General features: G+C 64.5%; 56 protein-coding genes. 38 read left to right on the forward strand and 18 right to left on the reverse strand.

All coding sequences use genetic code 11. From position 1 onward, the window contains the following. The 8 genes from ACFOMH_RS16625 to ACFOMH_RS16660 form a co-directional block, all read right to left on the reverse strand. Window positions 1–873, reverse strand: an 873-nt coding sequence (locus tag ACFOMH_RS16625) for a sigma-54-dependent transcriptional regulator (RefSeq protein ID WP_377745893.1), incomplete at its 3' end; no start/stop codon positions are given. Beyond that, window positions 870–2645, reverse strand: coding sequence for a sensor histidine kinase (locus ACFOMH_RS16630; protein WP_377745895.1), 1776 nt, complete (start codon window positions 2643–2645; stop codon window positions 870–872). The genes ACFOMH_RS16625 and ACFOMH_RS16630, both read right to left, overlap by 4 nt. 3 nt (window positions 2646–2648) lie before the next feature. Beyond that, window positions 2649–3014 (reverse strand): DUF1850 domain-containing protein, encoded by a 366-nt coding sequence (locus ACFOMH_RS16635; protein ID WP_374427624.1) that lies wholly within the window; start codon window positions 3012–3014, stop codon window positions 2649–2651. Next, entirely contained in the window at window positions 3011–5101 is a 2091-nt protein-coding gene (locus tag ACFOMH_RS16640) for a TRAP transporter permease (RefSeq protein WP_374427626.1), read from the reverse strand. The genes ACFOMH_RS16635 and ACFOMH_RS16640 overlap by 4 nt, the downstream gene beginning before the upstream one ends. A 66-nt stretch (window positions 5102–5167) precedes the next feature. Next, window positions 5168–6115 (reverse strand): TAXI family TRAP transporter solute-binding subunit, encoded by a 948-nt coding sequence (locus ACFOMH_RS16645; protein ID WP_377745896.1) that lies wholly within the window; start codon window positions 6113–6115, stop codon window positions 5168–5170. A 179-nt stretch (window positions 6116–6294) separates the two neighbouring features. Next, window positions 6295–6564 carry a DUF6522 family protein gene (locus ACFOMH_RS16650; protein ID WP_374427630.1) on the reverse strand — a complete coding sequence of 90 codons (270 nt, stop codon included), beginning with the start codon at window positions 6562–6564 and terminating at the stop codon, window positions 6295–6297. A gap of 760 nt (window positions 6565–7324) precedes the next feature. After that, window positions 7325–8155 (reverse strand): isocitrate lyase/PEP mutase family protein, encoded by an 831-nt coding sequence (locus ACFOMH_RS16655; protein ID WP_377745898.1) that lies wholly within the window; start codon window positions 8153–8155, stop codon window positions 7325–7327. Window positions 8156–8215: 60 nt separating this feature from the next. Next, window positions 8216–9100: an EamA family transporter gene (locus tag ACFOMH_RS16660; RefSeq protein WP_374427634.1), complete on the reverse strand. Its 885-nt coding sequence runs from the start codon at window positions 9098–9100 to the stop codon at window positions 8216–8218. A gap of 82 nt (window positions 9101–9182) precedes the next feature. Between ACFOMH_RS16660 and ACFOMH_RS16665 the strand changes: the two genes are divergently transcribed. Then, a complete protein-coding gene (locus tag ACFOMH_RS16665) occupies window positions 9183–9689 on the forward strand; it encodes a MarR family winged helix-turn-helix transcriptional regulator (RefSeq protein WP_374427636.1) in 507 nt (168 codons plus the stop codon). Here ACFOMH_RS16665 and ACFOMH_RS16670 read toward each other — a convergent pair. Together ACFOMH_RS16670 and ACFOMH_RS16675 are read right to left on the reverse strand one after the other, a co-directional pair. Beyond that, window positions 9686–10618 (reverse strand): ornithine cyclodeaminase family protein, encoded by a 933-nt coding sequence (locus ACFOMH_RS16670; RefSeq protein ID WP_374427639.1) that lies wholly within the window; start codon window positions 10616–10618, stop codon window positions 9686–9688. The genes ACFOMH_RS16665 and ACFOMH_RS16670 overlap by 4 nt on opposite strands. Before the next feature lie 100 nt (window positions 10619–10718). Then, the gene (locus ACFOMH_RS16675) at window positions 10719–12065 is read right to left on the reverse strand and encodes an MFS transporter (protein WP_374427641.1); all 1347 of its coding nucleotides are present in this window, start codon (window positions 12063–12065) and stop codon (window positions 10719–10721) included. Window positions 12066–12322: 257 nt separating this feature from the next. Here ACFOMH_RS16675 and cyoA point away from each other — a divergent pair, with 257 nt between their 5' ends. Genes cyoA through ACFOMH_RS16700 form a run of 5 tightly spaced genes read left to right on the forward strand, consistent with a single transcriptional unit; the run spans window position 12323 to window position 17293 of the window. Continuing rightward, entirely contained in the window at window positions 12323–13480 is a 1158-nt protein-coding gene (cyoA, locus tag ACFOMH_RS16680) for a ubiquinol oxidase subunit II (protein ID WP_377745901.1), read from the forward strand. 11 nt (window positions 13481–13491) lie between these two features. Next, the gene (gene cyoB / locus ACFOMH_RS16685) at window positions 13492–15504 is read left to right on the forward strand and encodes a cytochrome o ubiquinol oxidase subunit I (protein WP_374427646.1); all 2013 of its coding nucleotides are present in this window, start codon (window positions 13492–13494) and stop codon (window positions 15502–15504) included. Window positions 15505–15507: 3 nt separating this feature from the next. Next, on the forward strand, window positions 15508–16152 hold the full coding sequence (gene cyoC, locus ACFOMH_RS16690; RefSeq protein WP_377745903.1) for a cytochrome o ubiquinol oxidase subunit III: 645 nt from the start codon (window positions 15508–15510) through the stop codon (window positions 16150–16152). Next, window positions 16152–16532, forward strand: coding sequence for a cytochrome o ubiquinol oxidase subunit IV (cyoD, locus tag ACFOMH_RS16695; RefSeq protein WP_377745905.1), 381 nt, complete (start codon window positions 16152–16154; stop codon window positions 16530–16532). The genes cyoC and cyoD overlap by 1 nt, the downstream gene beginning before the upstream one ends. After that, the gene (locus tag ACFOMH_RS16700) at window positions 16529–17293 is read left to right on the forward strand and encodes an SURF1 family protein (RefSeq protein ID WP_377745907.1); all 765 of its coding nucleotides are present in this window, start codon (window positions 16529–16531) and stop codon (window positions 17291–17293) included. The genes cyoD and ACFOMH_RS16700 overlap by 4 nt, the downstream gene beginning before the upstream one ends. Before the next feature lie 124 nt (window positions 17294–17417). Here ACFOMH_RS16700 and ACFOMH_RS16705 read toward each other — a convergent pair whose 3' ends face one another. After that, a complete protein-coding gene (locus ACFOMH_RS16705) occupies window positions 17418–18029 on the reverse strand; it encodes a hypothetical protein (RefSeq protein ID WP_377745908.1) in 612 nt (203 codons plus the stop codon). A 210-nt stretch (window positions 18030–18239) separates the two neighbouring features. Here ACFOMH_RS16705 and ACFOMH_RS16710 point away from each other — a divergent pair, with 210 nt between their 5' ends. From ACFOMH_RS16710 to ACFOMH_RS16765, 12 genes are all read left to right on the forward strand, one after another. Then, window positions 18240–18482 (forward strand): BolA/IbaG family iron-sulfur metabolism protein, encoded by a 243-nt coding sequence (locus tag ACFOMH_RS16710; RefSeq protein ID WP_374427657.1) that lies wholly within the window; start codon window positions 18240–18242, stop codon window positions 18480–18482. 63 nt (window positions 18483–18545) lie between these two features. Further along, complete coding sequence (gene grxD, locus ACFOMH_RS16715) at window positions 18546–18908, forward strand: Grx4 family monothiol glutaredoxin (protein ID WP_374427710.1); 363 nt, start codon at window positions 18546–18548, stop codon at window positions 18906–18908. A gap of 207 nt (window positions 18909–19115) precedes the next feature. Continuing rightward, window positions 19116–19319 carry a hypothetical protein gene (locus ACFOMH_RS16720; protein ID WP_377745910.1) on the forward strand — a complete coding sequence of 68 codons (204 nt, stop codon included), beginning with the start codon at window positions 19116–19118 and terminating at the stop codon, window positions 19317–19319. A 40-nt stretch (window positions 19320–19359) separates the two neighbouring features. Continuing rightward, on the forward strand, window positions 19360–19530 hold the full coding sequence (locus ACFOMH_RS16725; RefSeq protein ID WP_377745912.1) for a hypothetical protein: 171 nt from the start codon (window positions 19360–19362) through the stop codon (window positions 19528–19530). Between the two features lie 158 nt (window positions 19531–19688). After that, window positions 19689–20657 (forward strand): metal ABC transporter substrate-binding protein, encoded by a 969-nt coding sequence (locus ACFOMH_RS16730; RefSeq protein ID WP_377745913.1) that lies wholly within the window; start codon window positions 19689–19691, stop codon window positions 20655–20657. Then, entirely contained in the window at window positions 20654–21556 is a 903-nt protein-coding gene (locus ACFOMH_RS16735) for a manganese/iron ABC transporter ATP-binding protein (RefSeq protein ID WP_377745915.1), read from the forward strand. The genes ACFOMH_RS16730 and ACFOMH_RS16735 overlap by 4 nt, the downstream gene beginning before the upstream one ends. Beyond that, the gene (locus tag ACFOMH_RS16740; RefSeq protein ID WP_377745918.1) at window positions 21553–22449 is read left to right on the forward strand and encodes a metal ABC transporter permease; all 897 of its coding nucleotides are present in this window, start codon (window positions 21553–21555) and stop codon (window positions 22447–22449) included. Before ACFOMH_RS16735 ends, ACFOMH_RS16740 begins: the two co-directional genes overlap by 4 nt. Then, entirely contained in the window at window positions 22446–23288 is an 843-nt protein-coding gene (locus tag ACFOMH_RS16745; protein ID WP_377745920.1) for a metal ABC transporter permease, read from the forward strand. Before ACFOMH_RS16740 ends, ACFOMH_RS16745 begins: the two co-directional genes overlap by 4 nt. Before the next feature lie 83 nt (window positions 23289–23371). Continuing rightward, on the forward strand, window positions 23372–24910 hold the full coding sequence (locus ACFOMH_RS16750; RefSeq protein ID WP_377745922.1) for a di-heme oxidoreductase family protein: 1539 nt from the start codon (window positions 23372–23374) through the stop codon (window positions 24908–24910). Continuing rightward, the gene (locus tag ACFOMH_RS16755) at window positions 24910–25908 is read left to right on the forward strand and encodes an imelysin family protein (RefSeq protein ID WP_377745924.1); all 999 of its coding nucleotides are present in this window, start codon (window positions 24910–24912) and stop codon (window positions 25906–25908) included. The genes ACFOMH_RS16750 and ACFOMH_RS16755 overlap by 1 nt, the downstream gene beginning before the upstream one ends. A 1-nt stretch (window position 25909) precedes the next feature. Next, entirely contained in the window at window positions 25910–26968 is a 1059-nt protein-coding gene (locus tag ACFOMH_RS16760) for a DUF1513 domain-containing protein (protein ID WP_377745926.1), read from the forward strand. Window positions 26969–27006: 38 nt separating this feature from the next. Then, window positions 27007–27720 (forward strand): peptidoglycan peptidase, encoded by a 714-nt coding sequence (locus ACFOMH_RS16765; RefSeq protein ID WP_377745928.1) that lies wholly within the window; start codon window positions 27007–27009, stop codon window positions 27718–27720. Window positions 27721–27766: 46 nt separating this feature from the next. Here ACFOMH_RS16765 and ACFOMH_RS16770 read toward each other — a convergent pair whose 3' ends face one another. Both ACFOMH_RS16770 and ACFOMH_RS16775 read right to left on the reverse strand, forming a co-directional pair. Further along, the gene (locus tag ACFOMH_RS16770; protein ID WP_377745930.1) at window positions 27767–29029 is read right to left on the reverse strand and encodes an imelysin family protein; all 1263 of its coding nucleotides are present in this window, start codon (window positions 29027–29029) and stop codon (window positions 27767–27769) included. Window positions 29030–29158: 129 nt separating this feature from the next. After that, the gene (locus ACFOMH_RS16775) at window positions 29159–29812 is read right to left on the reverse strand and encodes a GntR family transcriptional regulator (RefSeq protein ID WP_377745932.1); all 654 of its coding nucleotides are present in this window, start codon (window positions 29810–29812) and stop codon (window positions 29159–29161) included. Window positions 29813–30007: 195 nt separating this feature from the next. Here ACFOMH_RS16775 and ACFOMH_RS16780 point away from each other — a divergent pair, with 195 nt between their 5' ends. From ACFOMH_RS16780 to tssH, 17 genes are all read left to right on the forward strand, one after another. Next, entirely contained in the window at window positions 30008–31456 is a 1449-nt protein-coding gene (locus tag ACFOMH_RS16780) for an NCS1 family nucleobase:cation symporter-1 (RefSeq protein ID WP_374427684.1), read from the forward strand. A gap of 115 nt (window positions 31457–31571) precedes the next feature. Then, the gene (locus tag ACFOMH_RS16785; protein WP_374427686.1) at window positions 31572–32333 is read left to right on the forward strand and encodes an HpcH/HpaI aldolase family protein; all 762 of its coding nucleotides are present in this window, start codon (window positions 31572–31574) and stop codon (window positions 32331–32333) included. A gap of 197 nt (window positions 32334–32530) precedes the next feature. Next, a complete protein-coding gene (locus ACFOMH_RS16790) occupies window positions 32531–32773 on the forward strand; it encodes a type II toxin-antitoxin system Phd/YefM family antitoxin (protein WP_374427688.1) in 243 nt (80 codons plus the stop codon). Further along, window positions 32774–33181, forward strand: a complete 408-nt coding sequence (locus tag ACFOMH_RS16795) for a type II toxin-antitoxin system VapC family toxin (RefSeq protein ID WP_374427690.1) — start codon at window positions 32774–32776, stop codon at window positions 33179–33181. Between the two features lie 172 nt (window positions 33182–33353). Next, window positions 33354–34529, forward strand: a complete 1176-nt coding sequence (gene repA / locus ACFOMH_RS16800; protein WP_374427692.1) for a plasmid partitioning protein RepA — start codon at window positions 33354–33356, stop codon at window positions 34527–34529. Continuing rightward, on the forward strand, window positions 34529–35440 hold the full coding sequence (repB, locus tag ACFOMH_RS16805; RefSeq protein WP_377745935.1) for a plasmid partitioning protein RepB: 912 nt from the start codon (window positions 34529–34531) through the stop codon (window positions 35438–35440). The genes repA and repB overlap by 1 nt, the downstream gene beginning before the upstream one ends. Window positions 35441–35629: 189 nt before the next feature. Continuing rightward, entirely contained in the window at window positions 35630–36802 is a 1173-nt protein-coding gene (gene repC / locus ACFOMH_RS16810; protein ID WP_377745936.1) for a plasmid replication protein RepC, read from the forward strand. A 155-nt stretch (window positions 36803–36957) separates the two neighbouring features. Next, the gene (locus ACFOMH_RS16815; RefSeq protein ID WP_374427699.1) at window positions 36958–37497 is read left to right on the forward strand and encodes a DUF6931 family protein; all 540 of its coding nucleotides are present in this window, start codon (window positions 36958–36960) and stop codon (window positions 37495–37497) included. 6 nt (window positions 37498–37503) lie between these two features. Next, window positions 37504–38679: a type VI secretion system-associated FHA domain protein TagH gene (gene tagH / locus ACFOMH_RS16820; protein ID WP_377745939.1), complete on the forward strand. Its 1176-nt coding sequence runs from the start codon at window positions 37504–37506 to the stop codon at window positions 38677–38679. Window positions 38680–38710: 31 nt separating this feature from the next. Continuing rightward, window positions 38711–40042, forward strand: coding sequence for a type VI secretion system protein TssA (locus ACFOMH_RS16825; RefSeq protein WP_377745941.1), 1332 nt, complete (start codon window positions 38711–38713; stop codon window positions 40040–40042). A 65-nt stretch (window positions 40043–40107) separates the two neighbouring features. Continuing rightward, on the forward strand, window positions 40108–40629 hold the full coding sequence (tssB, locus tag ACFOMH_RS16830; protein ID WP_377745943.1) for a type VI secretion system contractile sheath small subunit: 522 nt from the start codon (window positions 40108–40110) through the stop codon (window positions 40627–40629). Continuing rightward, complete coding sequence (gene tssC, locus ACFOMH_RS16835) at window positions 40629–42119, forward strand: type VI secretion system contractile sheath large subunit (protein ID WP_377745945.1); 1491 nt, start codon at window positions 40629–40631, stop codon at window positions 42117–42119. Before tssB ends, tssC begins: the two co-directional genes overlap by 1 nt. Before the next feature lie 38 nt (window positions 42120–42157). Then, on the forward strand, window positions 42158–42655 hold the full coding sequence (locus ACFOMH_RS16840) for an Hcp family type VI secretion system effector (RefSeq protein WP_374427616.1): 498 nt from the start codon (window positions 42158–42160) through the stop codon (window positions 42653–42655). Between the two features lie 163 nt (window positions 42656–42818). Next, on the forward strand, window positions 42819–43343 hold the full coding sequence (locus ACFOMH_RS16845) for a type VI secretion system baseplate subunit TssE (protein WP_374427613.1): 525 nt from the start codon (window positions 42819–42821) through the stop codon (window positions 43341–43343). Next, on the forward strand, window positions 43340–45250 hold the full coding sequence (gene tssF, locus ACFOMH_RS16850) for a type VI secretion system baseplate subunit TssF (RefSeq protein WP_374427610.1): 1911 nt from the start codon (window positions 43340–43342) through the stop codon (window positions 45248–45250). Before ACFOMH_RS16845 ends, tssF begins: the two co-directional genes overlap by 4 nt. Further along, window positions 45247–46254, forward strand: coding sequence for a type VI secretion system baseplate subunit TssG (gene tssG, locus ACFOMH_RS16855; protein WP_374427607.1), 1008 nt, complete (start codon window positions 45247–45249; stop codon window positions 46252–46254). Before tssF ends, tssG begins: the two co-directional genes overlap by 4 nt. Next, window positions 46251–48884: a type VI secretion system ATPase TssH gene (gene tssH, locus ACFOMH_RS16860; protein ID WP_377745948.1), complete on the forward strand. Its 2634-nt coding sequence runs from the start codon at window positions 46251–46253 to the stop codon at window positions 48882–48884. Before tssG ends, tssH begins: the two co-directional genes overlap by 4 nt. Here tssH and ACFOMH_RS16865 read toward each other — a convergent pair. From ACFOMH_RS16865 to ACFOMH_RS16885, 5 genes are read right to left on the reverse strand one after another with little or no spacing between them, the layout of a single operon-like run. Further along, a complete protein-coding gene (locus tag ACFOMH_RS16865; protein ID WP_377745950.1) occupies window positions 48881–49894 on the reverse strand; it encodes a hypothetical protein in 1014 nt (337 codons plus the stop codon). The two genes, tssH and ACFOMH_RS16865, sit on opposite strands and share 4 nt — an antisense overlap. Continuing rightward, entirely contained in the window at window positions 49891–50289 is a 399-nt protein-coding gene (locus ACFOMH_RS16870) for an ExbD/TolR family protein (RefSeq protein WP_374427600.1), read from the reverse strand. The genes ACFOMH_RS16865 and ACFOMH_RS16870 overlap by 4 nt, the downstream gene beginning before the upstream one ends. Beyond that, window positions 50286–50831 carry an ExbD/TolR family protein gene (locus ACFOMH_RS16875; protein ID WP_377745952.1) on the reverse strand — a complete coding sequence of 182 codons (546 nt, stop codon included), beginning with the start codon at window positions 50829–50831 and terminating at the stop codon, window positions 50286–50288. The genes ACFOMH_RS16870 and ACFOMH_RS16875 overlap by 4 nt, the downstream gene beginning before the upstream one ends. A 3-nt stretch (window positions 50832–50834) precedes the next feature. Further along, on the reverse strand, window positions 50835–51476 hold the full coding sequence (locus tag ACFOMH_RS16880) for a MotA/TolQ/ExbB proton channel family protein (RefSeq protein WP_374427596.1): 642 nt from the start codon (window positions 51474–51476) through the stop codon (window positions 50835–50837). Continuing rightward, window positions 51476–51916, reverse strand: coding sequence for a hypothetical protein (locus tag ACFOMH_RS16885; protein ID WP_377745954.1), 441 nt, complete (start codon window positions 51914–51916; stop codon window positions 51476–51478). Before ACFOMH_RS16885 ends, ACFOMH_RS16880 begins: the two co-directional genes overlap by 1 nt. Window positions 51917–52108: 192 nt before the next feature. On the opposite strand from ACFOMH_RS16885, the gene ACFOMH_RS16890 reads away from it, so the two are divergent. From ACFOMH_RS16890 to ACFOMH_RS16900, 3 genes are read left to right on the forward strand one after another with little or no spacing between them, the layout of a single operon-like run. Beyond that, the gene (locus tag ACFOMH_RS16890) at window positions 52109–52567 is read left to right on the forward strand and encodes a DUF1036 domain-containing protein (RefSeq protein WP_377745956.1); all 459 of its coding nucleotides are present in this window, start codon (window positions 52109–52111) and stop codon (window positions 52565–52567) included. 10 nt (window positions 52568–52577) lie between these two features. Next, the gene (locus ACFOMH_RS16895; protein WP_377745958.1) at window positions 52578–53393 is read left to right on the forward strand and encodes a peptidoglycan-binding domain-containing protein; all 816 of its coding nucleotides are present in this window, start codon (window positions 52578–52580) and stop codon (window positions 53391–53393) included. 3 nt (window positions 53394–53396) lie between these two features. Continuing rightward, window positions 53397–55607 carry a peptidoglycan DD-metalloendopeptidase family protein gene (locus ACFOMH_RS16900; RefSeq protein WP_377745960.1) on the forward strand — a complete coding sequence of 737 codons (2211 nt, stop codon included), beginning with the start codon at window positions 53397–53399 and terminating at the stop codon, window positions 55605–55607. Window positions 55608–55750 lie beyond the last annotated feature (143 nt).

Below are 55750 nucleotides of genomic sequence, written 5' to 3' on the forward strand. Positions count from 1 at the left end.
CAGCGCCCGCAGATCGGTCTTGGCCAATGCGATGACGCGCAGGTCCAGCGGGCGGGCGGCGTTTTCGCCCAGCCGGGTGATCCGCCGTTCCTCAAGCGCGCGCAAAAGCTTGGGTTGCAGGGCGGCGGGCATGGCCTCGATTTCATCCAGAACCAGCGTGCCGCCGGACGCGGTCTCAAGCTTGCCGGGCTTGTCCTGCGCGCCCGGAAAGGCGTCGGCGACATGGCCAAAAATCTCATGCTCGAACAGCGATTCAGGCAGGGCGGCGCAATTGATGGCCAGAAACGGCCCCCTGGCCCGCGGGCTGGCATCATGAATGGCGCGGGCGGCCAGTTCCTTGCCGGTGCCGGTTTCACCTGTGATCACAAGGTTCAGGTCGAGGGGCGCCAGGGCGTCGATGCGGGCGCGCAGCGCCGCGATCCCGGCCGATTGGCCGAGGATCTCGCCGCCATCCTGACGGCTGACCTCGGCCTGAAGGCGGCTGATTTCGGCGCGGGCGCGGCCGGCGCGCAATGCGCGGTCGATCACCGCCAGAAGATGCGCGGCGTCATAGGGCTTTTCGATGAAATCCTCGGCCCCCATGCGCATGGCGCGCACGGCATGGGGCACGTCGCCATGCCCGGTCAGCACGATCACCGGCAGGTCGGGTTGGCGCGTGCGCAGGGCTTCGAGCACGGCGAACCCGTCGAGCCCCGGCATGCGCAGATCGGTCAGCACCAGATCGGGCGCCGCCTCGCCGGCCAGCGCCGCCTCGCCCGAGGCGTAACCCCGCGCCCGAAAGCCGCGCGCCTGCAACAGGTCGCAAAGCGCGGCAAGATGGTCGGCATCGTCTTCGACGACATGGATCAGGGCGGGCGGGTTGCGTTCGGTCATGGCGCGTTCCCCGGGGGGTGGGCTTGTGGTTGGGGCAGGATGGCGGTCGCGGTCACACCCTGACCGGGTGGCGCAGCGATTTCCAGCCTGCCCCCGAATTCGGCCAGAATTTCCTGCGAGATGGCAAGGCCCAGACCCATCCCCTCGCTGCCGGCCTTGGTGGTGAAAAAGGGCTCGGTCACGCGCGGCAGGTCGGCCGGCGCGATGCCCGCGCCGCTGTCCGAAACCGCAAGCCGCACCTCGCCGGGCCGCGCGCTCAGTTCCAGCCGCACCCAGCCATCGCGCCCGACCGCGTCCAGCGCATTCAAAAGCAGGTTGACCAGCACCTGTTCCAGCCGCACCCGCCCGGCCAGCACCGGCACCGGGCCGGGCGGCGCGATCAATTGGGGCGTGACGCCGACCGCGCGGGCGCGGGGCTGGACGATTTCCAGCGCGCTTTCGGCCGTGGCGCGGGCGTCGATCAGGTTCAGCGCGGCCGGTTCCTTGCGCGAAAAGCTTTTCAGCCGCTGGGTCGTGCGCTGCATGCGGCGGATCAGCCCGCGCGCCGTTTCGATGCGCTGCGCGGCGGGGGGCGCATCGGTTTCGGCCAGCAGGCTTGCGGTGGCCAGCGTCGCCTCCATCGCGGCCATGGGCTGGCTGATTTCGTGGACGATGGCGGCGGACATGCGGCCAAGCGCCGCCATCTTTTCGGCCTGGATCAGGGTTTCCTGCGTGGCGCGCAGTTCGGATTCGGTCTGGCGCCGGGCCTCGATCTCATGGGCCAGTTCCTCGGTCCGTTCGGTGACGCGGCGTTCCAGCATCTGCGACTGTCCCAGCCGCAGCGCGATCAGGGCGCGGCGCTGCATCTGGATCTTGGCCAGCCCCAGCCCCAGCCCGGCCGCCAGCGCGCCGATCAGCGCCCAGCCCAAAGCGGCGGCCAGCGCGGGCCGGATCGGGGCCGCGACCATGATCGTCCAGCCATCGCCAAAGGGTGCGGTGACGTTGGTCATGCGCTGTTGGCGGTCATTGCGCAGCCAGCCGCCGGGCCGCGACAGCAATGGCGGGGTCGTGCCGGGATCGGTGCCGACATAGGTTTGTTGATCGGCAAGGCGCTGCAATGCCGGCGGCGACAGGGGCGATAGCGGCCGGTAAAGCCAGCCCGCATCCGATGCCAGAAACACCACCCCGTCGGCATCGGCCACGGCGGTGTCGCGCTCGGCCTCGGCCCAGATGCGTTGCAGGGGGCCAAGATCGACCTTGACCACGACCATACCCCGCCGCCCATCGGGCAGATCGATGCGCGCCGACAGGAAATAGCCGGGCAGGCCGGTGGTCACGCCGATGGCGTAAAAGCGCCCTTCGCCCCCGGCCCGCGCATCATGGAAATAGGGACGAAAGCTGTAATCGAAGCCCACGAAACTGTCGGCCCGGTTCCAGTTCGAGGCGGCAAGCGTCACCCCCCGGTCGTTGAGCAGGTAAAGGTGACTTGGCCCGGCCTGCGCCGTCACCGTTTCCAGATAAAGATTCGCGGCCCGGATCGCCGCCGGATCGTCCGGCCGCATCAGGGCGGCGCGGATGCGGGCATCCTCGCCCGCGATGCGGGGCAGATAGCGAAAGCGTTCGATTTCGGTTTCCAGCGCCCGGCTGGTCAGGATCAGCCCCTGTTCCAGCTGTGCCGTGATCGCGCGCAACGACATGTGCCAGGCCGCGGCCCCCGCGATCAAGGCCACAAGCCCGACCGCCAGCACCAAGGCCAGCCGCCGGTGCCGCCCGATCCATGCCCGCGCCGCCATCGCCTAGCCCGGACAGGGTCTGAGCGTGATCGGCCCGGCCGCGTCCTGGCCAAGCGTCACGCAATCCGCCCCGCAAAGCCGCCAGCCCCCGCCCGTCGCCCCCGAGGCCGCCAGCACCAGTTCCGGCACCGCCGCCGGCGCCTGCGGCTGCCAGACCAGCCAGCCGTCGATCAGCCGCGCATCCGGTCCCGGCTCCATCCCGGCGCCCGAACCCCGGATCGCGGCACGGGTGGGGATCAGGCCGGCGGGGGTGATCCGCCAATCCTCGTGCCAGGTCACCTTTTCGACCGAATGCGTCCATTCCAGCGAAAAGCCGGCCCCGGGGCCAAGCGCGATGGCCATGGCCCCGGCCATCAGACAGGCGCTCATGCCGGGGCCTGTTTGCGCCGATACCACAACAGCGCAAGAAAGACCGCGGACAGGGCAAAGCCGATCTCATCGGTCAAGGGCAGCGCGGCGACCAGCGTAAAGGCCGCAAGCATGCCAAGCCCGCGTTCCCAAAGCGCCAGCGGCCGGCCCAGCCAGCCAATCACCGTCGCCCCCCAAAGCGAAAGCGCGATCAGCGTCTTGAAAACGATATAGATCACGGCCGGGACATAGCCCACCGCCTGCGCCAAAGGCCCGCCATCCTGCAACATCAGGGCCGGGGTATAGACCGCCATGAAGGGCACGACAAATCCGGCGGCGGCGACCTTGACCGCCTCGAAGCTGATCTTCAGGCCGCTTTCCTTGGCGATCGGGGCGGCGGCAAAACAGGCCAGCGCCACCGGCGGCGTCAGATCGGCCAGAATGCCGAAATAGAACACGAACATATGCGACACGATCAGCGGCACACCCAGTTCCAGAAGCGCCGGCCCGGCGATCGACGAGGTGATGATATAGTTCGGGATCGTCGGGATCCCCATGCCCAGAATGATGCAGGTGATCATGGTCAGGATCAGCGACAGGAACAGGCTGTTCTGACCCACGCCGACGATGAACTGGCCGAATGTATTGGCCGCCCCGGTCAGGGTCATCACCCCGACGATGACGCCGACCAGCGCACAGGCAATGCCCACGGGCAGCGCGGTGCGCGCGCCCTCGGCCAGACTGTCGCGACAGATGGCCAGCGTTTCCCGCCCGCCCCTGGACATCGCGCAGATGATTGCAAGCACGCTCAGCGCGGTGACGATGATCCCGATCCCATAGCGGAAAAACGCCGCCGCAACCACGCCAAGGATCACCCAGAAGATCACCCGGATCACCCCTGCGGGCAGGCCCAGCATCACCGAGGTGCCAAGGATCAGCAGCCCCGTCAGCGCCAGACCGACCGTGCCGGCGAAAAGCGGCGTATAGCCCGAAAACAGCAGATAGATCAGCACCCCCAGGGGCAGCATCAGATACCACCCCTCGCGCAGCGCGGTCCGGGCCGAGGGCAGTTCGTCCGGCGCCAACCCGCGCAGCCCGCGCTTTCCGGCCTCAAGATGGACCATCCAGAACACGCCGAGGAAATACAGGATCGCGGGGATGACCGCCGCCTTGACCACCTCGGCATATTCGACGCCCAGCGTCTCGGCCATGATAAAGGCCACGGCGCCCATGATCGGGGGCATAATCTGACCGCCCATTGAGGCGGTGGCCTCGACCCCGCCGGCAAAGGCGGGACGATAGCCAAAGCGTTTCATCAACGGGATCGTAAGCTGTCCGGTCGTCACCACATTGGCCACGCCCGAGCCGGAAATCATCCCCATCAGCCCCGATGACAACACCGACACCTTGGCCGCGCCGCCGGTAAAGGACCCCACCAGCCCAAGCGACACATCGGTGAACAGCTTGATCATCCCGGCCTTTTCCAGAAACGCCCCGAATAGGATGAACAGAAAGATATAGGTCGCGCTGACATAGATCGGGATGCCATAGATGCCCTCGGTCCCATAGGTGATATGCTCGACCACCTGGGCAAAATCATAGCCACGATGGTTAAAGGGCGATGGCAGATGCTGGCCCAGAAGCGCATAGGCCAGAAACAGCCCCGATATGATCGGCAGCGCCGGCCCCATCAGCATCCAGGCGGCGGCAAAGACCGTGATCAGCGCGGCGACCCCGAACCAGATGTCGCGCGGCAGCGGATCGCCCGCCCGCAACAGCAGGTCGTTATATTCGATCCATTGATAGGCGGTGACGGCAATGCCCATGCCGGCCAGGATCAAGGTCAGCGTCCGTGCGATCCCGCCCATATGCTTGGCATAGGCCAAAAGCGGGAAACCCAGCGCCATCAGAAAGCCCACATGCACCGCCCGCGCGATCTGGCTTGGCATGTCGATCAGATGCGCGGCCAGCGCGATCTGAAAGGTCGAAAACAGCACCGCCAGCCAGAACAGCGCCCGCCCCCAAGCACCGGGCGGAAAGCCCGCGCCCAGCGGGTCGTGGCCATCAGGCTCGGGTGTTTGCAGGATCGCGTCGGCCGGTTGCTTCATTGTCTTTCCCCCCATTTGCAGCGCGTGGACGGCCCCGTGGGGGACCGCCCGGTCGTCCTTCCCGGATCAGAGCAGACCCTTTTCCTTGTAGAAACGCTCGGCACCCGGATGCAGCGGGATCGGCGAATCCTTGGGGGCATTTTCCAGCACGATGCCGGCGGCGGCGCTATGCGCGGCCTTGAGCTTGTCGAGATTGTCAAAGATCAGCTTGGTCATCTGATAGGCGGTCTCGTCTGATACCCCCTCATGGGTGACCAGAAAGTTGATGACGGCGGCGGTCGGGACATCCGCATCCTGTCCCTTATAGGTGCCGGCGGGGATCACGCCGGCGATATAGGGGGCGCCGATCTTTTCGACGACATCGGCCGGCACCGCGACGATGCTGATATCCTGCGACGAGGCCAGGTCCTTGATCGCGGCATTGCCCAGCCCCGAGGATTGCAGCGTCGCCTCGAGCTGGCGGTTCTTCATCAGCTCGACGGATTCGGCAAAGGGCAGATATTCGACCTTGGCCAGATCCTCATAGGTCAGCCCGGCACCGCCCAGAATGGCGCGCGCGTTCAGTTCGGTCCCCGATTTCGGCGCGCCCACCGACAGCGACTTGCCCTTGAGATCGGCGACCGTGGTCACGCCCGCCTCTTTCAGCGCGGCGATCTGGATATAGTTGGGATAGATCGCGGCAATGGCGCGCAGCTTGGTCAGCGGCGCCTTGAACCCGGCCTCGGCATCGCCTTCCCACGCGTATTTCACGGAATCGCCAAGCGCAAAGCCCAGCTCGCCCTTGCCCTGCTGCAAAAGGTTCAGGTTCTCGACCGAGGCCTTGGTGGCCTGGACCTGGGTGCGCGCGCCCTCGATGTTCTGGCCATAGATTTCGGACAGCGCCACCCCCATCGGGTAATAGACCCCCGAAGTGCCGCCGGTCAGGATGTTGATGAATTCGTCAGCCTTGGCCACGGGTACGGCAAAAGCCATGACGCCGGCCATCGCCGCCGCGAAGGTAAAGCGGATAGACATGTTTCCTCCCTTGGATTTTATGCCTGCGCAGGGCAGGCCCCGGGGGAATTGTGTCGCAAGTCACCCGCGCGCGACAACCGCCATCACGGCGGCCGGGCCGGTTCATCAAAGATTTCTGGCAGAATCCGGCCACGGCGCGGGCCGATTCATGCCCCGCATGCGGGGCCGGGGACCGGCGATCAATGCGCGCGGCGCTGACGCGGGGCGTCGAAACTTGCGCGGCTGAGGATCTGAAAATCCGCACCCAGCGTCAGCCGCAAGGCCCGGCCGGCATGAAAAAAGGTCAGCCGCCAGCGCCCGGCATCGGCGCCTTCGCCCTTTTCGCAACGGCTGGTGATGCGGCCGTCGCGCATCCGTTCCGCGATTTCCTCGGGAGGCAGATCGAATTCCTCTCCCAACAGTTCTGCCTCGACCTGAAAGCCTTCGTCGGTGGCAATGATGCCCGCCATGTCGTCCCGCCTTGGTCATCTGCTTTGAGCGGGCAGCATAGCCGTTTGCGCGCCGATTGACACTGTCAGCATGTCGCGGTGAGGCAGAGTTTCGCCAACCGCCGGCCCGGTCGCGGCAAGGGGCGGGAATTGTTCCGCTTTCCATCGGCGCAACTTTGCGAAAAGCCTGAACTGTCCGGTTTTCGTGCTTGGCGGCGGGGCGCCAAACAGCAAAATATTGCGTGTAAACGTGCGATTTCTTCGCGCACCATCTTTCCGTCAGGTCAATCTGACTTTAACCCGGTTAACCAAGGTTACAATAGCGCCCATGCGCAGAATCGCGGAGGCAATGATGTCCTTGCTGAGGATTGCGGATTCCGGTCGGTGCCGGCAGGGGCGGCCCGCCCCGCGGATGTACCGGGGCGCGGTCCGCCCATCGGGCACGGTGGTGCAGCTTTCCGGCGGTGATCGCGTCGCCCGCGATCTGACGAAAGGACCGGACTGAGTTTCGCGGGGCCGTATGTCGCCGTGGCGGGGTCCCGCGAATGTCTGTGTCGTTCAAGATTTGAGTTGTTCTGAATTCGCAATCCCCGGGGCCTTTTGCCGGGGTGGTTGCGGATCTTGACCCCAGGCCAGCCGTGGCAAGCCCGCCCGGGGTTGAGTGGTGCAGAGGTTGCGAGTAGCCTTGTGGTTCCGTGGGGCCGGATGTGGTGGCCGGCCCCACGGATTCAGCTGGGAAGCCGGCGGGCCGGTTTCCAGCCTCCGCGCCTGTGACATTGCGTCACCGCTGGCCGTCCGACATCAGCGCGGCCATCGCGGCACCCGGAATGGCGTCATCGGCGTAATCGAATGTGCCGTGATCGCGCACCTCGCGCGCCGCGCGCATCAATCCGCCCCATGCGGCCCGCGCAAAGGATCCGCCGACGCTGATCCGTCGCACCCCGGCATCGGCCAGTTCGGCCACGCTATAGCGCGGCCCGCCCAATCCCATGACCACATTCACCGGCCGGTCGACGCTCTCGCAAACCGTGCGGATCGCCACCAGATCGGGCAGGCCGGGCGCATAAAGCACATCCGCACCGGCCCGCGAAAACGCCTGAAGCCGGCGGATCGTGTCGTCCAGATCGGGACGATCCCACAGAAAATTCTCGGCACGCGCGGTCAAGAGAAAGGGCCGACCCGCAGCGGCCTCGGCCGCCGCCTGTACGCGTTCGACCGCCAGTGCAAAGTCGTAGATCGGCGCCGAGGGATCGCCGGTCGCATCCTCGATCGAGCCGCCGCATAACCCGATTTCGCAGGCCATGCGGATGGTGGTGGCGCAGGTTTCGGGTTCGGGGCCAAAGCCGTCCTCAAGATCGGCCGAGACGGGCAGATCGGTCGCCCGCACGATTTCCGCCGCATTGGCCAGCGTGTCGTCCCGGCCAAGCGCGGCCGCGGAATCGCGCAGGCCCTTGCTGAAGGCAAAGCCCGCCGAGGTTGTCGCCAACGCCTGAAATCCAAGGCTGGTCAACAGCTTGGCCGAACCGGCATCCCAAGGATTGGGGATGACAAAGGCGCCCGGTCCCTGATGCAGCTGGCTGAAGGTGCGAAACTTATCCTGATGGTCGGGCATGGCGGGTTTCCTTGTTGCGGCGTCGCGGTGGTGCCAGTTGCTGCGAACAAACCAAAAACGTCAATCTTTTCCGCCGGGGACCGGGCTCGGGGATGGATCGGGGCGGCTGGCGCGACCGCCCAGCCAGATGCTGATCAGCACGATCAGCGCGCCCAGCGTTTGCTGCGGTGTCAGTGTCTGCCCCAGCAGCGCCCAGCCCAGCAGCACCGCCGTCAGCGGGCTGAGAAATCCCAGACCCGTCACCGCCGCCGGCCCCAGCCGGGCGATGGCGCGAAACCACAGGTAATAGGTCAGCGCCGCGCCGAACAATCCCAACCAGAGAAACCCCGCGATATTGCGGGCGTCCAGCACCGGCAGCGATGGCTCGGCCCAGAGCGCCACCGGCAACAGGATCAGCCCGCCCGCCGTCAGCTGCCAGGCGGTAAAGGTGAGTGCTGGCACCGGCGGCTGCCATTTGCGCGTCAGAACCACACCCAAAGCCATGGACAGCGCCCCGATCTGGGCGGCGACAATGCCCGACAGGTCCAGCCCCGCATCGGCTTGCAACACCAGAAGCGCGACCCCCACCAGCCCCGCCAGCGCCGCCGTCACCGACAAAAGCCGCAGCGGCGCGGCCAGAACCAGATGCGCCAGCACCAGCACCAACAGCGGCTGGATGCTGCCCACGGTCGCCGCGACCCCGCCGGGCAGGCGATAGGCGGCGACGAACAGCGCCGCCCAGAAGATGGCAAAGTTCAGCGCGCCCAGCACCGCGATCCGGCCCAGCCAGGCGCGTGGCGGCAATTGCCGGGTCACCATCAAAAGCAACAACCCCGCCGGCAGCGCCCTGAGCACCGAAGCCGTCAGCGGATAGCCCTGCGGCAGCAATTGCGTGGTCACGATATAGGTGCTGCCCCAGATGATCGGCGCCATGGCCGCCAGCATCAGCTCGACATAACGCGGCATATCGGCACCCCCATATTTATCTTGAAATCAAGATAGATCGATTTATCTTGACGTCAAGGCAATTTGCCATCAGGGTTCAGGGATGGATCATGTAGACAGGATACTTGCCCAGTGGCGGCAGGAACGGCCCGATCTGGACACCGGCCCGATGGGCATCTTTGGCCGGCTGAAACGGTTGCAGCAGGCCCTGGCCGAGGGGATGGCGCTGGAATTCGAGGGCTATGGCCTGAACGCCGCCAGTTTCGACGTTCTGGCGACGCTGCGCCGAGCCGGGCCGCCCTATGCGCTTAGCCCCTCGGCGCTGATGGAATGGACGATGGTGACATCCGGGACGATGACCAACCGTCTGGACCGGCTTGAAACTGCGGGCCTGATCGTGCGGCGGCGCAATCCCGAAGACGGGCGGGGACAGGTGGTGGCGCTGACCGACCGGGGGCTGGCGCTGATCGACCGCGCGGTCGCGTCCCATGTCGCCAACCAGCACCGCCTGATCGCCGGATTGCCGCCCGAGATCCGCGACCAGCTGGATGCCGGTCTGCGGGCCTGGCTCGCGCTGTTGGATGCGCGCGATCCGGGGGCAAAGGGTTAAAGCCCGGCGACCCGCATCGCGGCCAACAGATCCTCTTGCGACATGCCGGCGGATTTGAAAACGGTCCGCTCGGCCTTGTTTTCGCGGCCGGCGACGCGGCCTTGGATCAGTTCGACCAGATCGCCCGCGATCCGCGACGGATCCAGCAGCCCGGCCTGAATCGGTTGCGCCAGATCGCCGGCCAAAAGCGCGCCGGCACGGCCATCGACAAAGATCCGCGCCTGGGTCACGGCAAGATCGTCGCATTCGCGCATATCCGCCTTGAACCCGCCGATCAGGTCCAGATGGCTGCCGGGCGCCAACCATTCACCAAGGATAAAGGGCCGGGTCGAGGCGGTCACCGCACTGATGACATCGGCGCCGCGACAGCCGGCTTCCAGATCGGAACAGACACGCGCAGGCAGGCCCGCCCGCGTCAGTGCATCGGCAATCGCCGCCGCCTTGTCCGCGCTGCGCCCCCAAATCAGGATCTGTTGGTAATCGCGCATCGCGGCATGGGCCTGTGCCGCCGCCGCCGCCAATTGCCCGGTGCCGCAGATGAGCAGAACCCGCGCATCCTTGCGCGCCAGATAATCCGCCGCCAGCGCCGATGCCGCCGCCGTGCGCCGCGCGGTCAGCGCATCGCCGTCCATCGCCGCGACGAACCGCCCGTCCGACCCGTCAAACATCAGGTAGCCGGCATTGATCGTCGCCTGTCCCCGCGCGGCGTTGCCGGGAAAGAAGGTCACGACCTTGACGCCCACCGCGCGACCGGCCTGCCATGCCGGCATGATCAGAAGATGGCCTTCGCCGCCATCGGGATGCGGAATGGTCAGCACCTGCCGGGGCGGGGCCTCGGCCTGCGCGGCGGCCAGCCCCCGGCGCAGGGTTTCGATCAGGCCGGGCCAGTCGAGCCGCGCGTCGATGGTCTTGTGATCATATACCTGCATCCATGTTCCCCCAATGCCGGGCGCCGGGTTAGCATGGAAAAGGGCGCGGCAAAATCCTTGCCGCGCCCTCTTTGTCGCATATCGCGCACCCGTGCAGGGGTCAGCGGTTGCCGCCCCGGAAATCCAGCCCCACCGACAAAAGGATCGCGATGGTCGAACAGAACGCCCCCGACAGCAGGTAAAGCCCCGCCGCCGACAGCCCGAACTGGCTTGAGGACAAAAGCGCCGTCACAGGCGCGAAACCGGCGCCGAAAAGCCATGCGAAATCCGACACGATGGCCGATCCGGTATAGCGGTTGCGGGCCTCGAACAACGAGGCTACGGCGCCCGAGGATTGCCCGAAGCTGAGCCCAAGGATGAAAAAGCCCGCGAACATATAGATGATCTCGCCGGGTTTGCCGACCGACAACAGCAGCGGCGCCAGAATCGCAAAACCCGCGATCAGCAGCGCCGCCCAGAACAACAGGCGGCGGCGCCCGAAACGGTCGGCCAGATATCCCGAAAGGAACATGGCCATCACGCCGATCACGGCCGCGATGGCCTCGATCACCAGAAAGCTGACCAGCGTTTCGTCGGTGTAAAGAAAGATCCAGGACAGCGGAAACACCGTGACCATGTGGAACATGGCAAAGGTCGCAAGCGGTACGAAAATGCCCAAAAGCACGGTGCGCCCGTCCTCGCGCAGGGTGTCGCCCAGCCGGGTGGGTTGCAGATCGCGCGAGGCGAAAAGTTCCTGGACCTCTTCGCCCGCGACGATGCGCAGCCGCGCAAACAGCGCCACCACGTTCACCGAAAAGGCGACAAAGAACGGATAGCGCCAGCCCCAGTCCAGAAAATCCTGCGCCGACAGGCTGGCCGCCAGATAGGCAAAAAGCAGGCTGGCCACGATCAGGCCCAAAGGCGCGCCCAGCTGCGGGATCATGGCGTAAAAGCCGCGCCGGTTCTTGGGCGCCATCAGCGCCAGAAGCGATGGCATCCCGTCCCAGACCCCGCCAAGCGCAAGACCCTGTGCGAGGCGCAGCACCACCAGAATGATCACGGCCCATGCGCCGACATTTTCATAGCTGGGGATCAACCCCATGGCGACGGTCGCCGTCCCCATCAGAAACAGCGCCACCGTCAGCTTGGTGACCCGGCCGTAACGGCGGTCGATGGCCATGAACAGCGCGCTGCCGACCGGCCGCGCGATAAAGGCCACCGCCAGAACCAGAAACGACAGCAGCGTCCCGGTCAGCGGATCGGCAAAGGCAAAGATCCGTTGCGGAAAGACGATCACCGAGGCGATGGCAAAGACGAAGAAATCGAAAAATTCCGAGGTCCGGCCGATGATCACGCCCACGGCGATATCGGATGCCGAAATGTGATGCGACGGGCCGCTGCCGGCGATGGAATGTGCGCCGGACGGGGCCTTGTGGCCCGATTGGGCGGGGGTAGCGGTGCTGGACATATGCGATGATTTCGTTCTGATCCGGGGACTCGCCCAGCATAGCGCAAAGCCCGCCCGGCGTCTGCCGCATTTGCTGCCTTGTCATATGTCAATTCGGCATATGACAAAACGTCGCATGTGGGAATCGGGTTTATGCTATTATCGAATCGTCGACCGACGGTCGCACTTGCGGCCATGCCAAGCAGCGCGAACAGAGGGACATTGGCAGTCCGATGAAAATTGCTAATAAATTCAAGGGCCTTTGGGGCCTGATTTTGGTGACTCCGTTAGCTGCCTGCAAGGCCGAGGTTCTGGCCCCGGCCGGCGACGTGGCCGCACGGCAGCGCGACCTGTTGGTGATCTCGACGCTTTTGATGCTGCTGGTCATCATCCCGGTGATGGCGATGACGATCTATTTCGCCCACAAGTACCGGGCCAAGAATCAGCAGGCCGAATACCGGCCCGACTGGGACCATTCGACCAAGCTGGAATTCGTGATCTGGGCGATTCCGCTTTTGATCATCGTGACGCTTGGGGCGCTGACCTGGGTCGGGACGCATCTGCTGGACCCCTATCGGCCGCTGGAACGGATTTCCGCCGATCAGCCGGTGCCGCAAGATGTGCAGCCCTTGCAGGTGCAGGTCGTGGCGCTGGATTGGAAATGGCTGTTCATCTATCCCGATCAGGGGATAGCCGCGGTCAACGAAATGGCGGTGCCGGTCGATCGCCCGGTGGAATTCACGCTGACATCCGCCACGGTGATGAATTCGTTCTATATCCCGGCGATGGCCGGCATGATCTATGCCATGCCCGGCATGCAGACCAAGCTGCACGGCGTGTTCAACAATGCCGGCGAATATCGGGGCATCGCCTCGAACTATTCGGGCTGGGGCTTTTCGGGCATGCATTTCAAGGCCATCGCCACCGATCAGGCTGGGTTCGACGATTGGGTCGCCAAGGCGCGCGCCGCCGACGGCACGCTGGACCGTCCCCGCTATCTTGAGCTTGAGGCCCCAAGCGAGAATGTTGCGGCCATGACCTTTGCCCAGATCGACCCGCTTTTGTTCCCGCGCATCGTCAACATGTGCGTCGAGCCGGGCAAGATCTGCATGGCCGAGATGATGGCGCTGGACGCGCAGGGCGGCACCGGGCTTGCCGGCACGATGAACGTGACGCAGCTGACCTATGACAAACATGAGCGGCGCGGCGCCCGCCTGCCCGTCCTGGGATGGGAGCCGTTCCGCGTCGCATCCTTCTGTACCCCGGAAGAGGCCGCGTTGATGTTTGCCGACGCCCCCCGGTCCTTGCCGCGCCTGACCGATGCCGCACCGCTGCGCGGCATGTCGATGGCCCCGCCGCGATCCATCAGGCTCTTGAACGACGATGATGTCACCCTGCTTGCCCCGACCGACGGGCAGGCCGCGCGGAAATTCTGATCGGACACATCATGGCTATTGAATTACCCTCGAATGACACGACGTTCCTGCTTGGCCGTCTGAACTGGGATTCGATCCCGAAAGAGCCGATCGTCTGGGCGACCTTTGCCGTCGTCGCGGTGGGTGGCATCGCGCTTTTGGCGGTGCTGACGAAATACCGGCTTTGGGGCTATCTCTGGAAAGAGTGGTTCACCTCGGTCGATCACAAAAAGATCGGCATCATGTATATGGTGCTGGGTCTGGTGATGTTCGTGCGCGGCTTTGCCGATGCGGTGATGATGCGCATTCAGCAGGTCTGGGCCTTTGGCGGGTCCGAGGGCTATCTGAACGCCCATCACTATGATCAGATCTTTACCGCCCATGGCGTGATCATGATCTTTTTCGCCGCCATGCCGTTCGTCACCGGGCTGATGAACTATATCGTGCCGTTGCAGATCGGCGCGCGGGACGTGTCATTCCCGTTCCTGAACAATTTCAGTTTCTGGATGACGACGGGCGGCGCGGCCATCGTCATGGCTTCGCTGTTCGTGGGCGAATTCGCCCAGACAGGATGGCTGGCCTATCCGCCGCTGTCGGGCATCGGCTATAGCCCGTGGGTCGGCGTCGATTACTATATCTGGGCCTTGCAGGTTGCGGGCGTGGGCACGACGCTTTCGGGCATCAACCTGTTGGTCACCATCATCAAGATGCGCGCGCCGGGCATGACCATGATGCGGATGCCGGTGTTCACCTGGACGTCGCTTTGCACCAACGTGCTGATCGTCGCAACCTTTCCGGTGCTGACCATGACGCTGATCCTGCTGACGCTGGATCGCTATCTGGGGATGAACTTTTTCACCAACGACCTTGGTGGCAATCCGATGATGTATGTCAACCTCATCTGGATCTGGGGCCACCCCGAGGTCTATATCCTGATCCTGCCGCTGTTCGGGGTCTATTCGGAAATCGCCTCGACCTTTTCGGGCAAGCGGCTCTTTGGCTATTCCTCGATGGTTTACGCCACCGTCTGCATCACGGTGCTGAGCTATCTGGTATGGCTGCACCACTTCTTCACCATGGGGTCGGGGGCGTCGGTGAACTCGTTTTTCGGGATCACGACGATGATCATTTCGATCCCGACCGGGGCCAAGATCTTCAACTGGCTGTTTACCATGTATGGCGGCCGGATCCGGTTCGATCTGCCGATGATGTGGACCATCGCCTTTATGCTGACCTTTGTGATCGGCGGCATGACCGGGGTCATGCTGGCGGTGCCGCCGGCGGATTTCGTCTTGCACAACTCGCTGTTTCTGATCGCGCATTTCCATAACGTGATCATCGGCGGCGTGGTGTTCGGCGTCTTTGCGGCGATCAATTTCTGGTGGCCCAAGGCATTCGGTTTCAAACTGAACGTGTTCTGGGGCAAGGTCTCGTTCTGGTGCTGGGTCGTGGGTTTCTGGGTGGCGTTCATGCCGCTTTACATCCTTGGCCTGATGGGGGTCACGCGGCGGATGCGGGTCTTTGACGATCCCGATCTGCGGATCTGGTTCATCATCGCGGGCTTTGGCGCATTCCTGATCGCCTGCGGGATCGGCGCGATGCTGATTCAATACACCGTGTCGATCCTGAACCGGAACAAGCCGGAATATCGCGACGTGACCGGCGATCCCTGGGACGGGCGGACGCTGGAATGGGCGACATCCTCGCCGCCGCCGGCCTATAACTTCGCCTTCACGCCGGTTTCGCACGGGCTTGACACCTGGTGGGAGATGAAGCGCGAGGGCGCCGCCCGCCCGACCAAAAGCTTTGTGCCGATCCATATGCCAAAGAATACCGGGGCAGGGGTCGTTCTGGCCGGGCTTGCCACGATCTGCGGGCTTGCGCTGATCTGGTATATCTGGTGGCTGGCGGCGCTGTCTTTCCTGGGCCTGATCACCGTCGCGATCGCGCATACCTTCAACTATGACCGCGACTATTACATTCCCGCCGCCGAGGTCACCGCGACCGAGGATGCGCGGACGCGGGCGCTGGCACAGGGGGCCTGAGACATGAGCATGACATCACAGGCCGCGCCCATGACCGGGTCCGAAACCGTGCCGCTGGACAAATACTGGGAACTGGAACCCCACCACCACGAAGAGGGCGCATCGACCAGCCTCGGCTTCTGGGTCTATCTGATGAGCGACTGCCTGATGTTCGCGGTGCTCTTTGCGGTTTTCGGGGTGCTGGGGACAAGCTATGCCGCCGGCCCGGGGCCAAAGGACCTGTTCGATCTTGAGCTGGTGGCGATCAACACGGCGATGCTGTTGTTTTCGTCGATCACCTTTGGCTTTGCCATGCTGGCCATGTTCAAGGGCGATCAACGCGGCACGCTGCGCTGGCTGGCGGTCACGCTGTTCTTTGGGCTCTGCTTTCTGGCGATCGAGCTTTACGAGTTCAGCCACCTGATCCATCTGGGTGCCGGACCGCAGCGATCGGCCTTTCTGTCGGCGTTCTTCACGCTGGTGGGGACGCATGGGCTGCATGTCACCTTTGGCTCGATCTGGCTGATCACGCTGATGGTGCAGATCACGAAAAAGGGGCTGATCCCGGCCAATCGCCGGCGCATGGCCTGTCTTTCGATGTTCTGGCACTTTCTCGATGTGATCTGGATCGGGGTTTTCACCTTTGTCTATCTGCTGGGGATGATCTGATGTCGGCTGAACACGCACATACGCATGGTGATCACGGCGACGGCCACGACCACGGCAGCTATGCATCCTATGTCAAAGGTTTCGTGCTGTCGGTGATCCTGACCGCGATCCCCTTTGCCCTGGTGATGAGCGGGGGGGTGGAAAGCCGTGGCCTGACGGCGGTTCTGGTGATCGGCTTTGCCGTCGTCCAGATCCTGGTGCATATGGTCCATTTCCTGCACATGACCGGCAGCCAGGAAGAGGGTTGGACCCTGCTTTCCACCATCTTCACCATCATCGTGGTGGTGATCATGCTGGCCGGTTCACTCTGGGTCATGTTCCACCTGAACACCAATATGATGCCACAGATGGACCATCAATTGCAGGGTCTGGGTTCGTGACCCAGACGGTGGACGGACGGGCGCGCGCCACGCGCCCGCCAGTCCCGCGGCTGGTGCCTTTGACCGGGGCGCTGGCCGTTTTCATTCTGCTTTGCGGGCTGGGCATCTGGCAGGTGCAGCGGCTGGCATGGAAAACCGGGCTGATCGCCACCGTCGAGGCCCGGCTTGCGGCCGCGCCCGTACCCGCGCCGGGGCCGGATGCGTGGCCGGAACTGACCCAAGCCGAGGCCGAATATCGCCGGGTAACGGTCTCAGGGCGCTATCGCCCCGAAAGCGACCGGTTGGTCAAGGCGGTGACCGCGCGCGGGCCGGGGTTCTGGGTGATGACGCCGCTGGACACGGATCGGGGTTGGCAGCTGCTGATCAATCGCGGATTCGTGCCCGACAGCGCGCGCAGGCCGCAGGACCGCGATCTGCCGGCAAACGATGTCACCATCTCGGGCCTTTTGCGCATGAGCCAGCCGGGCGGCGGCTTTCTGCGCGCCAATGATGCGGCGGCCGGGCGCTGGTATTCGCGCGACACCGCCGCCATGGCCGCGGATCTGGGGCTGGGTCCGGTCGCGCCTTATTTCATCGATGCAGAGGCCGGTCCCGACGCGGACGCGTTGCCCATCGGCGGTCTGACCGTGGTCAGTTTTCGCAACAGCCATCTGGTCTATGCCGTCACCTGGTTCTCGCTGGCGGCACTTTGGGCGGGCTGGCTGATCTATCTGTGGCGGCGCGGGGATGGCGGGCGGCCGGGTGCGTCACAGGATATTTGACATAAATCCGATTATCGACAACGTACGGCCGCAGCCCCGCCTCGCCGGCATGGATCACCTGTCCCAAAATGCGTAACGGCCGCCTGTTATCGGGCGGCCGTTTGGCATTTTCAGATCAGGTCGCTTAGAAAGAGCCAAGAGATTTCTGCGCCTGATAGGGGTTGTTGGTGGCCTGGCTGGCATCGCCCAGCGTCAGCACACCGTTGGATCCGATGCTCGCCAGCTTCTTGCCGCCGAACTGTACGGTCTGTTCCGAGAAGTATTGCGCCACCACGTCGTGACGATAAGGCTCGGTGGCGAAGTTCACCTTTTTGCCGGCATCGGGATCGGTGGGCACTTCTTCGGCGACCTGGGTCTGAATCGACTTGGCCCATTTCGCGGCATAGAAATACGCACTCAGCATGCTGTCGTCTTCAGCCTGCGACGGGGCGGCGCTGGTATTGCTGCCCGAAGCACCCGAATCATACGTACCGTTTGCCGCAGCGCCGACCACGCTGCCGACGGTGTTGCCCGTCGTGCTGGCGGCGTTACTGACCGCCGCGCTGACCGCCGACGAGAAATCGAACTTGGCACCGCCGCTGTCGGCGGTTTCCGTTGCACCGCTGACCGAATTGCTGGGCTTGTTTTCGGTGACGGTCTGGTCGTCGGTGTTGTTGGTGTTGCTGTTGGCATTGTTGATCTGGGAGTTCTGTTGATTCAGGGCCGAACCGACCCATCCGAACAGCGATCCCAGCACGGAACCATTTAATAACATGATGCGCTCTCCACATTTCCTGTGAGGCCGAAATTACGCAGGCCGGTCCAAGAATCCACAAATGAGTCTTTAGGATTTTATTCACCTTGATTGCGCGTTGATTAAACGCGCGGCGGGGGGCGCCTTCGCCACGCGACCTTGCGGGTGGCGTGGCCTTGACCTAAATCTTGGATAACAAGGAAAGGACCCGCCATGGCCATGGAAGCCCATGACATCGAAGCCCTGATCCGCAGCGCGTTCCCGAACGCGGCGGTCACCATCACGGATCTGGCCGGCGACGGCAATCACTATGCGGCCGAGGTGATCGACGAAAGCTTTCGCGGCAAGAACCGGGTCGAACAGCAACGCGCGGTCTATGCCGCGCTGCGCGGCAAGATGGACGGTCCCGCCGGCGAATTGCATGCGCTGGCCCTGACCACAAAGGCGCCCGACTGAGGCGATCCCGAAACGAAATCGCAGCGCCGATGCATGGGCGCGAAAGGCAAGGAAATGACCCAGATGACCGATACCCGCCAGCAAATTCAGGATGTTATCGACGGCAATGACGTCGTGCTGTTCATGAAGGGCACCAAGGAAATGCCGCAATGCGGGTTTTCCAGCCGCGTCGCAGGCGTGCTGAATTACATGAATGTCGGCTATCGCGATGTGAACGTTCTGGCCGATGCCGAGATCCGTCAGGGCATCAAGGATTTCTCGGACTGGCCCACCATTCCCCAGCTTTACGTCAAGGGCGAATTCGTGGGCGGCTGTGACATCGTGACCGAGATGACCCTTTCGGGCGAGCTGGATCAGCTCTTTGACAAGGCCGGGATCGCCTATGACAAAGAGGCCGCCGACAAGATCCGCGAGGCGAATGCCTGATCGCCGCCGCATCGGCACCTGAACCCTTTCCGACAAGGCCCCGCATCGCGCGGGGCTTTTTCTTTGCCCGCATTTTGCCGGCAGGGCACCGGAAACCGTTGTTTGCAAATCGCCGCGCCGGGGAAAAAACTTGTTACGCGCGGGACCTTCGGGTGACATCCGCATCGCCTAGCCAAGGGTCATCGAAACCTTGGAAAGGTGAATCAGATGAACCGATTCGCAATGACCGCGCTGGTTGCCGCGACATTGGGCGCCGTGACCGCCCCCGCCGCCGTTCAGGCGCAACGGGCAGGTCAGCCCGCGCTGCGCGCCGAGCTGACGCCCGAACAGCTTGAGCGTCTGCTGCGCGCGGAACCGGGGGCAGAGCATCGCCCGGACCCCCGAACCCGGCCCGTCCCCCCGGCGCACTAAGGTGGCGTTGCCCGCCCGAGATGGGGCACGCCCGCGCGCGATGGATACCGGCCCCGTTCCCACGCCGCCCGCACGCGGATCGCCGGGCGTGCTGGGCGGTGTCGCGGCATCGGCCGTGATCGGGATTTTCCTGGTCGCCGTCTTTTACGTCATCGTGTTGCGGCTGGTCGGGATGGTGGCGCGAAAGCGCCCTGCCCGGCAGCAAGGCTAGACCCGCGTGACGCGCCACGATCGCAAAGCCCCGGCCCGATGCGCCGGGGCTTTGTCGCGTTCACGCCCGTCATTTGCGGCGCCCCTCACACCTCTTGACAGTTGCGAATGAGTTGCATTTACATGCGAACGCGACCACCGGAAAGGAAAGGTTTCGCAATGTCTGTGACCCCGTGGCGGATACTGGCCATGCTTGGCCTTGCGGCGCTGTTCGGTGGCCCGGCCATGGCCGATGACGCGGCGCCGGGGACGCCGGGCGCGGGCTTTGGCGGCGATGGCCGCATGAAGGTCGTGACCACCTTTACCGTGCTGGCCGACATGGCGCGCAATGTCGCGGGCGACGCGGCGGATGTCGTCTCGATCACCAAGCCGGGGGCGGAAATCCACGGCTATGAGCCGACCCCGCGCGATCTGGTCGGCGCGATGGACGCCGATCTGATCCTGTGGAACGGGCTGAATCTGGAACTGTGGTTCAAACAGTTTCTCGACAATCTGGGCGACGTGCCCTCGGTCACGGTGAGCGAAGGCATCACCCCGATCCCCATCGCTGCCGGCGCCTATGAGGGGAAATCGAACCCCCATGCCTGGATGGGCGTGGAAAATGCCGCAATCTATATCGACAATATCGCCCATGCGCTGTCGAGCCGTGACCCCGCCCATGCCGAAACCTATGCCGCGAATGCCGCCGCCTATAAAAAGCGGCTGCAAGATACGCTTGAACCGCTGCGTGCCCGGATTGCCCGCATCCCGCAGGATCGCCGCTGGCTGGTGACCTGCGAGGGGGCTTTCAGCTATCTGGCGCGCGATTTCGGGATGAAAGAGCTGTATCTTTGGCCGATCAATGCCGACCGCATGGGCACACCGCAACAGATCCGCGCCGTGATCGACGGCATCCGCCAGCATGATATCCCCGCCGCATTTTGCGAAAGCACGGTGAACCCGGCCCCGGCCCGCCAGATCGCGCGCGAGACCGGGGCGCTTTACGGCGGCGTGCTATATGTCGACAGCCTTTCGCAAGCCGACGGTCCGGTGCCGACCTATCTGGACCTGTTGCGCGTCACCACGCAGACCGTGGCCGAGGGGCTGGAAAAAGGGCTGACCGCCGCCGACCGAAAGGCCACCAAATGACCCCGACCACCCCCCTGCCCGTTCAGGACGATCCCGCTGGCGGCATTCTGGCCCGCGATGTGACCGTGACCTATCGCAACGGCATGACCGCGCTGAACCATGCCAGTTTCCAGATCCCGCGCGGCACCGTGACCGCGCTGGTCGGCGTGAACGGCGCCGGCAAATCGACGCTGTTCAAGGCGATCATGGGCTTTGTCCCCGTCGCCCGGGGCGAGATCCGCCTTTTGGGCATGACCGTGCGCGAGGCGCTGAGGCGCAACCTTGTCGCCTATGTCCCGCAATCCGAGGAGGTGGATTGGACATTCCCGGTGCTGGTCGAGGACGTGGTGATGATGGGACGCTATGGCCATATGGGTTTCCTGCGCCGCCCCGCCCCGGCCGATCACGCCGCGGTCGAGACCGCGCTGGCCCGCGTCGGCATGCAGGATTACCGCCTGCGCCAGATCGGTGAATTGTCGGGCGGCCAGAAAAAGCGGGTTTTCCTTGCCCGCGCGCTGGCCCAGGACGGCCGGGTCATCCTGTTGGATGAGCCGTTCACCGGGGTCGACGTCAAGACCGAGGAACAGATCGTCGCGCTTTTGGGTGAATTGCGGGCCGAGGGGCGGGTGATGCTGGTTTCGACCCACAACCTGGGTTCGGTGCCGGAATTCTGTGACCGGGTGGTGCTGGTCAAGGGCACGGTGCTGGCCTACGGCCCGACGGAAACCACCTTTACCCGCAAGAACCTCGAGGCCGCGTTTGGCGGCGTGCTGCGCCATTTCACGCTGGGCGGACAGGCGCTGCATGACGATGACGACCCGCGCCGCATCACCATCATAAGCGATGATGAACGCCCGCTGGTTCAATATGACGACCGCACCCATATCCGCGAAGATCTGGCGCGCGAGGACCGGGAATGAGCGTGCTTCTTGATCCGTTCAGCTATGGCTACATGGTCAGCGCGATGTCGGTGGCCGCTTTGGTGGGCGGGGTCTGCGCATTCCTGTCGGCCTATCTGATGCTCAAGGGCTGGTCGCTGATCGGGGATGCGCTGTCGCATTCGGTCGTGCCGGGCGTGGCCGGGGCCTATATGCTGGGCCTGCCCTTCGCGCTTGGCGCTTTCATCGCCGGCGGGCTGGCGGCGGGGGCGATGCTGTTTCTGTCCGAACGCTCGGGGCTCAAGGTCGATGTGGTGATCGGGCTGATCTTCACCTCGTTCTTCGGGCTGGGGCTGTTCATGGTTTCGGTCAATCCGATGTCGATTTCGGTCAACACCATCATCATGGGCAATATCCTGACCATCACCCCCGAGGACACGATGCAGCTGGCCATCATTGGCGTGGTCTCGCTGATCGTGCTGCTGGCCAAGTGGAAGGATCTGATGGTGGTGTTCTTCGACGAAAGCCATGCCCGATCCATCGGGCTGCGGCCGGCCCTGCTGAAAGCGGTGTTCTTTGTGCTGTTATCGGCCTGTGTGGTCGCGGCGATGCAGACGGTCGGCGCATTTCTGGTCATCGCCATGGTGGTGACGCCGGGCGCGACCGCCTATCTGCTGTTCGACCGTTTTCCGCGCCTGATCGTCGCATCGGTCGCGATTGGCGCGGTGACCAGCTTTGTCGGCGCCTATATCAGCTTTTTCCTCAGCGGCGCGACCGGGGGCATCATCGTCGTGTTGCAGACGCTGATCTTTCTGGCGGCCTTTGTCTGGGCGCCCAAGCACGGGCTGTTGGCCAGCCGCCGCAAGGCCGCCGAGGCCCTGCGCAGCCCCCGCACCAATACTGGCACCAACACCGGGACCGGGGCCGCGCCATGACCGAAACCCTGCTCTTGCCGTTCCGTTTCCCGTTCATGTGGGACGCGTTCCTGATGGCGGCGATCATCGCCGTGCCGACGGCGCTCTTGTCCTGTTTTCTGGTGCTGAAGGGTTGGGCGCTGATGGGCGACGCGGTCAGCCATGCGGTGCTGCCGGGGATCGTGCTGGCCTATATCCTGGGCTTTCCGCTGATCCTGGGGGCGTTCGGCGCGGGCATGATCACCACGCTGGCCACGGGATTTCTGGCCGAAAACAGCCGCGTCAAACAGGACACGGTCATGGGCGTGGTCTTTTCGGGCATGTTCGGGTTGGGCATGGTGATGTTTTCCGTCATCACCTCGGACATGCATCTGGATCATATCCTGTTTGGCAACCTTTTGGGGGTGGGGGCACAGGATCTGTGGACCGCGGGTCTGATCGGACTGATCGTCTCGGCCGGGCTTTTGCTGAAATGGCGCGACCTGATGCTTTATGCCTTTGATCCCGCACAGGCGCGCGCCTCGGGGCTGGCGGTGGGCTTTTTGCATTACGGCCTGCTGACGGCGCTGTCGCTGAGCATCGTGGCGACGCTGACCGCGACGGGGCTGATTCTGGCGATCGGGTTGCTGATCGGGCCGGGGGCGATCGCGTTCCTTTTGGTGCGCAGTTTTGGCCGGATGCTGGTGGTCGCGGTGCTGGCCTGTCTGACCTCGACGCTGGGCGGGGTCTATCTCAGCTTTTTTCTGGACAGCTCGCCCGCGGCGACCATCGTGTTGATCCTGACCGCGATCTTTGTGATGGCCTTTCTGCGCCGCACCCGCCAGATCCGCCGCGCAAATGCCATCGCGGAACCCGGCTGAGACAGCTTGTCCCACCCCTGCGCAGCCGCTTGGCCGGGCCAAAGAACCAGAGTAATAAAGTCGGGAACGATCACGGGCCCATCATGACCAACCCGATTCCCCGACTGGGCCTTGCGGCCTGTTTCGCGCTTTTGAACATATTGCCGGCGATGGCGGGCGACGATCCGCCCGCGCTGGATGACCGCCACCTGCCGGCCCTGCCCCGCACGGCCAAGGATCAGGCCCGCGTCAGCGCCGTCACCGCCCCCGCGACCGGGTTTTCCGCCCCCGAGAAATTCGAGACAAAGCCCGGCGGCGCGACCACGGTGCGGGCGCGCGATACGGCGGATGCCTTTTCGCTGTCCTCGGCCAATATGCCCTTTGCGCGGGAAATGGACTTCAAGCTCGGCAACGGGCTGTTTCGCAAAAGCTGGGTCGCGGCGCCGTCATCGACCAAGGCCTCGGATGGGCTGGGTCCGCTTTACAATGCACGCGCCTGTCAGGATTGCCACCTCAAGGACGGGCGCGGCCATGTTCCGGCCCCGGACGAACCTGCGGTATCGATGTTCCTGCGCCTGTCGGTCCCGGGTGGCACCGCGCCCGAGGGCATCGCCGACTGGCTGGCCACCACGCCCGAGCCGACCTATGGCGGCCAGTTGCAGGATTTCGCCGCCAACGGCCTGTCCCCCGAGGGGCGCATGGTCATCACCTATGAGGATGTGCCGGTGACGCTGGGCGATGGCAGCATGGTCACCCTGCGCAAGCCCGGCTATTCGGTTGCGGATCCCGGCTTTGGCCCGCTGGATCCGCAGGTCATGCTGTCGCCCCGCATCGCGCCCCAGATGATCGGGCTGGGCCTGCTTGAGGCGATCCCGGCGGCCGATATTCTGGCCCATGCCGACCCGGATGACGCCAATGGCGACGGCATTTCCGGGCGGCCGAGCATCGTGCCCTCGGTCGAATTCGGGGTGCCGATGCTGGGCCGGTTCGGGCTTAAGGGCGGCGCGCCGACGATCAGGGAACAATCGGCGGCGGCGTTTTCGGGCGATATGGGCCTTTCGACGCCCCTGCATCCCGACCCGCATGGCGAATGCACTGCGGCACAAGGCGATTGCCGCGCCCAGGCCATCGGACAGGAACCCGATATCCGCGACGGGCTTGAGGTGGACCGCGCCAGCCTTGATCTGGTGACCTTTTATGCCCGCAATCTGGCGGTGCCGGAACGCCGCCGCGTCGATGATCCGCAGGTGCTGCGCGGCAAGGAGCTGTTCTATCAGGCCGGCTGTCCCGCCTGTCATGTGCCGAAATTCGTCACTCACCGGCTGAAGGATCGCCCCGAACAGAGCTTTCAGCTGATCTGGCCCTATAGCGATCTTTTGCTGCACGATCTGGGGCCGGGGCTGGCCGACAACCGCCCCGAGGGCCGCGCCTCGGGCAGCGAATGGCGCACCGCGCCGCTTTGGGGGATCGGGCTGACGCAAACGGTTTCCGGCCATGGCGAGTTGCTTCACGACGGGCGCGCGCGTAACGTGACCGAGGCGATCCTGTGGCATGGCGGCGAGGCGCAAGGCGCCCGCGACAGCTTTGCCGGCATGACCAAAGAGGATCGCGACGCCTTGCTTGAATTCATCGGAAGTCTTTGATGATCTTGAAATTTTTCGCGCTTATCCTGATGCTTGGGCTTGGCGTGGGCGCGGCGCGGGCGGATGTCGCCCAGACCGTCAATGACTGGATCCTGCCCGATCTGGCCGGCTTTCGCGTGGCCGCGCAGCAATTGGCCGACAAGGCCGCGACAAGCTGCGATCCCGAGATTCTGCGCCCGGCCTGGAATGCCACCTTTGACGCCTGGCTGCGGGTCGGTTTCCTGCATCTCGGACCGGGCGAGGAACAGGGGCGCAACCTTGCCATCGCCTTCTGGCCCGATCCCAAGGGCATCGGCGCCCGCCAGCAACGCCAGATGCTGGCCGCGCAGGATCCGGTGGTGAACGATCCGGCGAAATTCGCCCAGACCTCTGTCGCGCTGCGCGGTCTTTTCGGGCTTGAGCGGCTGCTTTACCCCGCCGCGCCGCCCGAGGGCAAAGGGGCGGACGATTATTCTTGTGCCCTGATCCGGGCCACGGCCGCCGATCTGGCCCGGATGGCGGCGGAAATCGATGCGGGCTGGCGCGATGGCTATGCCCAGACCTTGCTGAGCTCGGGCCAGCCCGGCAATACCACCTTTCTTTCGGACACCGAGGCCCGGCAGGCGCTTTATACCCAGCTGATGGCCGGGTTCGAATTCGTCGCGGATCAGCGGCTGGGCCGGCCCCTTGGCACATTCGACCGGCCGCGCCCGGAACGGGCCGAGGCCCGCGCCTCGGGGCGCTCGGTCCGCAATATCGAGCTTTCATTGCAGGCGCTGATGGATTTCGCGACCGTGCTGGCCGGCGATACACCAAGGACGCGGGCGGATGTCGATCTTGCGCTGGCGGCGGCGGGCGGGCTGGACGATCCGGCGCTGGCCGGCCTCTCGGAGCCACAGAAATACGTCCGGGCCGAAAACCTGCGTCAACGCGTCCAGACCGCCCAGGACACCGCCGAGACCGAGGTCGGCAAGGCGCTTGGGGTCGAGATCGGCTTTAACTCGGCCGACGGGGATTAGGATGGCGACGCGGCGCGGCTTTATCGCGACATTGGCGGCGGCACTGACGGTGCCGCGGCTTAGCTGGGCCGATGCGGGCGACCCCGCCTTTCTGGCCGCCGCCCGGCAGGGCGAGGATTTCGTCTTGTACGGGCTGGGCGCGGATGGCGCGGCGCGGTTTCACGTCCCCCTGCCCGCACGCGGGCATGCCGCCGCCGCCCATCCGACCCGCCCCGAAGCGGTGGCCTTTGCCCGCCGTCCCGGCACCTTCGCGCTGGTCATCGACTGTGCCCGGGGCGGGATCGCGCATCGCCTCAGCCCACCCGAGGGCCGGCAGTTCAACGGTCATGGCGCGTTCTCGGCGGATGGCGCGCGGCTTTACACATCCGAGGTCGTGGCCGAAACCAGCGAGGGCCGGCTGGGCATCTGGGATGCCGCCGGGAATTATGCCCGCATCACCGATCTGCCCACCGGCGGCATTGGCCCGCATGAATTGCGCCGCCTGCCGGATGGCGGGCTGGTGGTCGCCAATGGCGGCATCCAGACCGATCCCGCCGACCGCACCAAGCTGAACCTTGCGACCATGCGCCCCAATCTGGCCTATCTGTCGCCCGAGGGCGCGCTGGATGAGGTGGTCGAACTCGCCCCCGAATATCGCCAGCTGTCGATCCGCCATCTTGCGCTTGGCCCGGATGGCGCCACGGCCTTTGCCATGCAATGGGAAGGGGATCCGGCCGAGCCGGTGCCGCTTTTGGGTCTGCACAAGCGTGGCGCGGCCGCGCGGCTGTGTCCCCCCGACGAGGCCGAGGCCTGGGCGATGAAGGGTTATGCCGGCTCGATCGCATGGGCTGGCGCGCGGATCGCGCTGACCTCGCCCCCGGGCGGGGTGGTGCATGTCTTTGACGCGCAGGGTGGGTTTGAGCGGGCGATCCGGCGCGCCGATGTTTCGGGCGTGGCGCCGCTGGGCGACGGATTGATGGTGACCGACGGCACCGGCGCCGTCAGCCGCATCGACAGCGACGGCCTGGCGCCGCTGCAACGCTTTGATCTGGCTTGGGACAATCATCTGGTCGCATTGTGATGCGCGGGATGGGTTGCGCAACCGTGGCGGCCCTGTTCTTGGCTGCACCCGTCGCGGCCCAGAACCCACAGGACGATGCAACCGCGCCGCAACCCGACGCAGCCTATGCGGCCAGCATGGCCGAAGCGGCCTGGGACTGGCGGCCCGGGGACCTGATATTTCGCAACGGCGTCAATGCGATAGACGACGCGATGCGGCGCAGTTTCGGCCTGAAATGGGCGTCGGTCGGCATTTTACGGCCCAGCAGCGGCGGCCCGCGCGTGGCCTTTGTCGACCAATCCGACGGCGTGACCGAGGTGATGCTTTATGAACATATCGAGGGTCTTTCCCCCGACGAATACGCCGTCTATCGCCTGCGCGATCTGACCCCGGACGACCGTCCCGACGCACAGATGTGGCCCGGGCCGATGGTGCGGTTCGCCTTGTTCATCACCTATGGCCAGCCCTTCGATACCGAATTCATGCTGGGCGACGGCAAATTCTACAATGCGGAGCTGGCCTATCAAAGCGCCCTGAATGCGGGCATCGTGCCGGGAAAGCCGCTGCGGCTGCGCGATCTGATCGACGCGCCCGGGGACATGGATCCCGCGTTCCGCAAGCTGCTTGGGGCGCATCGCTATTGCCGCTATGAACCGACATTCGACGATTGCTGGACCTATAATCTGCGCGATCAGGCCATCGTCACGACCGACAGCCTGATTGCATCCGGGGCCCTGGAACAGGTTTTCCCCAGGCCCCGGCGGGCGCGTTGAGGGGCCGGGGACGGTATCCGACCCCGGCCCCGCGCGAAGCCGGCCCTTACTGGAACACCGCGTCCGGGTTATCGAGCGAATCCGAACCTTCGAATTCGATCTCGGCCCCGTTCAGCGCCGTCACCGCCCGCTGGATCGAGGCGGTCTGCGTGACCAATGCATTGACCGCGCCCATGATCAGCGCCTCGCCTTCGGCATTGCCGGGGGCAAGCATCTGGTCATAGGCCATGCCGCCATCGGCCCGCGCCTTCAGCGCCGCCAGCTTGGCCACGCTGTCATCCAGTTCGGATTTCAGCTGTGCGTCCACCTCGGGCGCGACCGATGCCACCAATTGCGACAGCGAAGGGCCGGACACGACCGAGCCATCGGGCCGGGCATAGCTGCCGAGATAGACGTTCCGAATGCCCAAACCGTCGTAATAATGGCTGTTCTGGGTATTGTCCGAGAAACAGTCATGCTCTTCCTCGGGGTCGTTCAGCATCAGGCCCAGCTTCATCCGCTCACCCGCCTGTTCGCCATAGGACAGGCTGCCCATGCCGGTCAGCATCGCCTGAACGCCCTTGGCCGGGTCGGCCGTCACCGCCGCGCGCGCGGCACCGCCTTCGGCCCAGTTCGCCGCCATTTCCTGCAAATCGGTAACAAGCAGGTCGGTCGCGGACTTCAGATAGGCGGCGCGGCGGTCGCAATTGCCGCCGGTGCAGCCCTCGCCCTGAATGTAATCGGTAAAGGGGCGTGCACCGGCGCCCGGGCCGGTGCCGTTCAGATCCTGACCCCAGAGCATGAATTCGATGGCGTGATAGCCCGAGGCGACATTCGCCTCGATCCCGTCGGCCTCGTGCAGGGTGCGGATGGTGTCGGGGGTGATGGTCGTCGCGTCAACCTCGGTCGCGCCAATGCTGAATTTCGGGGTCGCGATCACGTTCAGGGTGGAAAGCGGGTTTTCCTCGGACGGGCCGCCATAGGCGCCGCTGTCGACATAATCGATCAGCCCCTCGTCCAGCGGCCAGGAATTCACCCGCCCTTCCCAATCGTCGACGATGGGGTTGCCGAAACGAAAGACCTCGGTCTGTTGATAGGGCACGCGGGCGGCTTTCCATGCCTCGCGCGCGGCGGTCAGGGTCGCCTCGGACGGGGTCGCGATCAACGCGTCGACCGCCCCTTGCAAGGCCTGCGCGGTGGTCAGGCTGTCGCCGTAACCGGCGGCGGCGAGGTCGGCATAGGTCTTGACGACCTCGGCCTGATCAAGGGCGATTGCGGGGCTGGCAAGCAGGGTCGCACCTAGCAGGGCGGCGGTCAGGGTCGGTTTCATCGAATGCCTCGTGGGTCCAGGATGCGGGGCGAGCCGTCGCCGCCATATCGCGCCGACCCGCCCGCCAAAAGATGGCCGAGCATTATTGTCGGAATAAGATTTGTCAATGATCTCGTGCCGGAACCCGGATCAGGCGGCGACACCCCACCAATGCCGCGTCCGGTCGCAATGATAGGCGACGGCGGCGACCGCGGCGGCGCTGTCGCGGCGTTCCAGCGCGTCGATGATCGCCAGATGTTCCTGCATGGCGGATTTGATCCGTTCCTGAACGAACGGCCGCACGCGTTGGAATATCGCCATGCGGACGCGGTTCGCCTCATAGGCGGCGCGCAGGAAAGGATTGTCCAGCCCGCCGGCCAGATAGTCATGCAGCGAAAGATCGACACCGATGGCACGCGATGACAGGTCCGCCGCCCCGTCCGGCGCGGCGGCCTCGGCCAGCATGACCCGGTGACTGTCGCGCAGCACCGCCAACCCGTCCAGCGCGCCCGAGGCGATGCGCCGCCGCGCGCCTTCCTGATCCAGAACCATGCGCGCGTCCAGCGTGTCGCGAATGGTTTCGGGGTGGGCCTCAAGCACCTGAACGCCGCGCTTGGGGATGATATTCAACCAGCCCGAGGCACCGGCATGGCGCACCGCCTCGCGCACGGCGGCCAGCGGATAGCCCAGAATGCCGACCAGCTGCGGCATCGACAGAAACTGTCCCGAGCGCAGATCGCCGCGCCGCAATGCCTCGGTCAGCGACAGCTGTGCCTGGGTGTTGAGCAGCTTGCTTTCGGGCATGGCAATCCTTTCCTTTCCCGTATCTGACACCACAGCCGGCATGGGCATTTTCAAGAAATTGGATAAGGTGTTTTCTGAAATTACGAGTATGCGGTTAATAAACATCCCTACTAACATTTTAGATGAAAGACCAGAAGGCCGGAACGGTCAAGGCGATGGCGGATCGGCCCCAACCCAACAGAACGAGGTTTGCCGATGGCACATTCCCCCAATGGCGCGCGGGACGGCGCGCTTTACAACGAGGACCTTGCCCCCATTCCCGCAGACAAGCGGCAATGGGGCGCGTTCGAGATATTCAACGTCTGGAACAATGATATCCAAAGCCTGTTCGGCTATTCGCTGGCGGCATCGCTGTTCATCACCTATGGGCTGAACGGCTGGGCGGTGTTCGCCGCCATCGTGCTTGCGGGCTTTTTCGTGATGGTTCTGGTGAACCTGACGGGGCGGCCCTCGGTCCGCTATGGCGTGCCTTATCCGGTGATGGCGCGGGCCTCGATGGGGGTTTACGGGGCGCGGTTCCCGGCGCTGGTGCGCGGGATCGTCGCCATTTTCTGGTACGGGGTGCAGACCTATTTCGCCTCGACCGCCGTCGCGCTTTTGCTGAACACGCTTCTGGGGATCGAGCCGGGCGGTACCGGCTTTCTGGGCATGACCGGCGTCGACTGGCTGTCCTATATCATCGTCTGCATCTTTCAGGTCGGGCTGTTCATGATGGGCATCGAATGGGTCGGGCGCTTCCTGAACTGGGCCGGGCCTTTCGTTTATGCGGTGATGATCGCGCTGATGCTGATGATCTGGTGGAAGGCGGGGAACGGCATCTTTGCCGCGCTCGGCTCTATCTTCGAGGGATCCGAGGCGACCGATCCGCGCGGCCCCTTCCTTGGCTTTGTCACCGTCATGGGCACGATGATCGCCTATTTCGCCGCCGTGGTGATCAATTTCGGCGACTTCTCGCGTTTCGTAAGCGATGAAGGCGCGATGCGGCGCGGCAATTTCTGGGGGCTTCCGGTCTCGATCGCGCTGTTTTCGTTCATCGCGCTGTTCGTGACGGCGGGCACGGTGGTGCTGTTCGGCGAAAAGCTGGTCAACCCGGCCGATATCGTGGCGCGGGTCGACAACACCCTGTTGACGCTGGTCGCGGCGATCACCTTTTTCGCGGCGACGGTCGGCATCAATCTGGTCGCGAACTTCATTCCCCCGGCCTATGACATCGCCAACCTTGCCCCCGACCGCATCTCGGCGCGGACGGGCGGGCTGATCACCGCGGGCATCGCTTTTTTCATCGGCGCGCTTTGGGTGTCCTTCATTTCGAATGTGGGGATCGCGTCCTTTGTCGATACGCTGGGCGCGGTGCTGGCGCCGCTTTATGGCATCCTTGTCGCCGACTACTATCTCGTGCGCCGCCAGAAGATCGACCTTGAGGCGCTGTTCAGCGCCGATCCCGCCGGCCCGTATTATTATGACGACGGTTGGAACAAAAAGGCGATCATGGCCTTTGGAATTGCCGCCGTGTTTTCGGTGGCGACGGTCTGGGTGCCGGCGCTGGCCAGCCTGTCGGGCTTTGGCTGGGTGATCGGCGCGCTGCTGGGCGGCATGTTCCATATCATGCTGATGCGCGGTGCAAAGCAGGCGCAGACCACCTGACGCCCCCTGCCCCGGACGGATCTGCGGCCCCGCAATGGCGGGGCCGTTTGCATTCCGGGATGGTATACCATCTACTGAACCCATCCCACGGAATCACCGCCAAGGAGAGCATGGCATGAACCCCCTGAAACAGCGCCTGCGCGCCGGTGAAACGCTCAAGGCCGCCTGGGTCGGACTGGCCAGCCCGGATGTGGCCGAAATCATGGTGCGCCACGGCTGGGACATCATCGTGATCGACGGCGAGCATGGCATCGGCACGCTGGAGGATTGGGTCGCCACCGCCCGCGCCGCCGAGGCCGCCGGGGGGCAGGTCATCCTGCGCGTGCCGGACGGGTCGGACAGCCTGCTCAAGCGGGTGCTGGACCGGGGGTTCCGGTCCATCATCGTGCCGATGGTCAATTCGGCGGATGAGGCCGCCGCCATCGTCGGCGCCTGTCGTTATCCCGGACAGGGCCGGCGCGGATATGCGGCGCCGGTGGTGCGCGGATCGCGCTATGGCGTAACGCCCGGCTACGGGACCGGCGCGGCGACGGACGAGCTTTTGCTGATCCTGCAATGCGAACATATCGCCGCCGTCGATCAGGTTCAGGCCATGGTCGGGGTGGACGGTGTCGACATGCTGTTCATCGGGCCGAACGACCTGGCCGGATCGATGGGGCTTTTGGAACAGCTGACGGCGCCGCCCGTGCAAGAGGCCATCGCCCGGGTCGAAACCGCCGCCAAAGCCGGCGGGCGGTGGCTGGGCACCATCACCGGACCGGGGCGCGACTGGGCCGATCTGGATCGGCTGGGCTATCGGCTGGTGGTCGGGCCAAGCGACATCGCCTTGATGATCGCGGGCGCCCGCGCCGCCGCCCGGACCCGCGACGGCGCCTAGACGGTTTTGCGACGGGCCCGGTGAATGAACGGGCCGCCGCGTTTTATCCGCAGGAATATGCGATAATGCGGATCACCGGGCTGCGGGCGGATTCATGGTCTGTTTTCACCCGATGCGGCGGGATTCCTTGCCAGTGCCGGGTTGAAAATCCGCTCTGGATTTGCTATCTAGCCAGATAGCTGGACAGGAAAAGCCCGATGTGGACGCTGCAAGACGCCAAGAACCGTTTCTCTGCCGTGGTTGATGCGGCCCTTGCCGGGCAACCGCAAGAGGTCTCGCGCCGGGGCAAGCCGGCGGTGGTGGTGCTGTCGGCCGCCGAATATGCCCGCATGCGCGACGCGGCCGAGGCAAGGCGCGGTTCCTTTGTCGAGCATCTGTTGAGCTTTCCCGCCGAGGATGTCGAGCGCGCCAAGGTGGCGGCGCGCGACGTGACCTTTTGAATGATGCTGATTCTGGACACCAATGTCCTGTCGGCACTGCGGCGTCCCGAACGCAGTCCCGCCGTGCTGGCCTGGCTTGCGCGCCAGCGCGAGGAAATGCTGTATCTTTCCGTCGTCACCCTGGGCGAGATCGAGCGTGGCATCACCCGGCAGGAACAACAGAACCCACCCTTTGCGCGGGATCTTCGCGATTGGCTGAACCGGACCGTGACACTGTTTTCGGACCGGCTTTTGCCCTTTGGCCCGGATGAGGCGCGGATCTGGGGCCGGCTGTCGGCACGGATCGGCCATGCCGGCGCCGATCTTTTGATTGCCGCCACCGCATTGGCGCAGGATGCCACCGTGGTGACGGGAAATGTCGCCGATTTTCAGCCGACCGGCTGCCGGATCGAGGATCCGTTCCGGTAAACCCGGCGCAACACGCTTGTGGCAGGCGTTGCGCAAACACCCATATCTGGGTGCGCTGCCAGAAAATACTTGCGAGAATCGGGCTTTGCGGGCATTTACTTACGGAACGAACAGAATAAGACGGCCAAAAGCGTAACAATCGAAGCGAGGCCGCGACGATCCGAGGGGCAGAATGCGGCAAAAGACACGCATCGACAAGCTGGTGGGCGATCATGCCCTGGCGCTTTCCGAACGGCTGCAAGCGCATCGCGCCCAGCTTTTTCCGCCCAATGCCAAGCGGCAATTGCGCAAGTTCACCAGCGGCGAAGTCGCCGAACTCTTGGGCGTCAAGGATGCCTATCTGCGCAAGCTGGATCTGGAAGGGCGCGGACCCAGCCCGGAAACACGGGCGGGCGGGCGGCGATATTACACGCCCTCGGATATTCAGGATCTTCGCAACCTGTTGGAAAAAGGCGCGAAATCGCCCGGCACCTATCTACCCGGCCGGCGCGAGGGCGACCACCTTCAGGTCATCACCGTGATCAATTTCAAGGGCGGCTCGGGCAAGACCACGACCGCCGCGCATCTGGCCCAGAAGATGGCGCTGGACGGCTATCGCGTGCTGGCCATCGATCTTGACCCGCAGGCCAGCCTTTCGGCGCTGCACGGGTTTCAGCCGGAATTCGACCTGCTGGATGGCGGCACGCTTTACGACGCGATCCGCTATGACGATCCGGTGCCGCTGCGCAATGTGATCCAAGAGACCTATTTCACCAATCTGGACCTGATTCCCGGCAATCTTGACCTGATGGAATTTGAACATGAAACCCCGCGCGCCCTTTTGGCGCGCACGGGCGAGGTGTTCTTTACCCGCATCGGCGACCGTCTGGCCGAGGTCGAGGGCGATTACGATGTCGTCGTCATCGACTGTCCGCCGCAGCTAGGCTTTCTGACCATGTCGGCGCTGTCGGCGGCGACCGCGATCCTGGTCACTGTGCATCCCCAGATGCTGGACGTGATGTCGATGTGCCAGTTCTTGCTGATGACCTCGAACCTTCTGGGGGTGGTCGCGGATGCCGGCGGCAATATGTCCTATGACTGGATGCGCTATGTCGTGACCCGGTACGAGCCGGGCGACGGCCCGCAAAACCAGATGGTCAGTTTCATGCGCTCGCTCTTTGGCGAGAATGTGCTGAACCATCCGATGCTGAAATCGACCGCGATTTCGGATGCCGGGATCACCAAGCAGACGCTTTACGAGGTCGAGAAATCGCAATTCACCCGCGCCACCTATGAACGCGCGATCGAAAGTCTGAACGCCGTCAATGGCGAGATCGAGGGCCTGATTCAGGCCGCATGGGGGCGCTGATGGCACGCAAGGACCTGTTGAAAGGCCTGATGAGCGGCGATCCCCCCGCGCGCGAGGATGCGGCCCCCCTGCCCCGCTATGCGCGCGGCGCCATTGGCGCGGTCAGCCGGTCCATCGCCGATTTGAAATCGCGGTCGCTGACCGAGGTGCCCGCCGCCGCCATCGACGATGCCGGCATCCGCGACCGTCTGGACGAGGACCGCACCGGGATCGAGGCACTGAAAGCGTCGATCCGCGAATATGGTCAGCAGGTTCCGGTGCTGCTGCGGCAAAAGCCTGGCGACGACAGCCGTTATGAAATCGTGTTCGGGCGCCGCCGGGTACAGGCGCTGCGCGAGCTGGATCAGCCGGTCAAGGCCATGATCCGCGACCTGTCGGATCGCGAGCTGGTCATCGCCCAGGGTCAGGAAAACACCGCCCGCAAGGATCTGAGCTTTATCGAAAAGGCGAATTTCGCCGCCCAGATGGTGCGCGGCGGCTATGAGCGCAAGGTGATTTGCGACGCGCTTTCCATCGACAAGACGGTGATCTCGCGCATGCTCAGCGTGACCGACGCCATTCCCGAAGCGGTGATCCGGGCCATCGGCGCGGCGCCATCGGCGGGGCGCGACCGCTGGTTGTCCTTGGCCGAGAAATCCGCCGGACGCAGCCCGGACGAGCTTGTCGCCGCCGCCCGGGGCGAGGATTCAGACGCCCGCTTCGTGGCCGTGCTGGCGGCGATGACCGCGCCCAAGCCCGCGCCCCTGACCCCGCGCATCTTGCATGGCGAAGATGGCGATATCCTGGGCCAGGCACGGAAAACAAAGGGAAAAACCGTGATCGAACTATCCGGCGAAGGACGTGCCTTTGCCGATTGGCTGGTCGATCACATGACCGAGCTTCACCGCGACTGGCGCAATTCAGACCAGTAAGGCGGGAAGGATGAGGCAGAGCACAAGCAAAGGAGGCACGAACAGGTAGAGCCAAAAGAAAAGCCCCCCAGGACATACATCCCGAAGGGCCGTTTCTCGATCTAGCACCTCGAAGATAGCGGCTAAGGTTGACAGCTGTCAACAGCGTCCTTGCGGGCGAACGAAGGTTTTTTACCTCGTGATGACAGGATGAAGCATATTTCAATGACGCCCTTTGGGCGGCAACCGGTGACGGCTGGCCTATTGGCGGCGCGCGCATTGGCCGAGGCCCCTGCCCCGCAGGATCGCGCCGACAAATGGGCGCTGCTGCGGGATCTGACCGCGGCGCGCGGCGCCTATGGTGTCAGCGATCGCGATCTGGCGGTTCTGGCCGCGCTGATCTCGTTCCATCCCCGGGCCGAGCTGACCGACGACGCGCAGCTGATCGTCTTTCCCTCGAACGCAAGTCTTTCGGCGCGGACGCATGGCATGCCCGAAAGCACGCTGCGGCGACATCTGGCGGCGCTGATCAAGGCCGGTCTGATCCTGCGCCGCGACAGCCCGAACGGCAAACGCTATGCGACGCGCGGTGCCTCGGGACAGTTGGCGCGGGCCTTTGGCTTTGACCTGCGGCCGCTGCTGGTTCAGGCCGGCGAGATCGCAGCCCATGCCGATACCGCGCGGAACACCCAGGCCCGGATGCGCGACCTGCGGACCAGCATCACCATTCATCTGCGTGACGCGATGAAGCTTATCGCTTGGGGACGCAATCAGATCAGCGCCTGCTGGGACCAGCTAACCGAGGCGCTGACGTTGATGCAACGACATCTGCGGCGCAAACTGGATGCGACGCATCTGGAACGCATGCAGCGCGCGGCCTTTGACCTGGTGACGCGGATCACAGATTTGATCCCGCCCGAAACAACGCAAACAAGCGCCAATGACAGCCAAAATGAGCGGCACCTACAGAATTCAATCCCAGACTCTCATGAATCTGAATCCTGCACAGAAGATGCGCGAGACAAGGCAAAGCCAGCGACCGATCCCGCAACGCGGATCCCGCTTGGGCTTGTGCTGAAAGCCGCGCCCGATCTGGCGGATTATGCACCGGGTGAAATCCGCACGCCACGCGATCTGTTGGATACGGCGCATCGCCTGCGTCCGATGTTGGGTATTGGCGAAGAAACATGGCACGATGCCTGTCGCATCATGGGCCCCGAACCGGCGGCGATCACGCTAGCCTGCATGCTGCAAAGCGTTGGCCGCATCGCCAATCCGGGCGGCTATCTGCGCAATTTGTCGCATCGGGCGCGGCGCGGACAGTTCTCTGCGGCGCGGATGGTTCAGGCGTTGCTGCGGGCGGAACGGACCTGTCCCGGTTGACTTTGTTGACAGCTGTCAACCGACTGAACTTCGTGTTGCACCTTTCCGCTAGGAATTTCATATTCCGGGCATAACGATCACGGCATTCATTGAGGCGAAGCGATATCAGAATGAACGCGACTCCAGATGACGAAACGACACGACCGCCGCGGCGCATGCTGCGAGATGCCGAACCGTCAGAGCTTTTCATCACCATTCCCCAGCTTGGCGATCTGGTCAAACTGCGCCCCCGCCCGGATGAAAACGGGTTGGGCTTTCTGGCCCGGCTGCGCGCCTCGACCACGCCCGAAGAGGCGGTGACCTTTACCGCCTTTGCCGCCCTGCCAAGCGCGGCCGCCGGATGGGGCTATGAATGCCTGCGCCTGATGGCGGATCATCTGCAACCGCAGGAACGCCAGATGATGCAGCTGATCGCGAATTGGCTGGCCGATCCGACCACGCGGCAACGCCACGAAATCATGCGAGAGGCACTTTGGGCGCCGAACCGCAGCCCCTCGGTTCTGTTGGCGCTTGGGGTTGGCTGGTCGACCGGTGGGCCCGCGCCCAACGATCCCGAACGATCCCCGCCGCACAAGACGCCGGTGGCGTTGAACAGTGCGGTTCTGTCCTGTCTGGCGCGGGCCGAACTGTCGCGCCGCTCATTCTACCTTGCCCGTTTCCTCGATATGGCCGAGGCGCTTTTCCGCGCCTATTGATGTGACATGACCCTGACGCTGCAAATTGAAAATTTTCATGTACTGGACGATGGCGGACCGGTCAGCATTCTGGTCCCGGAAACGGGGATCCAGGTCGGACGCCGCTCGGGGATGGATTGGGTTTTGCCCGATGCCAGTCGCTATATCTCGGGGCATCATTTCGATGTCAGCTTCGATGGCGGCAAATGGAGCCTGCTTGACCGGTCGACCAATGGCACCTTTCTTCAAGGCCATCGCCACCGGCTGGACGGGCCGCATCCGCTTGCCCATGGCGACCGATTTCAGGTCGGGCAATATGTGATCGTGGCGCTGTTCGATCTGCAACAGGGCAGGGGGATGACACCCGGCTCGTTGCCCGCGCATCGCGTCGACAGCCCCGTGGTCGAGCCGATTTCGGACGACCCTTGGGCGGTGGGGGCGGTGCATGAGCCGATCGATGTCTATCCCGCCGAAGCCGTGCGCCACAGTCCCGACTTTTCGCGCGACTTCGTCCCCTTCACAGCCCCTGAACCCGAGGCGGCACCGACGCCCGCGCCAAAGGCCCCGGTCGCGACCGTGCCCCCGGTCAGTCCGGCGGCGTTGACAGCTGTCAACCCGGATGAACCCTCGGCGATCCTGCGCGCATTTTGCGAGGGGGCGGGACTTTCGATCGAATATGCCAAGGATGTCCCGACCGAGGAACTGGCCCGGGCGCTGGGTCAATCGCTGCGCTCGACCACGACCCATATCATGGCCGCCCTGCAGGATCGGGCGGCGGCCCGCCATTTCACCCGGGCCGGCGAACGCACGATGCGCGGCGCCACCGATAACAACCCGCTGAAGTTTCTGCCCGATGCCGAACAGGCCATGGACGCGCTGTTCCTGCGCCCGCGCGCGGGCTTTCTGACCGGCGCGGACGGGTTCGATGCCGCGCTTTGGGATCTGCGGCGGCACCAAAGCGCGCTGTTTGCGGCATTGCAGCCCGCGCTTCTGGCCCTGCTTGAGGATCTGGACCCCAGCCGGATCGACGCCGAGGCAAAGGGTAACCAGCTGATTGGAAACAAGAAATCCAAATGCTGGGACGATTTCGTTGCCCGTTGGGACGCCAAGACAGCCAGCGAAAACGGCATTCTGGACGAATTCATCCGCCTGTTTGCCCAGGCCTATCGAAAAGCGCATGATCGCGACGGCCTGCCGGATTGATCGCGGCCCGTTGATTTGAAGAGGTATTGATTTGGCTGCGTTCAACCTGCTTGAGCCGATCACCCCCGAAATGCCCTGCGGCCCCGATCTGGAGCAACGGGACGACCCGGATTTTCTGGACTATTACTATGAGGCGGAATCGCGCCTGCCGGAACGATATTTCACCCCCGGACTGGCCCCGGACGGGCGCGAGGATCGGCAATTCGATCCGCGCTCGGTCGATCTTGCGGCCGAGACGGCGGCGATTCACGGCCTGTTGAAACGGACGCGCGATCTGCGGCTGGTCAGCCTGCTCGCGCGGTTCCAGATCCTTGCCGGCAAGCTGGAAGGTTTTGCCGACACGCTTGAAGACATGGCCGCGATCCTTGGGCAATGGCCCGATGAGGTGCATCCGCGCGGGGCGGATCGTCGTGCCGCGATGGATTCGCTGAACAGTCAGCCGGCGGTGGTGATGCCGCTTTTGCATCTGCCGGTCTTGTCGAATTCCGAACTGACGCTGCGCCGCTATATGGTCGCGACTGGAAAGGCCGAGCCGCGCGCCGGGGAACGCGAACTGGTCGGCACGGACATTCTGTCGCCGCTGCGGGTCGATGCGAATCATAAGGCGGTGGCGGTGGTTCAGGACCGGCTCAGCCGGGCCTCGGATGCGCTGCACCGGATTCAGAAACTGGCGGCCAGCCATCCCGACACGCCGCTTACCCTGGATCTGGGCGCGTTGCGCGCGGCACTGACCGACATGCAGACGATGATCGCCCAGGCCCGGCCGGACCTTCAGCCATGGTCACCGACGGCCATCGATCCGCAGCCCGATCCCGCCCCCGAAGAACCCGCCCCGTCATCCGACGCACAGGCCGTTCCGGCCGCCGCGCCCAAGCCCGCGCAGCGCGTTCCCGATCGCGCCACGGCGGCGGTGACCCTTGATGCCGTGGCGCGCTGGCTGGCGGGAAATGAGCCGTCATCTCCGGCACTTGTGCTTGTGGCACAGGCGCGCGCGCTGGTCGGAAAGCCGCTTGTCGAGGCGATCGAGGTGCTGATGCCGGCCCAGGCCCCCGGGGCGAAATTGCGCATCGGACAGGGCAGTCCCTTCATCCTGTCGATGGACAAGCTGAAGGCGCTGACCCAGTCCGGTCTGGACGGGCAGGGCGGGGGGGATCCCGCACCCGCCCCGATCACGCCGCCTTCTATTGGCAGACGTGCAGACATTGTCTCGCAACTACTTGGGGTTGAGGGTTATTTTTCTGCATTCGAGCCCGCCAGCCCGGTGCCCTTGCTACTTGCAAAAGCGCGTGAAATGCTGGACAAACGCTTCGACGCAATTGTTGCTGAATTATTGGCTTCCCAAGTGGAACCCGGACAAGGCTGATCTGTGTTAGGGAATTGACTCAGTGCCCGTTATAAGTTTGCCTTGCCCAGTGGAGGATTGACCTGATGGCTTCGGACAAGTCGACCGATTTTATCAAACGCAACCGCCCGCCTCGGGTGAATATTTCCTACGAAGACCCTTACGATTCCGAAAAGATGGTCGAGCTGCCCTTTGTTCTGGGCGTGATGTCCGACCTGTCCGGCAATGCGTCCGAGGTCGACAAGCCCGAAATGGAAGAGCGCGACTTTGCCGACGTGACCGCCGCGACGCTGGACGACTATATGAAAAGCGTCGCCCCCGGGGTTTCGTTCAACGTCGAGAACAAGCTGGGCGAAGGCGATGGGCGCATGGGCGTCACGCTGAAATTCGAAAGCATGGATGATTTCAACCCGGCTGCGGTCGCCCGCCAGATTCCGGCGTTGAAAAAGCTGCTTGAGGCGCGCCAGCATCTGGCCAACCTGCAACGCTATATGAACTCCAAGCCCAAGGCGCAGGATCAGATCCGCAAGCTGCTGAACGATCCCGAACTGATGGCCGCGCTGGCTGAGCGCGAAGACAAGAAATCCGTTGACGGAGAGGATAGCTGATGGCGCAAGAATCGCAGGCCCGCGCCAGCGAAGCCGGTGCCCTTACCGGACTGGACGAATTCTCGGACATCCTGAAACAGACCATCAAGCCGCGCACCGATATCGCCGCGAAAGAGGTCGACAACGCCGTCGTCGCGCTGGTGCGCGAGGCGCTGGATGACGAAAGCCTGATCGCCGAGGACGTGATCGACACCATCGATGCGATGCTGTCGAAGCTGGACCAGAAGCTGACCGAACAGCTGAACGAGGTCATCCACAACGAGGATTTCCAAAAGCTGGAATCGTCGTGGCGGGGGCTGGCCTATACGGTCAACAATTCGGAAACCGACGCCTCGCTGCGGGTGAAGGTGATGAACGCCTCGAAGAAAGAGCTGCAACAGATGATGCGGCGCTATCCGGGCGCGAAATGGGACAAGTCGCCGCTGAACATGCGCGTCTATGAGGCCGAATTCGGCACTCTGGGCGGCAAGCCTTTCGGAGCGCTGATCGGCGACTATTATTTCGATCACGGCACTGCCGATGTGGCGCTGTTGCGCGACATTTCCAAGGTTGCGGCGGCGGCACATGCGCCGTTCCTGTCGGCCGCGGCGCCGGAACTGCTGGGCATGGACAACTGGACCGAGCTGGGGACGCCCCCGGATCTGTCGGAAATCTTTGACACGCCCGATTACGCGGCCTGGAACAGCCTGCGCGATTCCGAAAATTCGCGCTATGTCGCACTGGTCGCGCCGCGCGTTCTGGCGCGCGAACCCTATGGCCAGAATTCGAACTCGGTGGTTGAGGAATTCAACTTCGAGGAAGAAACCGACGGCCACGAGGGCAAGAAATATTCCTGGATGAACGCGGCCCACGCCATGGCCGTGAACATCAACCGCGCGCATAAGGAACACGGTTGGACCGTGCAAATCCGGGGCGTGCAATCGGGTGGCGAGGTGCTGAACCTGCCGACCCATAATTTCGATACGGGTGACGGGTCCAAGGATCTGAAATGCCCGACCGAAGTGTCGATCACCGATCGCCGTGAGGCAGAATTGTCCAAGGCCGGTCTGATTGGTCTGATCCATCGCAAGCACACCGATAAGGCCGCATTCATCGGTGCGCAAACGTTGTACCGGCCTAAAAAATACGTCGACGATCAGGCAACCGCCTCGGACAACATGTCCTCGCGGCTGCCCTATATCTTCGCGGTGTCACGTTTCAGCCATTATTTGAAGTGTATGGTGCGCGACAAGATCGGGCAAAGCCCGGATCGCCTGCAATTGCAGACACAGTTGCAAACCTGGATTAACAAGTATGTGTCCGGGAATCCTGAAAGCGCTTCCGAGCGTGAAAAGGCAAAGAAACCCTTGGCTGGCGCCAAGGTCGAAGTGGTGGAAGACGAGGAAAATCCCGGGTACTACATGGGCAAATTCTATTTGAAGCCCCACTTCCAACTCGAGGGCATGGATGTAGGCATGTCGCTCGTATCCAAGCTGCCCAAGGGCAAGTAACTTTTTGAAAAGTCTACCGTAGTCAAGGAGCGAATCTAATGGCTGTTGATATCTTTCTGAAACTGTCCAATAACATCAAAGGGGAGTCGCAGGACGATACCCACCGCAACGAAATCGACGTGCTTGCCTGGAATTGGGGTCTGACCCAGTCGGGGACCACTCATGTTGGTTCCGGTGGCGGCGGCGGCAAAGTCAACGTTCAGGATATTACCCTGACCAAATACGTTGACCTGGCCACCAACGACCTGATCAAGCGTTGTACTTCGGGTGAGCACATCGAAAGCGGCGAGCTGATTGTCCGCAAGTCGGGTGGTGCTGCTCCGGTCGAATATTTCCGTATCAAACTGCAGAACATCATGATCACCAGCTATTCGACTGGTGGTGCCAAGGACGGTCTGGATCGCGTTCAGGAAACGCTGACCCTGAACTTCCGCAAGTTCGAAGTCGCCTACACGCTTCAGGAAGAAACCGGTGCCGCCGGCGCCGAGACCCTGGCGGGCTGGGACGTCGCCGAGAACAAGGAATGGAACGCCTAATCCGCGTTTCCTTCACGATGTTCGGGAACAGGGTCGGCGCATGCTGGCCCTGTTTCTTTGACTGCCATACGCCCCGCGGGCCGGGGCTTTGGGTAAGGTGGGCATGACTTCGCGGCGTTCTTCCTCGGATAACAGGGAACCGGGCCGGGGCGGTCTGCGGGAAATGTCGCTGATGCATATTTTCCGCGATTCCGCCGCGCGTCGGGATTCGCGCGATCAGGGGCATCGTTATGTCGATGGCGACCGCGATCTGACCCTGCTCAGCCAAAAGCGCCGCGAAGGCGCCAGCGAGGAATCCCTGCGCCGCAATCTGGCCCGCGATATCGCAAGCCTGATGAACACGATCCGGCTGGATGTCTGTGTCGATCTGACGGAAAATCCCCGCGTGCGCAATTCGGTCATCAATCACGGCTTTCAGGACATGGACACGATCTGGCGCGAAAACCGCACGCCCGGCGATCTGGCCCATGCCATCCGCGAGGCGCTGATCCGCAATGAGCCGCGCCTGCGCGCCGAAACGCTTGAGGTGCGCATGGATGACGCCGCCCCCAGCGTGGAACAGCGGCTGACCTTTGAAATCGTGGCCGAGATGATTGCCGACCCGACCGATATTCCGCTGCAATTTTATGCCGAGGTCGATCCGGCGGCGGGCAAGATCGCGATGAAACGGATGCAGGGCGAGGCATGAAAAAGGCCTTTCGCGACGCCTATGAGCGTGAACTTGATGTGCTTTACGAACGCTCGGCCGAATTTGCGGCCGAGTTTCCCGGCCTGGCCGACCGTCTGGGCGGGGTATTGCGGGAAAATATCGACCCGACCATCGCCGGCCTGCTGGAGGGGACTGCCTTTCTGGCCGCCCGCGTCCAGCTAAAGCTGGACGAGGAGTTTCGCGGCTTTACGACCGAACTTCTGGAACAGATTTTCCCCGATGCGCTTGCGCCGGTGCCCAGCTGCATGATCGTGCAGGCACCGCCCTTGACTCGTCAAAGCAGCGATGGCGCGCCCAAGCGGTTCGCGCGCGGGGAATATCTGGATGCGCGGTTTCGCGATTCCGACAAGCGCGTGACCTGTCGTTTCAGCCTGACCGCGCCCCTCGATGTGCTGCCGCTGGATATCGCCGCGCTGACCTATCACGACCGGACCACGACGCTGGGCGGGCTGGGCCAGGATCCCGATTCCGCGACCAAGGCCGGGCTTCAGATCGATCTGAAGCGCAGCGATGGCGAGCCGGTTTCGACCCACGCGCAGGATGCGCTGACATTCCATTTCTCGGCCGATCATCCGCGCGCCATCGCGCTTTACGAACAGGTGCATTGCAATGTCACCCGCGCCTCGCTCAGGTGGTTGCAGCCAAATGGCGATCCGGCCTTTATCCGCCTGCGCCCGCAACAGATCGAGCAGATCGGCTTTGACCGCAACGAGCTGTTGTTCGACCGCGACGGGCGCATGTTCGAAGGCTTTGCGATCCTGCGCGACTATTTCGCGTTCCAGCGCAAATTCATGGGGATGCGGATCACCGGGCTGAAATCCATGCTGGGCCGGATCCCGACCCAGGACGTCCAGCTGATCCTTGAATTCGACCGCGCCAATGACGAACTCGCGCGGCAGATGCAAAAGGGCGATCTGCGGCTGAACTGTGCGCCGGCGATCAATCTTTTTGAGGAAAGCTCGAACCAGGTGCGGCTGGACGACCGCCGCCACGAATATGTGGTGACCCCGGATTCCAGCCCGATCACGCATTACGAAATCCAGCGGATCGAGCGTGTCCATGCCAGCTATGGCACCGCCCATGACCGGGTCGAGGTGTTTCCGCTTTACGCGCTGCCGCAAAACGCCACCGCGCCGCGCGCCACCTATTACTTTACCGCGCGGCGCAAGCCCCGCCGCCTGACCGAGACCGAGCGCCGCGCCGGTCTGCGCCACGATTATCGCGGGACCGAGACCTTTATCTCGATCTATGAGCCACCGGAAACCGTCGTCGCGCGCCGGGCGCAGCGGCTGCATATCCGGGCGCTCTGTTCGAACCGGCATCTGCCGGCCGCGCTGCCGCTGGCGGGGTCGAATGATTTCAACATGGTGTCCGATCAGGCGCTGCCGCTGACCTGCGTCAACGGTCCCACCCAGCCACGCGAAGCGATGTCGGAAATCGAACGCACCGGCCCGCACCGGATGGGGCAGGGGGATGTCTATTGGCGGCTGATCTCGTATCTGTCGCTCAATCATTTCGGGCTGGATGACCGTTTCGGCCGCGATGGCGCCGCCAGCCTGCGCGAGATTCTGACGCTTTTCGCCGATGCCTCGAACAACGTGACCGAGGCCCAGATCGCGGGCCTTGTCGGGCTGACCACGCGGCCCGTCACCCGTTCGATCCGCCGGCCCGAGGGGTTCTTTCCCGCCCGCGGGCTGGAACTGACCCTGACATTCGACGAAACCGCCTTTGAAGGCAGTGGCATCATTCTTTTGGGGGCGGTGCTCGACCGGTTTCTGGCCGAATATGCCAATGTGAACAGCTTCACCCAGGTGGTGATCCACTCGCGCCAGCGCGGGTTGATCAAACGCTGGACGCCACGTACGGGGCTGGGGCCGCTGATATGACCAAGGCCGGGCCGATGACGGGCGAGGCGGGCTTTCTGGCGCTGCTGCGCCGGCTTGAGCGCGAAGGCGAGGGCCGCCCCCGCATCGGCCGTTCGATCCGGCGCGCGCAGGATATCGTCGATATCGGGCAGGATCCGCAGCTGGCCTTTCCGGCCGAAGAAATCAGCGCCGTCACCCCCGCCGACAATGCCCGCACCAATATCCGCGCGCAATTCATGGGCTTTTTCGGGCCCCAGGGCGCGCTGCCGCTGAACACGACCGAAGAGGTCCTGCGCTGGCAGGAAGAGGGCGAAGAGGCATTTGTCCGCTTTACCGACATTCTGTCGGCGCGGTTTTATCAGCTGTTTTTTCGCGCCTGGTCGGACGCCCATGCCATCACCCAGCACGACCGCCCCGACGAGGATCGCTTTGGCACCTATGTCGCGGCGGTGGCCGGGATCGGTTCGCCGGCGTTTCAGAACCATGACAGTTTCCCCGACATCGCCCGCCTGCCCCTGGTGCCGATCTTTGGCGGCCGGGTGCGCAGCGCCGTGCGCCTGCGCCAGATGCTGGCAAGCTATTTTGGTTATGACGTCGATATTGCCGAACATCTGCCCTGCTGGCTCGAGTTCGAGGCCGACGACATGCGCGGGCTGGGGCAGGGCGGCGGTCTGGGACAGGACGTCTATCTGGGCGCGCGGCTGCAATCGGTGAACGAAAAGATCTGCATTCGCGTCAAGCTGCCGGACGCGGCCGAATATCGTAATTTTCTGCCGGGGCAGCCGCGGCATCTGCGGCTGGCCGATCTGGTATTCTGGTATCTGGGCAAATGCGTCGAGGTGGATCTGGCGCTGCTTTTGCCGCCCGATGCCATTCCGCCCGCGCGGCTTGGCGGCGATGCCGCCATTGGCTGGCTTGCCGCCATGCGCCCCGAAGGCATTTCCCGCGTTTCCGATTATATCGAAGTCGCCCGTTTCGCATTGACCCGCGAAGGTGGCGCACAGACTGAGAGAGGCCAGGCATGACCGCAATCACCATCGAGAAATTCGCCGGCAAGATGAACCGGCTGGGCTATGAGGCCTTTTTGCAGGCGATGCGGCAGGCGCGCGGCGATGGCAACCGCAATGTCGAACTGAGCCATTGGCTGTTTCATGCGATCTCGCATCAGGATGGCGATATTTCGGTCACCTTGCGCGGGCTGGGGCTGGACCGGGGCCGGGTGCTGAAAGACCTGGGTCAGGCCATCGACCGGCTGCAAAAGAACGTCACCGAAACCCCCGGCATTTCCGAACGTCTGGCCGACGGGCTGAACCACGCATGGACCTATGCCACGCTGTTTTTTGGCGAGGCACAGATCAGGACCGGCCATCTTCTGGTCGCGCTGCTCAATGACCTGACCTTGCGGCGCGAGATCGAACAGTATTCCGGCATTTTCGCCGATATGTCCGCCGAACGCATCGGGGCCGAGGCGCGCACCCTCTGGGCCGATTCCGAAGAAGAGGACATGCGCCCCATGGACGGCACCGGCATCGGGGCCGGATCCGCCGGGCGCAGCGAAGGGCAGGGGGCCTCGACCGCGCTGGGGCGGTTCTCGGTCGACATGACCGCGCAGGCGGCGGATGGCAAGATGGACCCGGTCGTCGGCCGCGACGACGAAATCCGCCAGATCATCGACGTCTTGATGCGGCGGCGTCAGAACAACCCGATCCTGACCGGCGAGGCCGGCGTCGGCAAGACCGCCGTGGTCGAAGGCTTTGCCCAGAAACTGGCCGCGAATGAGGTGCCGCCCACGCTGCAAGGCATGCGCCTGCACATGCTGGATATCGGCGCCATGCAGGCCGGCGCCAGCATGAAGGGCGAATTCGAACAGCGCCTGCGCTCGGTCATCGACGAGGTGCAGGCCAGCCCGGTTCCGATCATCCTCTTCATCGACGAGGCGCATACGCTCGTTGGCGCCGGTGGGGCCGCGGGGACGGGCGATGCCGCGAACCTCTTGAAACCGGCGCTGGCGCGCGGGACGCTGCGCACCATCGGGGCCACCACCTGGGCCGAATATCGCAACTATTTCGAAAAGGACCCGGCGCTGACCCGGCGGTTCCAGCCGATCGCGGTGGATGAGCCCTCGATCGAGGTCGCCTGCTATATGATGCGCGGGCTGCTTGGCCCGATGCAGACCCATCACAAGGTCCGCATTTCGGACGCCGCGCTTGAGGCGGCGGTGAAGCTCTCGGCGCGTTACCTGCCGGCGCGGCAATTGCCCGACAAGGCGGTGTCGCTGCTGGATACGGCCTGCGCCCGCGTGGCGGTCAGCCAGTCGGCGATCCCGGCCCGCATCGCCGATCTGCGTGCCGAAATCGCATCCTATGAAAGCGAGATCACCGCCCGCGAGGCCGAGCGCGAGCTGGGCGAGGCCGACGAGGCCCGGCTTGAGGAAACCCGCCAGCGGCTGAGCGACGCACAGGCGAAACTGGCCGAGCTGGACCGCGCCTATGCGGATGAAAAATCGCTGGTCGAACAGATCCTTGACCTGCGCCGCCGTCTGGCCGAACGCGAGGGCGAGGAGTTTGACGAGGATGCCGTCCGTACTGAGCTGACCGGCGCCATGGATCAGCTGGGACAGATCCATGCCGATGACCGCATGATCTGGCCGCATGTCGACGAACAGGCGGTGGCCAGCGTCATCAGCGACTGGACCGGCATTCCGGCCGGCCGCATGGTCGCCGACGAATTGCAGGCGGTTCTGGGTCTGGCCGACCATCTGCGCGAACGCGTCATCGGTCAGGATCAGGGCTTGCAGATGATCGCGCGGCGCGTGGAAACCGCCCGCGCGGGCCTTGGCAACCCGGAAAAACCCATTGGTGTCTTCATGCTCTGCGGCCCCTCGGGCGTCGGCAAGACCGAAACCGCGCTTGCGCTTGCCGAGGCGCTTTATGGGGGCGAACAGAACGTCATCACCATCAACATGTCCGAATTCCAGGAGGCGCATTCGGTCAGCCTGCTGAAAGGCGCGCCCCCCGGCTATGTCGGTTACGGCGAGGGCGGCCGCCTGACCGAGGCGGTGCGCAGAAAGCCCTATTCCGTCGTCCTTCTGGACGAGATGGAAAAGGCCCATCCCGATGTCCACGAGCTGTTCTTTCAGGTCTTTGATAAGGGCCGGATGGAGGACGGCAATGGCCGCCCGATCAATTTCCGCAACACGCTGATCCTGATGACCTCGAATGTGGGCACCGGCACGATCATGACGCTGGCCCCCGAGGGCACGATCACGGATGCCGAGACCATGGAATCGGCGCTGAAAGAGGAACTTCTGGGCACCTTCCCGCCGGCGCTTCTGGGGCGGATCGTGTCGATTCCCTATGTGCCGCTTTCGGCCGAGGTGCTGGGCGGGATCAGCCGGCTGAAGCTGGGTTCGGTGGCGCGGCGCATGCGGGATTCGCATGGCGCGCAACTGGTCTGGGGCGATGAGGTGATCGACCATATTGTCGCCCAATGCCGCGACCCGGACAGCGGCGGGCGGATGATCGACAACATCATCACCAATTCGATCCTGCCGGATCTCTCGCGTCAGGTGCTGTCGCGCATGGTGTCCGGTCAGGCGATGTCGGATGTGACGATCAAGGTGGCCGAGGGCGGTTTCGCCTATGATTTCGCCTAGCGGATATAGGCGCTGGCCACCCCGATCAGGGCCTCGGTGCCGATCTCGTGGCCCAGCTGGTCAAAGAAATCCTGTGCCAGATTGCCGGCCGCATCGCTGATCGTGGTGGGGCGGTTGCCGGTGGCGACGGCAAGGATCAGCTGATGGGTGTCGCGGGCCTGACCGTCGCGCGCGACCGGCACGTCAAAGCTGATCCGGCCCCCGGAATTGATCAGAAAACGCCGCAGGTCATGGGTGACGCCATTGTCGTCGACCATCAACAGCGTGACATAGCGCCCGGCGCCGCCCGTCACCGTGCCGCGCAGCGAATCCCCGGCCGCGACATCCTGTGATTGCAGCTGCACCGCAAGCGGAAACACCGGATAGCGCGGGTCGCGCCGGGCAAAGGCCAGCGCCGGGCATTGCCGGGGATCCAGAAGGATCGCCTGACCCGTGACCTCGGTTTCCAGCCCCTGGGTCAGGTCGCGCAGCAAGCCGGGCACCGGCCCGTCATTCGCGGCCAGAAGGTTCAGCCGGATCTGCCCCTCGGCCGTCAGCGCCGGCAGGGCCAGCAGGCAACTGCCGGTCACGCTGGTCTGAATGCGCTGAAAAAGCTCGACCAGCCGGGGATCGGTTTCGGCGGTGGTCTCGGCCGGTGCGGGATCCGGCGGGGGTGGGGGCGGTGCCTCGGCCCCCGAGGCCATCGGCAATGCCATGTTCTGAAGCAGGGGCGCGGCGTCGGGCCCCGGATCGGCCGGATCGTCGGGGCCGGGTTGGGGGTCGGTGGTCGGGCTCAGCTCGGGCGCGGGGACGGGGGTGCTGACCGGGCTCAGCACCTCGCCCGGGCCGGTTTCGCCGGGCAGCGACAGCGCCGTCAGCTCGATCTGGGCCGGGTCCGAGGCCGGCGCCTCATGCCAGTTCCATTGCCAATGCGGTTGCCAGACCAGCGCACCCGCCGCCGCGGCATGAACCGAGACCGAGATCGCGGTCGCAATCACCCAGCCCCGGGTCGTGGCGCGATGCCCGATCATGGCTGGAACCCCTTGATGGTGACCAGCCGGATATCATGCCCCGCCAGTTCGGGCCGCCGCATCAGCCCGACCAAAAGCGCGGCCGGCGCGGTCCGGTCCATCACCAGATGCACCGACCCCGTCATATCGGCCAGCGCGGCCGGCAGCATCTCGGGCTGGATCGGCCGGCCGTCAAGGCGCCAATCCTCGGGACCATGGACTTCGAGTACGGGCGAGGGCAGGTCCTCGGGCGCAAGCTCGGTGGTGCTGGCCAGTTCAAGCGGGGTTTCCAACGCCGGATTGCCGCCGACGATCAGGAAATAAAAGATCAGCAACAGCACGATATTGACGATGGCGAGCGAGGTATCGACCTGGATATGGCGACCCTGTCGCAGCGGTGGCAGGCGCAGGCTCATCTTGATGCGCCCCCCGTTTCCGCCGGTGCGGGGCCGGGCGCGACCAGAACGCGACCGGCGGGCGCGGTCGACGCGGCCGGCGTGGTCGCGACCTCGGCGATCTGGACCGAACCGATGCCATGGGCCGACAGCACCTCAAGCACCGTCACCACATCCTGCAAGGGCACATCGGGGCGCAGCACGATCAGAACGTGCTGGGTCTTTTGCGCGACCAGTGCTTTTGCCAGCGCCGGCAGGCGGTCGATGCCGAACCGCTGACCCGACGCGGTGATGCCGTCGATGTTCAGCGTCCAGACCGCCGTGGTCTCGCTGCCGGTCACGGCGGTGCCCGCGCCGGGCGTGTCGGTCCCGCCCTCGCCCTGCAACGCGCCGCTGCGCAGCGGCAGCATCGCATAGGACGACAGGTTCGCCGACAGCATGAAAAAGATCAGCAGCTGAAACAGCACATCCGCCAGCGCCGTCATCGACAGGCGCACCGCCCGCCGTTCACGTCGCGGCAGGCCAAGACCCGGCGGGCGCATCAGGGGCTGCGCCAGCTCCATGGTTCAACCCCGTTGCGGACGGTTGGCGGCGCGCGCGATGCGGCCGTGGATCGCGGCCGAAACGGCAAGCTCGATGCTTTGGCGTTCCTCCTCTATGCGGCCGTCCAGCCAGGCCGAGACGAAATAGGCGACAAGCGCGATCGACAGCCCGGCGGCGGTCGTCGTCAGCGCGGTCCAGATGCCGCCGGCCAACAGCCGCGGATCCGAGCTTTGCTGACTAAGCGCCAGATTGCCAAAGGCGTCGATCATCCCGATCACCGTGCCCAGAAGGCCCAGCATCGGCGCCATCTGTACCACCGCTTCAAGCAGACGCATCCGCGAACCCATCTGCACCAGCTCGGCCAGCGCGACCTGACGGCCCAGCTCTTCGCCATAGGCGGGTTCGTTGGGGCGCGCGCGCAGGCCGGACATGACCGCGCCCAGCACCCGCGACAGGACGGTCTTGCCCTCGCCGGCCTTGCGCTGCGCCTCGTCGGGGCGGCCGTTCAGCCAGTCGTCAAGAATGACTTCGCCCAGCTTGTGATGGCCGACGCCCAGGCGGCGGAACTGCATCAGCTTGAAGATCACGACGGTCAGCGTCAGCACCGACAGACCCGCAAGGGCGGCAAAGACGACCCAGGTCGTTACAGGCAGATCCCAGCGCATCACAGACCGAAATCTATATCCGTGCGGGTCTGCGTGGCCAGACCGGCAAGGCATTGGCCGCGCAGGTCGGCGCCGTCATCGGCGCTGCAATCGGCCACGTCATTGACCACGATGCGACCGATATCGGCGCATTTGCGGCCGGGCAGCTGGAACAGCGCCACTTTGGTCTTGCCCGGGATCAGGCCGCCGAAATCCAGAATCGGCAGCGATTGCACCGCGCCCTGCTTGTCAAAGATCGCGACCTGCCATGCGGCGCGCTTGATCCCCTGATCCAGCCGGTTGGTGGTCACGACCGTCAGCTGGCAGCCGCCATCCTCGGTATCGGTGGCGCCGTTCAGTTCCAGCATGACCGTGCCCGCGGGCGCGGCATCCTGGGCCAGCGCGGGCAGGGCGGGGGTCAGGGACAGAATGGCAAGCAACATTCCGAAATTGCGCAGCATGGCGTTCCTTCCAGAGAAATGGTTAACGGACTTGGGACAAAGGGCGGTGCCGGACCCTGTTCCGGGGGTGCGGACATCTTGCGACCGGCAGGGCGCGACGTGATGCGCCTTGCGAGGTTGCGGATGGCGGCAGGATCGGTTTCATTTGGATGAACTCTCCTTTGCCTTAGGGCTTTAACACGGCTGGAAGCGTTGCTCAATCGGGGGTCTGTCAACCTGACGTTGAATTTACTCGGCCGTGCTCTGCTGGTCGCGCTGGGGGTGCTGATGCCCGGTCTTGCCGCGTCCGGCGCCGCGCGGGCCGAGCTGCGGCTGTGCAATCAGTCGTTCGAGGTGCTGAATGTGGCGGTCGCCGTCCCCGAAAGCGCCGAGGGGTTTTCCACGCGCGGATGGTGGCGGGTGGCACCGAACCAATGTGCAACACTCTGGCGCGAGGTCCTGCAATCACGCTATTATTATATCTTTGCATCGGATGTTTTCGGTAATGAAGTTCTGGCAGGATCGATTCCGATGTGCGTTGCGCCGCGGCGGTTCGAAATCTCTGGCCAGCAGGATTGCCTGCTGCGGGGCTATCTGGATGCCCGCTTTGCCGAGATCGACACCGAAGAGCAGGCAAGCTGGACCGTGTTCGTGACGCCAAGACCGAACTGAGCAAGGAAAGATGGGCAAGACAGTCAGCATAGCCGCGATATCGCCCATGGTGCCGGCCCTTGTGCTGGGCCTGTTGGGCACGATGTCCGCCAAGGCACAGGATGCGGGCGGCGGGCTGGTGATTTCGGCATTGCCTTCGGACACGGTGATCGGCGTATCCGAACCCGCGACGCTGCGCGCTGTGACGCCGGTCGCGGCCACCGCCGATCCCCGCGCCCATAGCCTGCCCGACGATATTCGCCGGCGCGCGGATCAACCCCAGCCTTCGATCATCGTGGGCGATCTGGCGATTTTGGCGGCGATCGGCCCGCGCGGCCCGTTGGGCCTGCCCTTTCCCGCGCGTGAGGCCATTCGCCAGCGTGACGCGGCCCTGTTCGACCGGCTTCTGGGGCGCGGGGTCTTTGATCCCGACACTGACCGCATGGCCGAGGCGATCCAGACCGAGTTGCAGCGCATGGAATGCTATTCCGGCGGCATTGACGGGCGCTGGGGGTCGGGTTCGTCCCGCGCCGTCGAGCGCTGGCAAGAGGCGTCAAAGCAAAAGGCCGGGACGGATGCGGGCGCCGATCTGTTCCGCGCCATCGCCCAAAGCGGCGATATGCGTTGCGCGGCCGTGGCGCCGCCGCAACCGGCCGTCGCCACGCGCAACAATGATGCACAGCCGCGCCGGGCCAACGCGAATAGCAATGCCGGCCGTGGCAATCGCGGCAACGCCGGGGCCGCGCCGCCCCGCGTGGTCGAGCAAAAGCCCGCGCCCGCCGCACAGCAACAACAGACCGATCGCCGGATCAATCCCGCACTGCTTGGGGCGGGGATGTACCGTTAACGGATGACCCAGGTCGATCCGCGTTTTCGCCAGATGGGCAAGGGGGCGTTGCGCCGACGGCGGCGCGGGCGCGCCCTGCGCGGCGGTATCGGGCTGGTGGCGGTGGTCTTGCTGGGGGTTTTGGGCTGGTCGCGTCTTGGCCCCGGGATCCTTGGGCGTTCGGGCGATGACGGCGGCGAAGCCATGGTGCAGGTCGCGGATCAGTTCGACATCGCGCCGGTTGTGCGCGCAGATACCTTTACCGACATTCCCGGCGATCCGCTGATCATTCCGCCCCCGGACGATGACGGCCAGCCGCGCGAGGAACGGCTGATCCCCGCGCCGGCGGTGTTCGCCACCTCGAACCGGGTGGCGACGCCGGCCGTCCAGCTTGCGGTGCTGGACAGCCGGCTGGTGCCGCAGGATCGCCAGCTGGTCGCCGCGCTGCCCTCGACGCGCGAGGAATTCGCCCTGTTTCAGGCCGAGCGCAGCCGCGACATGCAGCAGACGGGGCTGCCCCTGTCGCCGGATCCGGGCGGCGATTCCGATGGGACCGCGCCGCGCCCTGCCTCGGGGATCGCCTTTCTGCGTCCGCCCGCCACGCGCGCACCGCTGTGGCGCGAGCTGATCCTCGAGACGGCGCGCGGCGCCGGGGTCGAGGCGCTTTTGGCTGAAAACGGGTTCGACCCGGATCAGGCCCAGCGGCTTGCGGCCCGGATCGGCGATCAGATGGCGATTGAGGCCGAGTTGCCGGCCGGATCGGTGCTGGCGCTGCGCTATCGCCCGCGCGGCGCCCTGCGCGAGGTGATTCAGCTGACGCTTTATGAACCGCGCGGCTATGTCGGTTCGCTGGCCATGTCGGCGGCCGGGCAATTGGTGCCCGCCGCCGATGCCTGGGCCGATCAGTCGCTGTTGCAGGGCGTGATCGGGCGCGGGCCCGCCGTGGCACAGGGTCAGCAACGGCTGCTGGACGTGATCTATTCGGCGGCGCTGCGCAACGATGTGCCGCCCGAAATCACCGGCGCGGCGCTGGCCCTCATGTCCCAGGTCTATGATCTGGACGGCTATGCCGATGCCGAGGACCGGTTGACGCTGATCTATGCGGCGCAGGATGCGGGCGATCCCGGCGCGCTGTTGTTCGTGGGCGTCAACGGGCCTTCGGGCGACAAGCGCTGTTATGTCGTGCCCGCGACCAAGGCGGGCGCCGAGGGCGGCTTTGAATGCTATGCGCCCGGCGCGCGGGTCCAGCTGCGCGCAGCGGGGCAGGTGGCGCTGGTGCCCCCGGTCGGGGGCGTGCTGTCACAGCGTTTCGTGCCGCCGGGCAAGGATGCCGCCACAGCCACGGCACAGGGTCAGCGCGGGCAGGTGGTCTGGACGGCGCCGCAAGGCAGTCTGGTGCTGGCGACAGCGGCCGGTCAGGTCACCCGCGCCGGCGACGGTCAGGTCGAGGTCACGCATGAAGACGGCCTTGTCAGCCGCTATTCGGGTCTGGCCGCGCTGGCCCCGGCGGTGGTCGAGGGCGCGCGGCTGGCCCGTGGCGCGGCGCTGGGTCAGGTCGGAACGCCCCCCGGGCGCAGCGAGCCGGGTCTGGCCTTCATGCTGTTGGAAAACGGCCAGCCGGTCGATCCGATACCCTATTTCGGCACCGGGACCGAGGTTCTGGCCTCGGATTCCATCGAATCGCTGATCGGCCATATCATCCGCGTCGAAAGCGGCGGCAATGCCACGGCGCGCAATCCGCGCTCGACCGCGACGGGGTTGGGCCAGTTCATCGAAAGCACATGGCTGCGGATGATGCGCAGCTATCGCCCGGATCTGGTGGCGAGCATGTCGTCGCCGGAATTGCTGGCGCTGCGGCTGGATCCCGGCCTGTCGCGGCAGATGGTCCGCCACCTGGCCCAGGAAAACGAGGCTTATCTGCGCGCGCGGGGCCATTCGATTTCGGCGGGCCGGCTGTATCTGGCGCATTTTCTGGGGCCGGCGGGGGCCGATCTGGCGCTGCGATCCGATCCGGCGCAATCGGTGCAGGCGGTGATGGGCGCGGGCGTGGTGGGCGCCAACCCGTTCCTGCGCGGCTGGTCGATCGGCGATCTGCAAAACTGGGCCGAGCGTAAAATGACCGGCGGGGGCGCCGCCGTGCCGGCCATCGCCGTGGTCCCCGAAATTCCCACCTCGCCCGAATTGCGCGCCTTCATGGCCGAAATCGACCGCCTGCGTCCGGCCCGACAGGGTTAAACAAAGTTAACCCATGGTAAACTGGTGCGGGAATGCCCGTTAACCAATGATTCTTGCGCCGTTAGGGCAATCTGCCCTTGAATTGCTGGCGATGGGCAAAGTAACCCTGAGCAATAAAATTTTACATATCGCGACGCACCTGC

Origin of the sequence: Paracoccus mangrovi (genome assembly GCF_042648425.1) — a bacterium.
GTDB classification, from domain to species: Bacteria; Pseudomonadota; Alphaproteobacteria; order Rhodobacterales; family Rhodobacteraceae; genus Paracoccus; species Paracoccus mangrovi.

What these genes read in the sequence shown, in the direction of transcription:
- tssF (WP_374427610.1), top strand. Translation starts at nt 43,340, where the DNA reads ATGAAAAAGGCCTTTCGCGACGCCTATGAGCGTGAACTTGATGTGCTT.
- ACFOMH_RS16640 (WP_374427626.1), bottom strand. Translation starts at nt 5,101, where the DNA reads ATGAAGCAACCGGCCGACGCGATCCTGCAAACACCCGAGCCTGATGGC.
- cyoC (WP_377745903.1), top strand. Translation starts at nt 15,508, where the DNA reads ATGAGCATGACATCACAGGCCGCGCCCATGACCGGGTCCGAAACCGTG.
- ACFOMH_RS16750 (WP_377745922.1), top strand. Translation starts at nt 23,372, where the DNA reads ATGACCAACCCGATTCCCCGACTGGGCCTTGCGGCCTGTTTCGCGCTT.
- ACFOMH_RS16870 (WP_374427600.1), bottom strand. Translation starts at nt 50,289, where the DNA reads ATGAGCCTGCGCCTGCCACCGCTGCGACAGGGTCGCCATATCCAGGTC.
- ACFOMH_RS16740 (WP_377745918.1), top strand. Translation starts at nt 21,553, where the DNA reads ATGAGCGTGCTTCTTGATCCGTTCAGCTATGGCTACATGGTCAGCGCG.
- ACFOMH_RS16725 (WP_377745912.1), top strand. Translation starts at nt 19,360, where the DNA reads ATGGATACCGGCCCCGTTCCCACGCCGCCCGCACGCGGATCGCCGGGC.
- ACFOMH_RS16775 (WP_377745932.1), bottom strand. Translation starts at nt 29,812, where the DNA reads ATGCCCGAAAGCAAGCTGCTCAACACCCAGGCACAGCTGTCGCTGACC.
- ACFOMH_RS16760 (WP_377745926.1), top strand. Translation starts at nt 25,910, where the DNA reads ATGGCGACGCGGCGCGGCTTTATCGCGACATTGGCGGCGGCACTGACG.
- repA (WP_374427692.1), top strand. Translation starts at nt 33,354, where the DNA reads ATGCGGCAAAAGACACGCATCGACAAGCTGGTGGGCGATCATGCCCTG.
- ACFOMH_RS16875 (WP_377745952.1), bottom strand. Translation starts at nt 50,831, where the DNA reads ATGGAGCTGGCGCAGCCCCTGATGCGCCCGCCGGGTCTTGGCCTGCCG.
- ACFOMH_RS16655 (WP_377745898.1), bottom strand. Translation starts at nt 8,155, where the DNA reads ATGCCCGACCATCAGGATAAGTTTCGCACCTTCAGCCAGCTGCATCAG.
- ACFOMH_RS16900 (WP_377745960.1), top strand. Translation starts at nt 53,397, where the DNA reads ATGACCCAGGTCGATCCGCGTTTTCGCCAGATGGGCAAGGGGGCGTTG.
- tssG (WP_374427607.1), top strand. Translation starts at nt 45,247, where the DNA reads ATGACCAAGGCCGGGCCGATGACGGGCGAGGCGGGCTTTCTGGCGCTG.
- ACFOMH_RS16735 (WP_377745915.1), top strand. Translation starts at nt 20,654, where the DNA reads ATGACCCCGACCACCCCCCTGCCCGTTCAGGACGATCCCGCTGGCGGC.
- ACFOMH_RS16710 (WP_374427657.1), top strand. Translation starts at nt 18,240, where the DNA reads ATGGCCATGGAAGCCCATGACATCGAAGCCCTGATCCGCAGCGCGTTC.
- ACFOMH_RS16790 (WP_374427688.1), top strand. Translation starts at nt 32,531, where the DNA reads ATGTGGACGCTGCAAGACGCCAAGAACCGTTTCTCTGCCGTGGTTGAT.
- ACFOMH_RS16665 (WP_374427636.1), top strand. Translation starts at nt 9,183, where the DNA reads ATGGATCATGTAGACAGGATACTTGCCCAGTGGCGGCAGGAACGGCCC.
- tssH (WP_377745948.1), top strand. Translation starts at nt 46,251, where the DNA reads ATGACCGCAATCACCATCGAGAAATTCGCCGGCAAGATGAACCGGCTG.
- tssC (WP_377745945.1), top strand. Translation starts at nt 40,629, where the DNA reads ATGGCGCAAGAATCGCAGGCCCGCGCCAGCGAAGCCGGTGCCCTTACC.
- ACFOMH_RS16635 (WP_374427624.1), bottom strand. Translation starts at nt 3,014, where the DNA reads ATGAGCGCCTGTCTGATGGCCGGGGCCATGGCCATCGCGCTTGGCCCC.
- ACFOMH_RS16745 (WP_377745920.1), top strand. Translation starts at nt 22,446, where the DNA reads ATGACCGAAACCCTGCTCTTGCCGTTCCGTTTCCCGTTCATGTGGGAC.
- tagH (WP_377745939.1), top strand. Translation starts at nt 37,504, where the DNA reads ATGACCCTGACGCTGCAAATTGAAAATTTTCATGTACTGGACGATGGC.
- ACFOMH_RS16660 (WP_374427634.1), bottom strand. Translation starts at nt 9,100, where the DNA reads ATGCCGCGTTATGTCGAGCTGATGCTGGCGGCCATGGCGCCGATCATC.
- ACFOMH_RS16650 (WP_374427630.1), bottom strand. Translation starts at nt 6,564, where the DNA reads ATGGCGGGCATCATTGCCACCGACGAAGGCTTTCAGGTCGAGGCAGAA.
- repC (WP_377745936.1), top strand. Translation starts at nt 35,630, where the DNA reads ATGAAGCATATTTCAATGACGCCCTTTGGGCGGCAACCGGTGACGGCT.
- ACFOMH_RS16840 (WP_374427616.1), top strand. Translation starts at nt 42,158, where the DNA reads ATGGCTGTTGATATCTTTCTGAAACTGTCCAATAACATCAAAGGGGAG.
- ACFOMH_RS16645 (WP_377745896.1), bottom strand. Translation starts at nt 6,115, where the DNA reads ATGTCTATCCGCTTTACCTTCGCGGCGGCGATGGCCGGCGTCATGGCT.
- ACFOMH_RS16795 (WP_374427690.1), top strand. Translation starts at nt 32,774, where the DNA reads ATGATGCTGATTCTGGACACCAATGTCCTGTCGGCACTGCGGCGTCCC.
- ACFOMH_RS16675 (WP_374427641.1), bottom strand. Translation starts at nt 12,065, where the DNA reads ATGTCCAGCACCGCTACCCCCGCCCAATCGGGCCACAAGGCCCCGTCC.
- ACFOMH_RS16885 (WP_377745954.1), bottom strand. Translation starts at nt 51,916, where the DNA reads ATGCTGCGCAATTTCGGAATGTTGCTTGCCATTCTGTCCCTGACCCCC.
- ACFOMH_RS16670 (WP_374427639.1), bottom strand. Translation starts at nt 10,618, where the DNA reads ATGCAGGTATATGATCACAAGACCATCGACGCGCGGCTCGACTGGCCC.
- ACFOMH_RS16880 (WP_374427596.1), bottom strand. Translation starts at nt 51,476, where the DNA reads ATGCGCTGGGATCTGCCTGTAACGACCTGGGTCGTCTTTGCCGCCCTT.
- ACFOMH_RS16730 (WP_377745913.1), top strand. Translation starts at nt 19,689, where the DNA reads ATGTCTGTGACCCCGTGGCGGATACTGGCCATGCTTGGCCTTGCGGCG.
- tssB (WP_377745943.1), top strand. Translation starts at nt 40,108, where the DNA reads ATGGCTTCGGACAAGTCGACCGATTTTATCAAACGCAACCGCCCGCCT.
- cyoB (WP_374427646.1), top strand. Translation starts at nt 13,492, where the DNA reads ATGGCTATTGAATTACCCTCGAATGACACGACGTTCCTGCTTGGCCGT.
- ACFOMH_RS16815 (WP_374427699.1), top strand. Translation starts at nt 36,958, where the DNA reads ATGCTGCGAGATGCCGAACCGTCAGAGCTTTTCATCACCATTCCCCAG.
- ACFOMH_RS16785 (WP_374427686.1), top strand. Translation starts at nt 31,572, where the DNA reads ATGAACCCCCTGAAACAGCGCCTGCGCGCCGGTGAAACGCTCAAGGCC.
- ACFOMH_RS16720 (WP_377745910.1), top strand. Translation starts at nt 19,116, where the DNA reads ATGAACCGATTCGCAATGACCGCGCTGGTTGCCGCGACATTGGGCGCC.
- grxD (WP_374427710.1), top strand. Translation starts at nt 18,546, where the DNA reads ATGACCGATACCCGCCAGCAAATTCAGGATGTTATCGACGGCAATGAC.
- ACFOMH_RS16770 (WP_377745930.1), bottom strand. Translation starts at nt 29,029, where the DNA reads ATGAAACCGACCCTGACCGCCGCCCTGCTAGGTGCGACCCTGCTTGCC.
- ACFOMH_RS16845 (WP_374427613.1), top strand. Translation starts at nt 42,819, where the DNA reads ATGTCGCTGATGCATATTTTCCGCGATTCCGCCGCGCGTCGGGATTCG.
- ACFOMH_RS16865 (WP_377745950.1), bottom strand. Translation starts at nt 49,894, where the DNA reads ATGATCGGGCATCGCGCCACGACCCGGGGCTGGGTGATTGCGACCGCG.
- ACFOMH_RS16630 (WP_377745895.1), bottom strand. Translation starts at nt 2,645, where the DNA reads ATGGCGGCGCGGGCATGGATCGGGCGGCACCGGCGGCTGGCCTTGGTG.
- ACFOMH_RS16755 (WP_377745924.1), top strand. Translation starts at nt 24,910, where the DNA reads ATGATCTTGAAATTTTTCGCGCTTATCCTGATGCTTGGGCTTGGCGTG.
- cyoD (WP_377745905.1), top strand. Translation starts at nt 16,152, where the DNA reads ATGTCGGCTGAACACGCACATACGCATGGTGATCACGGCGACGGCCAC.
- ACFOMH_RS16780 (WP_374427684.1), top strand. Translation starts at nt 30,008, where the DNA reads ATGGCACATTCCCCCAATGGCGCGCGGGACGGCGCGCTTTACAACGAG.
- repB (WP_377745935.1), top strand. Translation starts at nt 34,529, where the DNA reads ATGGCACGCAAGGACCTGTTGAAAGGCCTGATGAGCGGCGATCCCCCC.
- ACFOMH_RS16895 (WP_377745958.1), top strand. Translation starts at nt 52,578, where the DNA reads ATGGGCAAGACAGTCAGCATAGCCGCGATATCGCCCATGGTGCCGGCC.